Here is a 56,436-nt window from a genome sequence, read left to right as displayed (position 1 = left end):
GCTGATCGAGCGCATCCTCCGAGCTGAGTCCGGTCCGTCCCCGGATGAGGCCGACCGCTTGGTCGATTGCCGGTCTGGTCAGGAGCGCGGCCTGCAAACGCTCGGTCAGCACCTGGGCCTGCGCAAGAACCTGGGCATTGTGCACGGCAACGGCCGCCGGGGTGGCGAACAGCTCTGCGAGGTCGGCGGCGTGCTCGTCGAAGGCACCCTTGCCGCAGGCGTAGACACTGATCGCACCGACGACCTGGTCGGCCACTACCAGCGGCAGCGCGAGCACGCTGTGCACTCCGAGCCTGCCGGCCCGCGGACCGAAGCGAGGCCACCGCTTGTCGCCCCCCAACGACCCGGACCGTACCGCGCGGCTCTCCCCCACCGCGGTGATGGCCGGTCCCTCGTGCACGGTGACGTATTGGATCCGGTCGCATTCCGCCGCGAACGCGGCGCCGGCCGACGCCGCGGCCGCCACGTCGGCCGGTTGACCGGGTCGCAACAGCGCCACCCCGACGCCGTCTGCACCAGGGATCGCGCGCACCGCGACCCCTGCGACATCGGCGAGTGATTCGGGTAGCGAACGGCTGCCGGCCACCAATCCCGCGAGCTCGCCGATACCGGCCCGCAAGTTGGCGTCGTCGTCACCGAGTTGGCTGAACTCCCCCATCCAAGACCTGCACTCACATTCGTTTCAGCGCTGGCGACCGGGCCGAAGCATGACCGGCGCCCGGATGTGTTCACTGTATTCGACTCGTAATCTGGCCAGGGCAGCATCCTGGCGGTGATTCCCGCGTACAGTCGCTCGTACCGGGACCGACGTCAGGCCCCCAATCGAAGGGCCGAATGTGTCCGACAAATCCCCGCGCCAAGCAATGGCGAAGAAGTCCGGTAAGTCGTTGAAAGAGAAGCGTGCCGACAAGCGCGCCAAGTCCGACAGCTCGACGAGCGACAACATTTTCACCTCCAAGGGCCGCTGAACGACGCTCAGTTTCACTGGCGGACAACGACTTCGCCACCGGCCACCCCAGCCGGGCTGCACGGCCGAAGACAGGAGCCTGTCATGGCGCCAGCGGTACACCGCTCGTCGATCGGCTGGAAACAACCCCCGCCCCGACAGACCCCCCGGCTGCGCCTGAAGCCGAAGGGCGCCAATACCGGCCGGGTCGACGGCGCTTGGTGGCCACACAGCGAAAACCTCGAGGCGGAGATCCCGGACCTGCTTGCGGTCTTGTCGGTAAGGCTCGGCCCCATCAGCTACGTGCTGTACCGGATGACCGAGTGGATCAAGGCCCGCAGCACCATGCCGATCGGCGAACGGTTCGTCCGCCTCGGCGGGCACCACCGCCAGCCGAGCAATACCGTTGAAGTCCGGGGCCTTGGCGGCCGAAAAGTCATCCTGCTGGTGGTTCCCGCCACGACGGGCCCAGACCGGGCGCACGCGATCATGATGGCCGCCGCCGCACCCGACAACGCCGCCACGGTCGACGAGCTGCTGGCGACCGGCGCCGGCGGCTAGTTGCGCCGGCTCGCTGTCCCCTGATCGGGGGACAGCGCAGTCAACCGGGAAGTTCCGCCGCCTGGCCGATACCCGTGATCGTCGTCACTGGCGAGGATTGCACCATGGAAAACCGCCAGGGAACCCGGAACACGATGCGCCGGGTCGCGCTCGCCAGCTACGTCGGCTCGGCGATCGAGTTCTACGACTTCTTCATCTACGGGACCGCCGCCGCCCTGGTGTTTCCCATCGTGTTCTTCCCGCATCTCAGCCCGCTGATGGCCAGCATTGCCTCGCTGGGCACGTTCGCGGCTGCGTTCCTGTCCCGGCCGATCGGCGCTGCCGTCTTCGGGCACTTCGGTGATCGCATCGGGCGTAAGAACGCGCTCGTCGTCACCTTGGTGATCATGGGCGCATCCAGCATCGGGGTCGGGCTGATCCCCAGCACCGAGGTGATCGGGGTGGCCGCGCCGCTGCTGCTGATCGCCATGCGGCTGCTGCAGGGCTTCGCCGTCGGCGGCGAGTGGGCCGGCGCGGCGCTGATGAGCGCCGAGCAAGCCCCGAACGGCAAGCGCGGCTACTACTGCATGTTCACCCAGCTGGGCCTCGGCACGGCTCTGGTGCTGGCCAACCTGGTTTTCCTCGGCGTGCACGGGGCCTTCGGCTCGGCGGATTCGGCTTTCCTACAATGGGGTTGGCGGATCCCGTTCCTGCTCAGCGCGGTGCTGCTCGCCGTGGCGCTCTACGTCCGCCTGCACGTTCAGGAGAGCGCGGTGTTCACCGAGGCCGCCAGCGCGGGTCATGCCGGTGTTCCGATCGCCGAGGCGGTGCGCCACCAGGGTCGCGAGGTGGTCCTGGCCGCCGGCGCGGTGGTCGGAATGTTCATGCTGGCCTTCCAGGCGGGAACGTACTTCCCCAACTTCGCCGAAACCCACCTGCACTACTCCGAGGACCTGATCCTGCTCGTCGGGGTCCTCGGGGGCCTGTGCTCGATCGTGACCGTCGCCGCCGCGGCGACGCTCAGCGACACCTACGGGCGGCGGCGGGTGCTGGCACTCGGATCGGGGTTGGCCCTGCCGTGGACGCTGGTCGTCTTCCCGCTGATCCAGTCCGGTGACCCGGTTCGCTACGCGGTGGCCATCGTCGGCACCTACGCCATCATCGGAGTCATGATGGGCCCGTTGGCCGCGTTCATCCCGGAGATCTTCGCCACCCGGTACCGCTACACCGGCGCCGGACTGTCCTACAACATCGGCGGCATCCTGGGCGGTGCGCTGCCACCGGTGCTGTCGCCGATGCTGCTGTCGTCCTGCGGCAGCTGGTCGATCACGGCGATGATGGCCGGCTTCACGGTGGTCAATCTGGTCTGCGTGCTGATGCTGACCGAGACCGCCGGACGGGGCCTCGGCGTGCTGCAGACCACCGCCCCGCGCCTTGCGGTGCTGGCACGGGGCGCCGTCGGGCCGGTCGCCTCCTAACCGCGTTCGGATGCCACGACATCGGCTGCATTGCACCGTCCCCGGTGGTGCAGTTCGATGTCGGCGGCGAAGGTACGCAGTGCGCTGCGGACCATCCGCGCGGTTCCGTCGGGATGCCGGCACGATCCGCGGCCGTCGACCAGGCGGGTGATACGCCGGATCTCTTTCACCAGAGGGTCATTGGCGCGGCCGTAAGCCAGTTCGTCGAGTAGCTCGGCCAGGCGGGGCAACCCGTTGCGGCACGGGCCGCACTGCCGGGCGCTTTCGCCGGCCAGGTATCCGGCGATCTCGGCGGTGCGGGCCAGGCCGCATTCGGTCATGCCCAGCGCGTGGATGATGCCGGCACCCGGGCTGGCGCCCAGCGACTTCAGGCCCGAGCGCGAAAGTCGCGTCCCGGCGAATGCCGAAGCGGGGAGCCAGCTTCCGTGATAGCCACCAATGAGGACGGCAGGCACCGCCCGGGGATCAAGCAGATCGGTGAGCAGCGTGCCGGTGGGTATCTCGGCAACCCCCTGGTTGTCCAGGGCACCGGAAAGGGTGACCAGCATGGTGCCCGGGTCGTCCTCGTCGCCGACCGCGGCGAACCACTCCGGCCCGAACCGCGCGATCAACGCGATGTGGGCCAGCGTTTCCACGTTGTTGACCAGGGTGGGCCGTCCGCGCACCCCGGAGACGGCCGTGAGCACGACCCGGTCGCGAGGCAGGGCCGGTCCGCCTTCGATGTGGCGGACGGCGGCGGACTCCTCGCCGGCGACGAACCGGTCCGGGGCCTCGACGACGATGACGTTGTGTGGATCCAGCCCCGCCGTCCGCCGCTCGTCGAGGGCGGCACGCACCGGCCCAACAGCGTCGGCGTGCACATACAGGTAGGCGGTGCCCGCGCCGACGGCCGCGGCGGCGGCGTCGAGCCCATCGAGAACCAGGTGTGGCGCCCGGCTCAGCAGCAGCGCGTCCTTGCGACTCAACGGCTCACCCTCGGCGCCGTTGCCGACGACAACGGGTTTGGCGCCGGTGACCGCCGCGATTTTGCGCCCGGCGGGGAAGCCAGCCCCGCCACGGCCCGACAGCCGGGCGGCGTCGAGGGCCGAAATCAGTTTCGCCCCATCGATATCGGGGAGGACGCCGAAGTGCTCGTGATGATCCACGAGTGACGGTCCGGGCGCGGCGAGCAGCCGTGGCGTTCTAGACATCGGCGTACTCACTGAAGTTGGCGCGCAGCCGCCACACCAGGGCACCGGCGACCAACACCGCGCAGCAGCCCGCGAATGCCAGGAACCAGATCCGGCCGGTGTCGGTGCCATTGCCCAGTGCATGCGCCATCGAGATGGGCCACAGGGCATACGTCGCCCAGTGCACGACGCGGAAGACCCGCGGGCCGAGTCGGGCACGCAGCAGGCCGGTGACCACCACGACGATCAGCACGTCGACGGCCACTGTGCCCAGGCCCTGCCAGAACGGCCGGTAGGCGCCCAGGAACGGCACGACGAAGTCGATGAGCCGCAGCTTGGCGTAGGGATCCAGGAACAGCAAGCCCATGTGCAGCGCCGCCAACAGCGTCGCGGCCAGCGCGACGAAGCGGTGGACGTCGGAGACCGCGAACCGCGGCAGCACGATCAGCGGGCGGCCCGACCGGGTGGCGATGCCCAGCGCCACCGACACGGTCATGAAGGCCAGCGCGACGATGCCGTTGCCGCGTCCGAGTGCCCACAACGCTTCGCTGGTCATGATCCGCGGGAGACCGTGACATGCGGGGAGAAGTTGTTGCCACCGGAGGTGGTGCCGCCGCCGGACGGGACATGACTCTGGCGGATCGGGAAGGCCGGCTGGGCCTTCGTCGCGGGCGCCGCCGCGGCGGGCGCCTGCTGCTGCACGGTCGGCTTCGGGGTGTAGGTCTGCTTGGGCGGCGTGTAGGTCTCCACCGGCGCCTGGGTCTGCACCGGAGCCTGGGTGGCGACCGGCGCTGGGGTTTCCACTGGCGCCGCGGGCGGGGCGGGCGCCTCCGGGGCCGGCGGGGCAGGCGGCGGATCCAGGGCCGGCGGGGCAGCCGGCAGGTTGACGGCCGGATCGGAGATTGCGGTGTCGGCAGCAGGGATTTCCGCGGCGGGCTTCACGGTGTCGCCGTAGGCCAGGGCGGACGCGCCGGCCACTCCGGCGATCCCGATACCGGCCAACGCCCATGAGGTGAGGGCCGCCCGGCGAAATCCGGAACGAGGTGATTGCATGCCGTCGATGGTGACGGGCAGTTCTTTAAGGGCTCAAAGAACTGGCTATGCCCCGGGTCAGTTCGCCCACCGCGCGGCGGATTGTGACGAAAGACCCCGTCGCCCGTCGGCGATGACGTGACATTCTTGGAGCCGTGAGCACCTGGGACGACACCACCGAGAGCGGCGACTACAGCGTCGAAGACGACAACCAGCTCCAGCCGGAGGACACGCTGGACGACCGCGGCGTCGACGACATCCTCGACGAGGGCATTTCGCCTCCCGAACGCCCGTACGCCAAAACGGTCCTGGACCATCCCGGCCCCGAAACCCTCGACGAGCTGCTGGCTGAGGAGGAGCCCGACCCGGTGTCGCGACTCAACAACGTGCTCGACGAGCTCGAGCAGGAACCCGCCGACGACTCCGAGTTCCCCGAGGACGATGAGGTCGGCCGAGCACGGTCGGGGCGGCTGGTGGCCCCCGACGCGGGGTTCGGCGAGGATGACGACTCCGAGGCGTTCGCCACCGACGTCGGCATCGACGGCGGTGCGGCATCAGCCGAGGAGGCCGCCATGCACGTCATCGACGACGAAGGCTAGGGCGCCGCAGAACGCTCAGCGGGACGAAAGCCGGCGGCAACAATCGCCTGCGAGTCATCGACCTTGACCGTGTCGGCGCGGTACGGTCGATGGGGCTGACCCACCAGCCTCCCGGCAACGTCACGGCGACGACCTCCAAACCCACCGCACCGCCAACCCGGCCCGACGTAAGCCGACCGACAGTCCTGGCGAGCTTCGGGGCGCGCACCCGATCTGCGGCAGCCCACTGAGCAGCCTGCTCCGGCTCGACCTCGCGGAGCAGCCCGCCCGCGGCGGCAACACCGCACGTCGCGCCGCTGCGCGGATGCAGAAGGAAGGCTCCATGAGCCAGTTCACCGAGACGATGTTCCGAAACGCCCGGTGGAGCATGAACGGAATGGTCACCGGGGACCCGCACGCACCGGTCCGGCACACGTGGGCCGAGGTGCACGAGCGCGCCTGCCGAATCGCCGGTGGCCTGGCAGCCACCGGCGTCGGCTACGGCGATGCTGTGGCTGTGCTAGCCGGGGCTCCAGTCGATATCGCGCCCACCGCGCAAGCCATCTGGATCCGAGGCGCCTGCGTCACGATGTTGCACCAACCGACGCCGCGTACCGACCTGCAGCGCTGGGCAGAGGAGACCATGGCGGTGATCCACATGATCGGCGCCAGAGCCGTCGTCGTCGGCGTGCCGTTCCTACCGGCCGCACCGCTGCTGACCGAACTCGGCATCCAGGTCATGATCGTCGACGAACTCCTACAGGCCAGGCCCGTCCGGCAGATCGACACCTGCGACGACGACCTTGCCCTAATGCAGCTGACCTCGGGCTCGACCGGATCGCCCAAGGCCGTTCAGATCACCCATGCCAACGTCGTCGCCAATGCCGAGGCGATGTTCGCCGGCGCCGACGTCGACATGGATTCCGACGTGATCGTCAGCTGGTTGCCCTGCTTCCACGACATGGGCATGACCGGCTTCCTGACCGTGCCGATGTACTTCGGTGCGGAGTTGGTCAAGGTCACTCCAATGGACTTTCTCCGCGACAACCTGTTGTGGGTCAAGCTGATTGACAAGTACAAGGGGACGATGACCGCGGCCCCCAACTTCGCCTACAACCTGTTGGCAAAGAGACTGCGCAGCTTGGCGTCGCCAGGCCAGTTCGATTTGTCGTCGCTGCGGTGGGCGCTCTCCGGCGCCGAGCAGGTCGACCCCGCCGACGTCGAGGACCTGTGCGCTGCCGGCGCACCCTATGGGTTGCGGCCCGAGGCGATCCTGCCGGCCTACGGCATGGCCGAGACGACCGTCGCGGCGTCGTTCTCCACCTGTGGCATCGGCATGGTCGTCGACGAGGTCGACGCCGACCTGCTGGCGGTCCTGCATCGAGCCGTGCCAGCGACCGAGGGCAACATCCGTCGCCTGGTGACACTGGGCCGCTTGTTGGATGGGCTGGAGGCCCGCATCGTCAGTGAGGGCGGCGCCGTGCTCCCTACCCGCGGCGTCGGTGTGATCCAGGTTCGCGGAGAACCCGTGACACCCGGCTACACCACCGTCGCCGGGTTCATCTCAGCGCAGGACGACCAAGGCTGGTACGACACCGGCGACCTGGGCTACCTGACCGAGAACGACGAGATCGTCGTGTGTGGCCGGGTGAAGGACGTCATCATCATGGCCGGGCGCAACATCTACCCGACCGACATCGAACGAGCCGCCGCCCGTGTCGACGGCGTCCGGCCGGGCTGCACGGTGGCCGTCCGCCTCGATGCTGGTGATTCTCGCGAATCATTCTCTGTCGCAGTGGAATCCAAGGAATTCGGCGACCCCGACGAGGTCCACCGCATCGAGCGGCAGGTGATCCACGAGGTCGTGGCTGCAGTTGATGTCCGGCCACGCAATGTGGTGGTTCTCGCCCCCGGGGTCATCCCGAAGACACCATCGGGAAAGTTGCGCCGGGCACACACCGTGAGCCTCGTCAGCTGACCGCTGCCGCTGGTGCGGCGCGGAGCCTTCCCCGAGGCCGTGCCACCCGCCTCCCCTCGTTGGCCGCAATCGCTGGGATGGGCGCCAAGCCCGGCGGCACCGGGACCGGCCAGCACCGCGTTGCGCAGGTAGACTCTGAAGCGCTGGCCCAACAGCCGGCCCGGACCGGCATCCCGCTTCCACGACGCCGCGAGCACCCGCTCACCGCCGGGCACGTCCTCCAACCTCGTTGTGGCTCAACCGCGCAGCGACCGCCTTTTCGAGGACCCTCATCGCCATCACAGCAGTCGCCGAGTATGCGCATCTGAGCCGCCGCGATATCGACGCGCTCGCGGCAGCGCTCGATGCGATCCGTTCCGAAGTCGAGGACTCTCGCGGTGCACGTGACGCCGCCTACATCCGTCGCACCATCCTGTTCCAGCGGGCCCTGGATGCCGGGGCCCGGCTGCTGATCTTCGGTAGCCGCTCGCGCGCCGGGTGGGGGCTTGGAGTCGCGGCGCTAGCCGTGGCCAAGAGCATCGAGAACATGGAGATTGCCCATAACGTCGTTCACGGGCAATGGGATTGGATGAACGATCCCGAGATCCACTCGACTACGTGGGAGTGGGACATGGCCGGTCTCAGCTCGCAATGGCGGTACTCGCACAACTACCGCCACCACGTATTCACCAACGTCGTCGACGTCGATGACGACCTCGGCTTCGGCATCATGCGGGTGACCCGCGACGTGGCGTGGCGTCCGCGCAACCTGATGCAGCCGGTGCGCAACCTGCTCCTGGCCGTCATCTTCGAGTGGGGCATCGCGCTGCACGGCCTGCACTCCGAACATGAGCGCGCATCGAGCCCGGCCGAGCGCTCGGCCCAGACGCAGGCGTTCAAAGCCAAGATCAAACGCCAGGTGATCAAGGACTACGTCCTGATTCCCGCTCTCAACGGACCTCGCTGGCGACGGGCATTGACCGCCAACGTGGCCGCCAACATCGTGCGCAATCTGTGGGCCTACGCAGTGATCTTCTGCGGGCATTTCCCCGATGGCGCGCAGACATTCACCGTCGAGGCCATCCAGCAGGAAACCAAGGGCGACTGGTACCTGCGGCAGATGCTCGGCAGTGCCAACTTCACAGCCGGGCGGGTGCTGGCGTTCCTCAGTGGCAACTTGTGCTACCAGATCGAACACCACCTGTTCCCCGACCTGCCCAGCAACCGCTATGCCCAGATCGCCCGGCGGGTGCGGGCGCTGTGTGACACCTACGGGCTGCCCTACACAACGGGATCGCTGCCGCGCCAGTTCCTCCAGACCCAGCGGACCATCCTGCGGCTGGCGTTCCCGGACCGTCGGGTCAATGCCGCGCCCGAAGGTCCTGTGCGGCAGCGCAGCTGACTTCCAGCGCTACCAGACCCGGATCCAGTCGATGAGCATGTTCGCCGGATAGCTGCCCGGACGGGGATCGCCACCGCCGGAGCCGGCGACCGCGAGGTCGAACACCGGGAACATCTGGTAGCCGGGGTCATTGAACTGCCAGTCCGGCAGCGAGCGCGCCGGCACGGTGAAGTAGGGCGCCGCGCCGTCGACGTAATCCCGCCAGAACCGCATGCCGGCGTCGTCCCATTGGACCCGCCAGGTGTGCCAGGCACTGTCGACGACGATGGTCTGGCTGACGTGTTCACCGCCGTTGAGCTTGGCGTGCACGGCGGTTCCGGGTGCCCACTTGCCGTTGCCGTACCACTCCATGACGTCGACTTCGCCGCCGTTGACCGGACTTTCGTTGGACAGGTACCAGGCCGGCCAGCAGCCGGGGGTCAGGCAGTCCAGCTTCATCCGCGCTTCCCAGGTGTGGCCGATCCCGCCGTTCCACTTGCCGAAGATCTTGCCGCTGTAATAGGTCGGCCCGTCTTTGGCGGCGTGGAAGACGAGGTTGGAGTTGCCGTCGAGGTAGACGTTGCGGCGGTCGTCGCGGTACTGGCCGACGTGCTCGGGCAGCTCCCAGTAGGTCGGGTCCTCCATCGTCTCCCGGGCCAGAGCGACGGTCCACTTCGACGTGTCGGGGGCCGAGCCGGCCGGGCCGTCGAACTCGTCGTGGAACAGGTAGTTCCCAGCTGCGGGGGGCGGCGCCTGGGGCTTCGACGGGGCGGCGTGCGCCGATGGCAGTCGGACAGCGGCTGCGAGCAGACCAAGCCCCGACGTCATCAGCATGTGGCGGCGATCCATCACCCCATACAAGCCGCATCGCCGGACGGGGCGCAACCTTGCGGCTACCTGTGTGGGCTGTGAACTGGTCTTATCCGAGGTGGGCCTACCGTTGAGGTCATGGCAGAACAGAACGCCGCGGTCGGGCTGTCGAGTCCGCCCGACTTCGTCATGCGTGTGGTCAACCCGCTGGTGCGGATCGTGCTGGGCACTGCGCTGGCGGGCCCGTTGGGTAGGCAGCTGATGGTGCTGAACTTCCGCGGGCGCAAGTCGGGCCGGCCGTTTGCCATCCCGGTGAGCGCCCACCGCCTCGACGGTGCGTTGTATGCGGTGATTGCCGCACCGTGGAAGGTGAACTTCCGGGGCGGCCGGGACGCCGAGGTGTTGGTCGACGGCACGACGACGGCGATGCGTGGTGAGCTCATCGAGGAGCGAGCCGCCGTCGCCGAACTGTGCCTTCGCTGCGCTTCGGCCTACGGCCCGAAGCGAGCGCAGCGGATGATGGGATTGACGTTCCGCGACGGGCAGATCCCCACGCTCGCGGATTTCAGTGACGCTGTCGGCGAATACGGTTTGGCGGCAATCCGTTTCACTCCTGCCTAGGCGGCGGGTGGTGGTGTGCCGATCAGCACGGCGTTCACCCGGCAACCGTCGGGGCCGGCCTTCCAGGCGTGGTCGACACCCGGCATGACCACCATGTCGCCCTCTGCGAGGTGGTGGACGCCGTCGTCGAGGATGAGGTCGATCGTTCCGCTGAGCACCGTCTGGAGATCGAGCGTGTCGGTGTGGTGCACCGGGGTTCGGGCGTCTGGTCCGTAGTCGATGACCATCCACCGGACGTGGCCGGCAGGCAGGAACTGGTCGATGAGGTCGGCGGCGCCGGGCGCCCTCGGCGGCGGTGGGCTGGATGTGGTGGCGTAGGGGATGCCCATCGCAAAGCCCGGGGCGACCTGGTTGATGGCAAGCTCGTCGCGGCTGACCACACAGGTCTTACCGGCAGCGTCGACTCCGGTGATCAGTAACCGCATGGGACCCTTTCGTCGTATCGGGAGGTCAACGGCGCTCAACGGGGACTTCGGCTTTCGACTCGGACTCCGGCGTCGTCGCGTGGCCAGCCGCGCCGAACACCGCGACCGCCACGGCGCCAGTGACGGCACCAATGAATCCGAGGGCCACCACCCAGCCAAGCCCGGGCCGGGCACTGTCACCGAGGAACACCACACCGATGATGCCGGGCACGACCGTCTCACCGACGACGAGGGCCGCGGTGGCGCCGTTCACCGAGCCGAGCTGCAACGCCACCGTGTGCAGGTAGAAGCCACCGAGTCCGCTGATCAGGACCGTCCACGCGGCCGGGTCGGCCACCAGGATCCATGGCCGCAGCGGTTCGAGTCCGTCGAGCACCCGGACGGCGATCGCCAGCACTCCGAATAGCACCCCGGCGGTCAGCCCGGCCGTGATGGCACCGCGCGAGCCGAGAAAGCGGACGACCCCGATCCCGCCAAGCAGGATCAGCACCGATCCCGCCAGCACGACCCAGTGGACCACACGGTCCGGATTCATCCCGCCGCGCTCCCCCGAGCCGAGGCCGAGCACGAACAGCGACACGATGACGGTGCCGATGGCGAGCCAGTCGCGCCGCCGCAAGCCAATGCCGAGGACCGCGATTCCGAGCACGGCGGTGACGACCAGGTTGGCGCTGATGATCGTCTGAGACAAGAACAGGGGAATCAGCCGGGCCGAGACCGCACTTCCCGCGAATCCCACGACGTCCAGGACGACTCCGGCGATGAACGCTGCGGTCAGCGCGGCCCGCATGGTCGAGCGCAACGTCGGGCCGCCGGTCGCGGTGATTTGTCCGGTCACCCCGTCGTCCCGGGCCGCGGCCGCCGACCTGCGCGCCCCGTAGGCCTGCAGCACCGAGGAGACGCCGTAACCGATGCACGCCAGCAGCGCTGCCGCAACACCGATCATCATCGCTCGAGGTTAGTCGTGTCGCACTGGCCGTTGCCCCGGCGCAGACTCAGACCCGGGCGATGCAAGCGTGCGCTACGCCGGTTGGAGCGTGAATGGAATCTGTTCCTGGCCCGGCCGGGTCATCTGGCAAACGCCCTGCTGGATCGCAGTCAGCTGGCCCTGCAGGGTTTGCGAGTTCCACACGAAGACCATCGCGCCCTTGGTCTTGGTCTTGTCCGGGCACACCGGCACCTGGCCCTTGAGCGTCATCATCCAGGTGTGGGCCCCGCGATAGGTGGCCTGCCCGTCGATCAGCGGTGAGGTCACGTTCGCCTGGCATCCCACCTCGATCACATTGCACTGGTTCGAGATGGTCCAGGTGTCGAGGATCGAATTCGGCCCCTGCACGGTGAAGGTGCCCGAGATCAGGTCGTCGGAGGCGTGGGCCAGCGGCGCAGCGCCCAGCAGCGCACAGCACACCGAAACCAGCGTGGCGACACGACCAAGGGTCCCCATCGGCCTCTGCTCCCATCGTGAAGACGCGCCGGATGAAACCGACTCCTGAAACGTTATCCCACCTAATGAGCTCGGCGTTACGCCGAGAGCCAGACCCTAAGCAAGCCCTAACCGAACGGCACCCGGCACTCAGGCCGCCGCGACCCGCCCCTGCTGATCCAGGCGCAGCACCACGAGGTAGGAGTTGGCTGCCGGGACTGTGGCGGCACCGGCAGCGCCGGTCAGGTTGAACAGCACCGCGGCTCCCGACACGATGCCGATCACCAGGGCCGCCGCCGCACCGACCACCTGGCCGACGAAGAAGCCCACCGGGTTGTCGCCGAAGAGCGCACCGATGCCCTGGCCCACGGCCAGGCCGAGCGCCACCTGAAGTTCCTGGCTCTTCACGACGGAATTGATCAGCGTGCTCGCGATATCGCTGGCCGGGGTGCCGTTGAGGATGTCTTCGGCCAGGCTGCCGATCAGGTCCTGTGCGGCGGGATTGGACAGCAGGGCGTCCACCGCCGCCTTCGTCACCTGGCCTGCCGCCGGGTCGAAGACGGTGTTGTTGAGGGGCGTCCGGCCGAGCAGGTCGGACACGACGCCCTGCGCCAGCCCGCTGATCACCTGCTTGACCGCCGGCGCGGACAGCGCCGAGCGCAGCGCGGCGGGAAGCGTAGCGTCCAGCGCGGCCGCGATGGCCGGATCAGCTTGCAGTGACTGCAAGACGCCCTGCAGAGCGTCCTCCTCAGGCACGCCCGCCAGCAGCGCGGAGACGATCTGGGTCGTCGCCGTCGACAGCGCCGCCGTCACCCCCGGCTGACCGAGGAAGCCGGTGATCACCGTGCCCGCCGTGGCCGCCAGTTGGGCCGCCGAGGCCGGATCGGCCAGGGTGTTCAGCAACGTCGGCCCATAGGTGGGTCCCAGCAGCGCGCCGACGAAGGCGCGGGCGCTCGGGTCGGCGGCGACATCGCTGATCAGCGATGCCACCCCGGCCACCACCGCGGAGACCACCGCGGGGTTGGTGGCCAACGACGACAACGCGTCACCGGCGGCTGCGCTCAGCGCAGATTGGAACGAGGAGTCGAAGCGCAACCCCCACCAGGCCCGGTCCAGGGCGGTAAGCCAGTGGGCGCCATTCACGATGTCGGTGCCAAGTTGGGTGATGGCATCGGCCACCGCGGCGGAGACGTTCGGGGTGCCCAGGATTGCCGGGACCGCCGCGCCGACCACGGTGGCCAGGCCCTGCATCGCTGGGGTGTTGTTCAGCAGGCCCTGCACCGCGTCGCCCAGCGCGGTGCCGACGGCGCTGGCCGCCGGGCTGCTGCCGAGCGCCGCTGAGACAGAGCCGGCGACCAGGTTGCCGAGCCATCCGGGCAGATCCGGCCCCCGGGTGAGGTCGATGACCGCTGCGGAGGTGGCCGACGCCAGTACGGCCTGAACCGTCGGGTTGCTCAGGAAGGCGGCGATGGGGGTAGCGGACTGCGGCACGATCGAGGTGAGGTACTCGCCCAGAGGCGCAAGGTTGCCACCAGCCAGACCGGCCGTGATCGCGCCATACTGGTCCGGTGTCGGACTCACGGCATGGGCCAGCACATCGAGAGCGGCCTGGACACCGGTATTGCCCAGCGTGTTGCGAACGAAGTTGGCTGCGGCGTCACCGATGACGGTGCCCACTGCCGGCGGAACACCCCAGTAGGATCCGAGCGCCGATGATACCTTTGTCGAAAAGAACTGCAGCACAGCAGTATTGGCCGCCAACCTGGCAACCTCAGCGCTCACCGATCCGTTGGCCAGAAAGTCCTGGATGCCGTCGGCGACGATCGGCGCCAGCTCGTCGGCAATCGGCTTCCACCCCGGCAGATGCCGGTCGATGAAGCTCCGCACGGCGCTGCCCAGAGCGTCGGCCGGGGGAGACACCAACACCGGCGGGTCGGTCAGCTCGATGTCACTGGGATCCAAAACTGCTGTGCCGCTGACGGTTCCCGCACTCACCGCGACGTCGACCGACCGTGTCGGTCGCAGGATTCGGTCACCGGCGAGTTCACGCCGGCTTGCCGCCACCGCGACCCACGACAGCGGCTCGGCGATCGGGGCCAGCGGAGCGGCCCCACCACGCACCGCGCCCAGCCCCACCCGCAGAGGCGTCACGAGCACCCCGGAAGGCCCGCCCGTCGCCAGCACCGACTGCGTCGCGGCCGCGGCGGCCGGTGATGCGGTGGCGGGCTTCACGGGGCCGCGCGTGATGCGCTTGCCGGCCGCCTGGGTCGCCTTGCTGCTCGAAGCGTGCCGTGCCGTGGAACCGGACGACGACGATGTCCCGGCGTCGGAGTCGGCTGAGGCCACCGCGGGCAGAGCCACGATCACCCCACCGATCCCCAAGGCCACAGCCAACGCTCCGACCCGACCGACGTAACGACCCTGCGGTCCCATAGCACCACCCCGACGTTGACGTGCAAGACAATAGCTAGGGGTATAGCACACGGCGAACGCGTCGCGCGGTGTTGCGGCAAACAACGAATGCTTGCCACGGCAAGGAACAACCGCTGAACAAAGTGGCAGGTACAGGATTCGAACCTGTGTAGGCTTTCGCCGACGGATTTACAGTCCGCTCCCATTGGCCGCTCGGGCAACCTGCCGGGTTCGCGCCCGCCGGCCAAGCCTGCGAGCACTCGCGCCGCACCGGGGTTCCGGTTTGGTGCGAGTAGCAGGGTACAACGAGGATGTACCCCAAACACAAACCGGCCGATCCAGGAGGGCACGAGTCCAATGGCGGATTCATCGTTCGACATCGTGAGCAAGGTCGATCGCCAGGAGGTCGACAACGCGCTGAACCAGGCGGCGAAGGAACTGAGCACCCGGTTCGACTTCCGTGGCACCGACACCACCATCGCCTGGAAGGGCGACGAGGTGATCGAGATCGTCAGTTCTACCGAGGAGCGCGCCAAGGCCGCCGTGGACGTCTTCAAGGAGAAGCTGGTCCGCCGCGACATCTCCATGAAGGCCTTCGACGCCGGCGATCCGCAGGCCAGCGGCAAGACCTACCGGGTGTCGGGCACGCTCAAGCAAGGCATCGATCAGGAAAACGCCAAGAAGATCAACAAGCTCATCCGCGACGAAGGACCCAAGGGCGTCAAGTCCCAGGTCCAGGGCGACGAGATCCGGGTGAGCTCCAAGAAGCGCGACGACCTGCAGGCGGTACAGGCGCTGCTGAGGGGCGCCGACCTGGACGTGGCCCTGCAGTTCGTCAACTACCGGTAGACCCCACCGAGAGATAGCTCGAAAGCCCCTCGCCCCACCAATCGGTCAGTGCCTAATGTGGTGACCATCACCACACATGGCTTGAAGCGAGGACCCGCGATGACCGTCAGCCCGGAGACCACTTCCGTGCCCGCCGAGCAGGACGGCGGCTCCTACGATGTCGTGATCATCGGGGCTGGTATTTCCGGGATCGGCGCGGCCTACCGCATCCACGAACGCAACCCGCGGGCCCGCTACGTCATCCTGGAGCGACGCGATCGCGTCGGCGGCACCTGGGACCTGTTCCGCTATCCCGGTGTGCGCTCGGACTCCAGCATCTTCTCCCTGTCCTGGCCCTGGGAACCGTGGACCCGTAAGGAAGGCGTCGCCGACGGCGACCACATCCGCGAGTACATGGAAGACACGGCCCGCAAGCACGGCATCTTCGGCAACATCCACTTCCACACTTCCGTGCAGTCCGCGGACTGGGACTCGGCCACCGACACCTGGACCGTGCACGTCATCGAGAGCGGCATGCCCAAGACCTACCAGGGCCGCTTCGTGTTCTTCGGCTCCGGTTACTACAACTACGACGAGGGTTACACCCCGGAGTTCCCCGGCCTGCAGAACTTCACGGGCACCGTCGTGCATCCCCAGTTCTGGCCCGAGGATCTGGACTACACCGGCAAGAAGATGATCGTCATCGGCAGCGGGGCGACCGCCGTCTCGCTGATCCCCGCGCTGGCGCAGAAAGCCTCGAAGGTGACGATGCTGCAGCGTTCGCCGACCTACCTGCTGGCCGGCTCCCGCGTCAATCCCCTCATCGAGGCCGTGCGAAAGGTGCTCCCCCGCAGGCTTTCTCATGCCTTTGCGCGCTATTTTGCGGTGGCGTTCGAAAGCCTCGTCTGGTTCCTGGCCCGCACCGCTCCCGGGGTGGCCAAGCGGCTGATTCGGGCCCAGAACGCCAGTCGGCTACCGGCCGGCTATCCGGTCGACGTGCACTTCAACCCGCGCTACAACGTCTGGGATCAAAGGCTGTGCCTGGTGGCCGACGGCGACATGTTCGATGCCATCAAGGCGGGTCGCGCCGAGGTGGTCACCGACCACATCGATCACTTCGACGAAACCGGCATCACGCTGACGTCGGGGCGGCATCTGGACGCCGACATCATCGTCACCGCGACCGGCCTCCAGCTCCAGGCACTCGGGGGTGTGCGAATCACGGTGGACGGCAATGAGATCAAGCCGCAGGACCGGTTCTCCTACAAGGCCCACATGCTCGAAGACGTGCCCAACCTGGTCTGGTGCATCGGCTACACCAACGCCTCGTGGACGCTGCGCGCCGACATGACCGCCCGCTCGGCGGCCAAGCTGATCGAGTACATGGGAACCCACGGCTACACCCACGCCTTCCCGCATCTGGGCGGTGAGCCGATCGCCGAGAAGCCGACATGGGATCTGCAGGCCAGCTATGTGCTGCGCAACCTGCACGCCCTGCCCAAGTCCGGCACGAAGCGGCCGTGGGTGGTTCGGCAGAACTACCTCGCCGATGCCATCGACCACAACTTCATCGACAAGGTCGACGAGGACATGACCTTCGGCCGGCTGGCCACCCGCCCCTAGCTGGCGAGTCAATGCCCCGGACAGCTGATGCCTGAGCGCGAACGGGTGCACGCACTTCTCGCAAAGAAATGCGGTCAAACCCTGGTCGATGGGTCATACTCAACTCCGCTATACGACAATGGATCAAAGCTGCTGTTGGATTGACGGGGGAAGAATCGTGACAAGCGCCGCAAAGACTCGCTCCACATTTGCCGGTATCGTGGCGGCTGGCGCCGCAGCGACCGGTGTGTTCGCTGGCGCAGCACTGGGCTCGGCTCCCACCGCCAACGCCACCTGTGCATCGTTCTTCGGCCTGGGCAACAGCGCCTCTTGCAGCTCGACACCGTTGAGCATCGCCATCGCGATCGGTAGCGGTGCCACCGCCCACGCGAGCGGATTGTTCGGCGCGGCCTTTGCCACCGGTACCAACGCCAGCGCCACCACCGGGGACGCGTTCACCTTCGCGACCGCGCTCGGTGACGGATCTTCGGCCACTGCCAATGGCTTGTTCGGCCTTGCCACCCAGCTCGGACCCAACGGATCGGCCACCACCAACGGCACGGGGTCACTGATCAACGCCGGGTTCAACATCGCGCTCAACGTCACCCCGTTCGCGCCCGGGCCGACCAGCAGCTCGGTCACCGCCGGTGGCGTAGGGGGCGGCGGAAACATCGCCGTGAACCTGTTCGGCACCGGGTCGTCCGGGGCACCGGACAGCATGCGGGTCGTCGCCAACGGGCTGTTCGACATCGCCACCAACGTCGGTGGCAGCAACAACATCGTCGAGTCCGGCTCCTCCTCGGCGGGCTCGATCATCAACCTGGCCACCAACCTCTTCGGCAGGAATAACACCGTCACGGCGCAGGGCGGCATCTGGAACTGGGCCACCAACATTCTGGGCACCAACAACGCCGTCTCGACCAACGGAAGCCTGGTCAACACCGCCAGCAACATTTTGGGTAGCAACAACACGGTGGCGACCGCGGGCGGCTACCTGAACTTCGTGCGCAACATCCTCGGTGACGGAAACACGGTCGGGATCTCGGGCGGCTATCAGAACGCGGCCCGAAACCTGTTTGGCAGCAACAACCAGGTCGGCATCGTGGGCGGATACGGAAATACCGCGCAGAACTGGTTCGGCACCGGCAACACCGCAGCGATCACGGCCGGCTACTACAACTCGGCCAGCAACCTGCTCGGCGGCACCGGCAACCAACTCATTTCCAACGGCGGGTATGTGAACTCGGTGCGCAACATCATCGGCAGCAACAACACGCTGACCGTCGGTGGCTTCGGCAGCAACTGGAACACCGCCGACAACCTGTTGAGCAGCAACAACAACCTCACCGCAGGCGGAGTCGGCAGCAACCTGAACGCCGCACTGAACACCGGCGGAGGCGGCAACACCATCAAGTCCGGCGAAGCAGGCGGCAATCTGAACCTCGGCTTCAACGTCCTGGGCAGCACCAACACCGTCACCGCAGGACCGGGACCGCTGACGTTGGCCGGAACCATCCTGGTCAACGGTCAAACCGTCACCAAGACCGAGGCGGGCATCGCGATCAACAACTTCCGCGCGGGCGGGGCGGCCGCTACCAGCGCACCCAGCAGCGCCGCGTCCTCGGTGAAGACCAGTGACGGCGGAGCCAAGGCCGATAGCGGCGCCAAGACCACCGCAAAGAAGGCCGCCACCGGCGGCAGCAACCGGCCCAAGAACTAGTCGGCTGAGGTCTCAGCTACCGAACTCGGCGAACTCCATGTGGACACCGGGGTGTCGGCAATACCCTGATCGCCATGACACCTGATCGCCGCGAACCCAACGTCGTCGTGCTCGGCGGTGGGTCCTGGGGCACCACCGTCGCATCCATCTGCGCCCGCCGCGGGCCGACCCTGCAGTGGGTGCGCTCGGAGGAGACCGCCAAGGACATCAACGAGAACCACCGCAACTCCCGCTATCTGGGCGATGACGTCGAGCTCTCGGAAACCCTGCGCGCGACCACCGATTTCGCCGAGGCCGCCAACTGCGCCGACGTCGTGGTCATGGGCGTGCCCAGCCACGGCTTCCGCGGCGTGCTCACCGAGCTGGGCAAGGAGCTACGCCCGTGGGTGCCGGTGGTCAGCCTCGTCAAAGGCCTCGAGCAGGGCACCAACATGCGGATGAGCCAGATCGTCGACGAGGTGCTGCCCGGCCACCCGGCCGGAATCCTGGCCGGGCCCAACATCGCCCGCGAGGTCGCCGACGGCTACGCCGCCGCCGCGGTATTGGCCATGCCCGATCAGCACCTGGCGGCCAACCTCGCGAAGATGTTCCGCACCAAGCGTTTCCGCGTCTACACCACCGACGACGTCGTCGGTGTCGAGATGGCCGGCGCGCTGAAAAATGTCTACGCCATCGCGGTCGGCATGGGGTACTCGCTCGGCATCGGCGAGAACACCCGGGCCATGGTGATGGCCCGCGCTGTGCGCGAGATGTCCAAGCTCGGCGAGGCCGTCGGCGGCCAGCGTGACACCTTCTCCGGGCTGGCTGGAATGGGCGACCTGATCGTCACCTGTACCTCCAAGCGCAGCCGCAATCGCCACGTCGGTGAAGAACTGGGCTCCGGCAAGACGGTGCAGGAGATCATCGCCTCGATGAATCAGGTCGCCGAGGGCGTCAAGGCCGCCAGCGTGATCATGGAGTTCGCCGAGAAGTACGGCCTGAGCATGCCGATCGCCCGCGAGGTGGATGCCGTCATCAACCACGGCTCCACCGTGGAGCAGGCCTATCGCGGCCTCGTCGCCGAGAAGCCCGGCCACGAGGTGTACGGCGCGGGGTTCTAACCGGGGAACGACGGGAACAGCGGGTTGGTCCCTTCGGGCCGATCCAGCATCGGGCTGGGCCCGGAGGTGAATGTCGCGCCCGGTCCGACGACGAAGCCGACCTGGTCGTGGGTGTTCACACACGTCACCACGCCGCCGCCGTCGACCCCGCAGCTGATCTCCCGGAAGCTCAGCCGGGTGTTCGGCGGCAGCGGCTTGACCTCGCCGGCGGCACCGAAGATCGGCGCGCCCGTACTGGAGAAACCGGGTTCGCCGGACACCCCGCCGCTGACCAGATTCGCACCGTCGGGGGCGCCGGGCAGCGGCCCGCTGCAGCCGTAGCTGGTGTTCTGCCGATTGATCACGCAGGTCACCCCGGGTGGGCCGGCGAAGGCATACCAGTTGCCGCCCATGGTGGTGTAGGCCACCGGGCTGATCGGCGTGTAGGCGTTGACGTTGGGAAGGACCGGGGCCGGGGCCGGATCGGGATCAGCCCAGGCCACGCCTGGGACGCCGATGGCCGCTGCCCCCGCAGCGCTTGCCAGGCCGATCAGAATTCTGCTCAGCATCACCACACCCTACGTAAGCGCCGCGGACGACGCAGTTTGTTACCTGGTCCTTCGGCGCGCAGCCCCCGAATCGTTACCGCGCGGTGGGTCCTCCGATCGCAGGATGCGCAATCGTCATCACCTCGATCGGTTCACCCGATACCCGCGGATGCAGCGAAACGCGAGGATCGACAGGTGCCCGACAACGGGTACACCCGATGTCGAAGGACGTGAACGAGATGACCGCGGTACTGGATCGCCATCCCACCCCGGTGGCCGCCAAGGCGACGCCCCGCAAGGCAAAGCTGAGATCGCTGCTCCTTCCGGCGCTGGCCATCGCCGTGCCGCTGTTGGCGCCGGTCGCCGTCGCCGAGGGGTTCATCACCCTGGCAGAGATGGCCCAAAGCGTGCAGCCCGCGGTGTCGTCTCCCGCTGCGCCGGTGTCGCCCTCCGCGCCGGCGCTGTCCCGGGTCGATGCTGACGCGACCGCCCCGGAATACGGCCACATCGAGTTTGGGCCTGCCTCGGCGTTGCCGACCACCGTCGAGCGCATCGACCTGCAGATCGCGACGGAACGGCCGTGACATCCGGGGCCGCAGGTTCGCCGTAATTTCGACCGGCGGCGGCCTAAACTTGAGCAATTCTTGACCTGAGGGGCCGTGCGGTGGCGGGGCGATTACGAGACACGGTGCGCGCGGGCGCAGCGGCGATCAGCCTCGCTGCGGCGACGCTGGTCCTGGCCACCACCCAGCCGCAGGCCCTGACCTCCCCGGATGTCGGCCTGACCGCACTGATCATGTCCGGCACGCCCAGCAACCCCACTGGCAACGCCATGGCGGACCTCTTTGGCGGCGAACTCATCCCCTCCCCCGTCGGCGGCCGCTACCTGGGCGGCCTGGATGGCGCCGACACCGATGTGATCGCCGTCGGCGACGCCCCTGACGCCGCCGCCCAACTTGCCGAACTGCTCGACTCGACCACCGAGCCCGCCGCCGCTGTGTATGTCCGCTACGAATTCGACGCCCGCGCACAGACCCAGGTACTCAACGTCTTCACCGACGCCGAGGCGCTGACCCGGCGCAGCTCCAAGAAGTCGGTCGACCTCTCCGGCAGCGTGGACTGCACCGGTGCCCTGACCTGCCAGACCGATCCGCGCACTCAGGTCACCACGGTGACCTACCCCGACGGGGTGGTCGCGTTGATCGAGCGGATCAACGACATCACTCTGGTCGCCTACAAGACGCTCGGTGCGTCTGTGCTCGGCCACCTCGAACCCGTGGGCCGACCCACCCCGGAGCCGGCAGCCGCGCCGCCCGCCAGCGTCCCTGTGGCCGCCGCTGCCGATCCCGCCCCGCCTGCCGATGCGGCGACGCCGGCGCCGCCCGCACCGGCACCCGCGGCGGACCGCGGGCCGCGGCTGAACATTCTGCGGCCGGCCCCGGACTTCAGTCCCGGTCGCTCCCCGTCGTCGTCCACCTCGTCGACCGTGGTCAAGCCTGGCCTGCCCGAAGCCGTCGAGAACCTGACCGGGACAGTCAACGACATGCTGACCCGGGTCTCAGACACCGTGAAGCGGGTGCTCGGCCGCCCCACCGACACCGCCACCGACACCCCGGCCACCGGCACGTTCGGCAGCGCGCCCCCGGCGCGCGGATAGCGATTCACCGCGTCGCCCAGGTGTAGAACCCGGCGGACGGGGAACGCAACATCGGTCCCGTGCTTGACCGCACACCCAAACGAAAGCCCCGACAAGGCAATTCGCAAAGGTTTATGACTTCACTCACTTCGATGTACCTGGCCTCCGGGCGTTGGCACGACTATTGGACAGGCAATCTCGGGGAATGGCTGCGGACCAAGGGCCTGCACATTCTGCTGGTGATCCTGGCTGCACTGCTGGCCACCCGGCTGATCAACTGGATCGCGGGCAAGATCGCCCGCCGTCTCGACCGGGGCCACGCACTGGTGCGCTCGGAGAGCGTCAAACACCGCCGTGCGGTGGCCTCGGTGATCTCCTCGGTGTCGATCGCACTGCTCTACGTGCTGGTCGCCGTCGACATCATCGACACCCTCGGGCTGCCGGTCGGATCCCTGGTGGCACCGGCCGCGGTGATCGGCGCGGCGCTGGGCTTCGGCGCCCAGCGAGTGGTGCAGGACCTGCTTGCCGGGTTCTTCATCATCACCGAGAAGCAATACGGGTTCGGCGATCTGGTGTCGCTGACCGTTGCCGGGGCCGCCAAGGACGCCCAGGGCACGGTTGAGGACGTCACGCTGCGGGTGACCAAGCTGCGGTCCGGCGACGGCGAGGTGTTCACCATCCCCAACGGCCAGATCGTCAAGTCGCTGAACCTGTCGAAGGACTGGGCGCGCGCGGTCGTCGACATCCCGGTACCCACCAGCGCCGACCTCAACAAGGTCAACGACGTCCTGCATGAGGTCGCCTCATCGGCGATGATCGACAGCCGCCTGCATCAACTGCTACTCGATGAGCCCGCCCTGATGGGGGTGGAGAGCATCGAGGTGGACACCATCAACCTGCGGATGGTGGCTCGCACCCTGCCGGGCAAGCAGTTCGAGGTGGGCCGGGTGCTGCGCGCCATGGTGCTGAGTTCGCTGCGCGGAGCGGGGATCGTCAGCCCCACCACCGCCACCCTCGGCGCGGTGTCGGCGTCGGCCTAGCTCCTAGCGCCCGGCCATCTTCTCCAGTCGGGCGATCCGGTCCGGGATCGGCGGATGCGTGGAGAACAGCTTGCCGATGCGCTCACCGGAACGGAACGGGCTGGCGATCATCAGGTGGGCCTGGTCGGCCAGTTGCGGCTCAGGCGGCAGCGGAGCCTGCTCCACCCCGCCGCTGATCTTGCGCAGCGCGGAGGCCAGCGCCAGCGGATCGCCCGACAGCTGCGCGCCGGACTCGTCGGCCTGGTACTCCCGGGAACGCGACACCGCCAGCCGGATCAAGGTGGCCGCGATCGGCCCGAGCAGCGAAACCAACAACAGTGCAAAGGGATTGGCGCCGCCGTCCCGGTTGCCGCCGCCGAACATGCCGGCGAACATCGCGATATTGGCCAGCGCGGTGATCACCGAGGCCAGCGCACCCGCGACGCAGGAGATGAGGATGTCGCGGTTGTAGACGTGCGAGAGTTCGTGGCCCAGCACCGCGCGCAGCTCACGTTCGCTGAGGAGATTCAGGATCCCCGACGTCACGCAGACGGCGGCGTTTCGGGGGTTGCGGCCGGTGGCGAACGCGTTGGGGTTGGCGGTGTCGCTGATGTAGAGCCGGGGCATCGGCTGGTGGGCGGTGGTGGCGAGCTCGCGCACCATCGCGTAGATCTGCGGGGCCTGCACCTCGGTGATCGGCTGCGCGTGCATGGCCCGCAGCGCCATCTTGTCGGAGTTGAAGTACACGTAGACGTTCATGCCGACGGCGAACAGCACCGCCAGCCACAGGATGGCGCGGTTCTGGAACAACGCACCGATGAAGACGATCAACGTCGACATTCCGACGAGTAGAACGAACGTCTTGAACCGGTTGGCCGTCGGATGCCACGTCATCGAGTTCCTCCTAGCGACACACTCTCCGCGAGATTAACGCGCCGAACTGACTAAGGGGTTCCGCGAATCACCGTTAGCCGTGCCGGTTGATCGTGTAGTCCACCAGCGAGGCAAGCGCCCGACGACCCGGCACGTCCGGCAGACCCGCCAGCTCCTCGCCGGCTTGGGCGGCGTAGCGCTCGACGGTGGCCTTGGCCTTGGCCAGTCCGTCACCGGAGCGCAGCAGCCCCAGCGCCTCGGCCAGCGCGTCGTCGTCGTCGACCGGACCCTGCAGCAGCTCACGCAGCCGCGCGGCGTCCGGGCCGGTCCCGCGCAGCGCGTACAGCACCGGCAGGGTGTGCACGCCTTCGCGCAGGTCGGTGCCGGGCAGCTTGCCCGACTCGTCGGGATCGCTGTCGATGTCGATGATGTCGTCGGAAATCTGGAAGGCGGTGCCGACGATGCCGCCCAGCCGGGTGAGCCGTTCGACCTGGTCCTCGGTGGCACCGGAGAACGTGGCACCGAAGCGGCCCGACGCCGCGATCAGGCAGGCGGTCTTCTCGTAGACCACCTTCAGGTAGTGGTCAACCGGGTCGACGCCGGCAGCAGTGCCTTTGGTCTCGCGCATCTGCCCGGTGACCAGCTGGGCGAACGTCTCGGCGATGATGCGCACCGCGTCCGGGCCGAGCCGGCTCACCAGCCGCGAGGCCGTCGCAAACAGGTAGTCACCGGCCAGGATCGCGATGTTGTTTCCCCAGCGGGCGTTGGCGCTGGGAGCTCCGCGGCGCATCTGCGCCTCGTCCATCACGTCGTCGTGGTACAGCGTGGCCAGGTGCACCATCTCGATGACCGCGCCGGCCACAGTGACCTGCCAGGCGTCGGGGTCGGGTCCGATCTGGGCCGAGAGCACGGTGAACAGCGGCCGGAAGCGCTTGCCACCTGCCTCGAACAGATGCACGACGGCCTCGGTCATCAGCTCGTCACCGCCGCGCAATTCGGTGCTCATGAGCTCTTCGACGCGGCCGACCCCGTCGCGGACACTCTGGGCGAACACCGGGTCCCCGAAGTCCACCCCTGCCACCACCGTCGCCGGAGTCCTCACCCTGCCAACATACTGGGGGCATGGGCATGCGGTCGGATGAGGTCCGGCGGGCAGGAGCGGAGCGACCCGGGGATCAGGTCCGGCGGGCAGGAGCGGAGCGACCCGGGGATCAGGTCCGGCGGGCAGGAGCGGAGCGACCCGCAGTTGAGGTCGTGGTCGTCGGGGCCGGGCCGGCCGGCTCCTCGGCGGCCGCCTGGGCGGCCCGCAACGGCCACGACGTGCTGGTCGTCGATTCCGCAGAGTTTCCCCGGGACAAACCCTGCGGGGACGGGCTGACCCCACGCGCGGTGCTGGAGCTGCAACGGTTGGGGCTGGGCGACTGGCTCGACGGCCGCATCCGCCACCACGGTCTGCGGTTGTCGGGGTTCGGCGCCGACATCGAAGTGCCCTGGCCTGGGCCGTCGTTCCCGTCGTCGGGATCGGCGGTGCCGCGCACGGAGCTCGACGACCGGATCCGCAAGGTCGCCGAGGATGCTGGGGCCTCGATGCTGCTGGGGGTCAAAGCCGTTGACGTGTCCAGGGATTCGCGGGGCCGGGTGGATTCCGTGGGGTTGGCCGACGGCTCGCGGGTGTCGTGCCGGTGGGTGATCGTCGCCGACGGGGCGCGATCACCGTTCGGCCGGGTGCTGGGCCGGCAGTGGCATCAGGAGACGGTGTACGGGGTCGCGGCGCGCGGCTACCTGGCCTCCCCACGCGCCTCGGAACCGTGGATCTCCTCGGATCTGGAGTTGCGGTCGCCCTCCGGGCAGGTGCTGCCCGGGTACGGCTGGATCTTCCCGCTGGGCAACGGCAAGGTGAACATCGGCGTGGGCGCCCTGGCCACCGCAAAACGGCCCGCCGACATCGCGCTGCGGCCGCTGATCAAGCACTACACCGACCTGAAGCGGTCGGCGTGGGATTTCGAGGGGTCGCCGCGCGCGGTGGCCTCGGCGTTGTTGCCGATGGGCGGGGCGGTCTCGGGGGTGGCCGGACCGAACTGGATGCTCATCGGCGATGCGGCGGCCTGCGTGAATCCGCTCAACGGCGAGGGCATCGACTACGGGCTGGAGACCGGGCGGCTGGCCGCCGAGATGCTGGGCCGGGGTGACCTGTCGGCGGCGTGGCCGGCGCTGTTGCAGGACCACTACGGGCGCGGGTTCTCGGCGGCTCGCCGGCTGGGCCTGCTGCTGACGCTGCCGCGGTTCCTGCCGCTGACCGGCCCGATAGCGATGCGCTCGTCAAACCTGATGGGGGTGGCCGTTCGGGTGATGGGCAATCTGGTCACTGACGACGACGCCGACTGGGTGGCGCGGGTGTGGCGTTCGACGGGCTTCGGGTCCCGAATATTGGACCGGCGCAAACCGTTCAGTTGAGCGCTATCAGCCCCGAGCGTGCGCGAACTGCCCGTCAAAACGGCGTGTCCGTGTGCAGACACGCACGATCGCGGGGTCCGCGGCGCGGATAAAGTGACAAATTTGACAAAACATGGCCCGGCGCAGGCCAACGCTGCATAGGCTGCGCCGCATGACTGATTACGACGCGATCATCGTCGGAGCCGGACACAACGGACTGACCGCCGCCGCGGTCTTGCAGCGGGCAGGATTGCGCACCCTGTGCCTGGAGCAGAACACCTACAGCGGCGGCATGGCTGCCACCGTCGAGCTCATCGACGGGTTCCAGTTCGAGATCGCCGGGTCGATCCGCTTCCCCACCGCATCCAAGATCAACTCCGAGCTCGGCTTGGACACCCTCCCGGTCATCGAGAACGAGATCATGTCGGTCAACCTCGGCGAGAACGGCGAAGAGCCGATGGTCTTCCACCACGACCCGATGGTGATGATGACCCAGATGGCCGAGAAGCACGGCATGGAGGCCGTGATGGGCATGGCCGAGCTGTACGGGTGGGCCACCGGCCCACGAAAGGCGCTGGGCCGCTTCGACGCACTGGAGCCGCCGAAAACCATCGACGAGATGTACGCCTGCGCCGCCGACGAGAACGAGCGCCGCGCCATCCACGAGATGCTGTTCGGTTCAGCGATGGACGTCATCGACCGGTACGTACCCGACAAGGAGAAGCACGCCGTGATCCGCGGCATGCTGGCCTTCCTGGCGGTCAACTCCACCTACCGCGGGCCCTACACCCCCGGTAGCGCAACCTGTTTGGCATTCGCCCTGGCGATCCCCGAAGAGGGCGGCCAGATGACCAGCAAGATCAAGGGAGGCATCGGCGCGCTGTCCGATCACCTCAAGACGCTCTACCTCGAGGCTGCCGGTGAGATCCGCTACCGCGCCAAGGTGGACAAGATCCTCGTCGAGAACGCTCGGGTCACCGGCGTGCGCCTCAAGGACGGCACGACCATCACCGCGCCCGTCGTCGTCTCCAATCTGGCACCGGACACCACTCTGCTGGATCTGGTTGGCGCCGAATACCTTCCGTCGTCGCTGGTGACCCGCCTCGGCGGGCGTGACCATCGCGGCTCCTACCTGCAGATCCACTTCGCACTCGACGGCCTACCCGAGTACGCCGCACCGTATGAGTTCCTCAACGAGCCGGGCATGCAGATGTCGGTGGGCATGTTCGGCTCGCCGGAAACCCAGCAGCGGCAGTGGGACAACTGCCGGTTCGGCGTCATCCCGGACAACCCGGCATTGTCAATCCAGATCCCCACCGTGGGTGATCCGGAGTTGGCGCCCGAGGGCAAGCACGCGGCCAGCGTGTACGTCTACGCCTTCCCCACGGAAGCGCCACGCGAGCAGCACGGTCACCTCAAGAACGAGATGGCCAAGGTCGTCATCGACAAGATCACCACGTACGCGCCGAACTTCAAGGACATCGCGATCCGCAACATCACGTTCGCGCCGTACCACATGAACACCATGTTCGGCGCCCCCAACGGCGACTTCTGCCAGGGTCTACTGCAGCCCGAACTGATGGGGCCGAACCGGCCGGGACCCAAGGGTTTCCTGGACGAACCCATTCCGATCGAGGGTCTCTATCTCGGCGGCGCGGGCTGCCACGGTGGGCCGGGCATCACGTTCATCCCCGGTTACAACGCGGGGTATCAGGTGCTGGCCGACGCGGGCCGCTGAACTTCGGCGCGCTTTCCGTCGCGCAGCGACGGAAAGCGCGCCGAAATCACTAGAGCTTGACCGCGGCGTGCAATGCCACGATGCCGCCGGTGAGGTTGCGCCAGCGGACCTGCGCCCAGCCGGCCTCCTCGATCTGGCGAGCCAGCTCGGCCTGCTCCGGCCACGCCCGGATGGACTCGGCCAGGTAGACGTAGGCATCCGGATTGCTCGACACCGCGCGCGCCACCCGCGGCAGGGCCTGCATCAGATACTCCTTGTAAACCGTGGAGAAGACCGGCACCACCGGGGTGGAGAACTCGCACACCACCAGCCGGCCGCCCGGCTTGGTGACGCGGGCCATCTCGCTTAGCCCGGCGGAGTGGTCGACGACGTTGCGCAGGCCGAAGCTGATGGTCACCGCGTCGAACACCGCGTCCCCGAACGGCAGTCTGGTCGCGTCGGCGGCCACCTTCGGCACCGGCCGCGCGGCGCCGGCCGCCAACATGCCCACAGAGAAATCGGCAGCCACACACCACGCCCCGGACTTGGCCAGCTCGACCGTCGACACCGCCGTGCCTGCCGCCAGATCGAGCACCGAGTCGCCGGGGCCGACGCCGAGTGCCGAGCGGGTCGCCCGCCGCCATGAGCGGTCCTGGCCCAGCGAGAGCACCGTGTTGGTGATGTCATAGCGGCGCGCCACGGCGTCGAACATCGACGCCACATCGCGGGGATCCTTGTCCAGCGTCGCGCGGCTCACCGAACCGACGCTACCTCAGCGGGAATCATGAGCCCGCGGACGCGTTGGAGCCAGACATGAGTGAAAAAGTTTGGTTCATCACCGGCACGTCCCGCGGCTTCGGCCGGGAGTGGGCGATCGCGGCCCTGGACCGCGGCGACAAGGTCGCCGCCACCGCGCGCAACACCGCCACGCTGTCCGATCTGGTCGACCGGTACGGCGAGGCCATTCTGCCGATCCAGCTCGACGTCACCGACCGCGAGGCCGACTTCGCCGCCGTCAAGGCCGCCCACGACCACTTCGGCCGACTGGACATCGTGGTCAACAACGCCGGCTACGGCCACTTCGGGTTCATCGAGGAGCTCACCGAGCAGGAAGCCCGCGACCAGCTCGAAACCAACGTGTTCGGCGCCCTGTGGGTCACCCAGGCCGCACTGCCCTACCTGCGGGCCCAGGGCAGCGGGCACATCATCCAGGTGTCGTCGATCGGTGGTATCACCGCGTTCCCACTCGTCGGCATTTACCACGCGTCGAAGTGGGCGCTGGAAGGCTTCTCCCAGGCGCTCGCGCAGGAGGTCGCGCCCTTCGGTGTGCACGTGACGCTGATCGAGCCGGGCGGCTTTGACACCGACTGGGCGGGCCCGTCGTCGACGAGCTCCGCGGAACTGCCCGACTACGCCGAACTGCATCGCCAGGTCGCCGAGACCCGCAAGCAGCGGTGGTCCAAGCCCGGCAACCCGAAGGCGTCGGCGTCGGCGATCCTGAAGGTGGTCGACGCGCCCACCCCGCCGTTGCGGGTGTTCTTCGGCGAGTCACCGCTGCAGACGGCACGAGCCGACTACGAGAGCCGCCTGGCGAACTGGGAGCAGTGGCAACCGGTCGCCGTGGAGGCCCAGGGATAGTTACATCGCGTGCGCGTCGATGATCGGTTGTTGGCGCGCCAGCGATGCCATCCGTTCGCTGAGGTGGATCAGCCGATCCTCATGCCCGGCCGGCATGGTGTAGGCCAGCCGGCGCAGTTCGATAGCAAACGCGTGCAGCTCTTGGCGATACGACGCATCACTCATCAGACGTCTCCCCCGTCGTGGAGTGGTGGTGTTGGCATTGGTGTCCTGCGTTCTCCCCGTTGGCTTTTAGTGTGCCCTTGCTCACAGCCGATGGGAAGGCCTCTCAGGAACAATTCAGCGAACGGCCATCGGTCATGCTGCGCGGCTACGCCGCCGGCGGCGTCCTTCGACGCGGACCGCCTCGTAGTGCCCCAGCAGTTCGTCACAGATCGCCGGCCAGGTCCGGCCGAGCACACTGCGCCGGGCGGCCACCGAGTAGCGCGCCCGCTCGTCGAGCAGGTGGTCCACGGACTGCTCGAGCCGCGCCTCGAATTCGTCGACCCCCAGCAGTAATCCGGTGCGGTACGGCGCGACAAGGTCGCGCGGTCCGCCCGCGTTGGGGGCGATCACGGGCAGGCCGGAAGCCATCGCCTCCTGCACCGCCTGACAGAAGGTCTCGTGCTCACCGGGATGCACGAAGACATCCATGCTCGCGTAGGCGGCGGCCAGCGGTTCACCGTAGAGCGCACCGGTGAACACCGCCGACGGCAGCAGGGCCCGCAGCTTGTCGCGGTCGACGCCGTCTCCGACGATCACCAGTTGCAGATCATCGCGGCGGTCCAGCACCGCCAGCCGTTCCACATGCTTCTCCGGCGCGAGCCGCCCCACGAAACCGACGATCGGTTTGCCCTGCGGCGACCACTGCCGGCGCAGCTCAGCGTCGCGGGCCGACGGGGCGAAGCCGGTCACGTCCACCCCGCGCGCCCACCGGTGTACCCGCGGAATCCGGTGCTCGGCAAGGTCTTCCATCGCCGCGGTGGATGGAGCCAGCGTTCGGTCGGCGCGGGTATGCAGATGCCGGGTCCACGCCCAGGCCGCCCGCGAGGCCACACCGATGCCGTAGCTTTCGGCGAACCCGGCGACATCGGTCTGGAAGACGGCGACCGTGGGAACGTCGAGGTAGCGCGCAGCGTGCAGGCCGCCGTAACCGAGCAGCGCCGGCGAGGCCAGATGCACGACGTGCGGGTCGAAGCCGCGCAGCACCCCCACCATGCGCGGCCGGGGCACACCCAGTGGCAGCGAGGTCACCTTCGGGAACATCCGGGACGGCACCCGGTGCACCCGGATACCGTCGTGGACCCGGTCGGCCGAGGGCTCACCGCGCGGGTTGTCCGGCGCGATGACGAGGGCTTCGTGGCCGGTGCGGCGAAGGTGCTCCAGGACCCGCAGCACCGAGTTGGAGACTCCGTTGACGTTGGGTAGGAACGATTCGGCGACAATCGCAACGCGCACGCCACGAGCGTGTCAGCGGCTCCTGTCAGCCAGGTTGCGCCCAGGCATACGCGACACGAAAAGCTGGTGAGACGCCCCGGGGGATTAACCAGTCGGAAATTTCGCGTTGTGGACGGCATGCACACCCTGGGCCTGGGCGCCGATGACCTGTTGACCACCACCCGGGCGGTTCGCCGACGGCTCGACCTGTCCAGGCCGGTGCCCCGCGAGGTCATCACCGACTGTGTGCGTATCGCGACGCAGGCCCCCAGCGGCCGCAACCGACAGCGCTGGGACTTCGTGATCGTCGACGACCCGGCGCTGCGCGCCAAGGTCGCCGACGTCTGGCGCGCCGGGCTGATCGCCCCGACCGGTGTCGCGACGACGGCGGGCAGCCGCATGCCCCTGGCCGGCAACGACTGGAACAAGATTGCGCACAGCGTCGACCAGTTAGCCAGCGTCATGGCCGATGTTCCGGCGCTACTGATCGCCGGTGTCCGCGTCGATGGCCGCAACGAGCTGGCGACCGTGCGTGGCCAGGCAGGAGCGTGGGGTTCGGTGCTGCCCGCACTGTGGAGTTTCATGCTCGCCGCCCGCGAGCGCGGTATCGGAACTGCTTGGACAACATGTCATCTCAGCTACGAGCAGGAGATGGCAGAGCTCCTCAACATCCCCTACGACCTGGTGGTGCAGGCAGCGCTGACACCGGTGGCCTACACCGTGGGAACCTCGTTTCGACCCGGGCAACGCGCCGATCCGGCCGGCTTCATCCACTGGAACTCCTGGTGAGCACGCCGGGCCGCGGGTACCGTGCGTGCATGCGGTACTGGTCGGTGCTCCTGGTGGCCTTGGTGGTGCTGGTCACCGGCTGCGGCCGGCAGATCGCTGGTGTGGCACAGGTGGATCCGCACGGCCCGGCAACCGCGGTGAGCAAGGACGGCTACGGAATTGTGGCCGGTGACCCGAATGCGCCCGTGCACATCGAGCTGTACACCGAACCTCAGTGTGAGCGCTGCGCCGAACTGCAGGCCGACTTCGGCGATCAGTTGGCCCAGTACCTCAACCTCGGCCAGCTCGCGGTGACCTACCGGCCGTTGACCTTCCTCGACAACGGCCCGGGTGGATATTCCGACCGGGTGAGCAACGCGCTGTTCCTGGCGGCGGGACCGGATACGACGGCCAAGGCATTCCAGGCTTTCGTTCAACAGTTGTGGGGGCACCAGGATCCGAAAGGCAAGGGGCCCACCGATCAACAGCTCGCCGCGATGGCCCGCGACAGCGGAGTCGCCGCCGCGGCCGTCGAGGCGATTAGATCCGGCAAGCCGGCGCTGGATCTGAAAGCCATGGCCGACACCAACTTCGAGTACCTCTACGAACTCGACCCGATCAACGCCGGCACCCCGACGGCCTATGACCTGAAGCGAGACAAGACCCTCGACATTTACGACAACAACTGGCTGTCCAAGTTGATGTCGTCCTGAGCCGCCCGACGCTCGGCCAGCCCCAGGCCGGCCAGCGCGACCCCAGCGACCAGCCAGCCCACCACCGCGATGGATCCGGCCGGGATGACGGCCAGCGCCGCGGTACGGTGTTGCACCCGAACCAGATCCGGGTTGTTCCTGTCGTACTCGACATAGATGCGCATGCCCTCGGCAAGCTCCGAGGGGTAGAGCACCCCGAGTTCGGGCCGGTAGGTAACCCGGTCGGGGGTGACGAACTCGATCGTGGAGCGACGGGGCCCGGCCGAGAGCACCTCAGCTTGGGCCACACCCATGTTGCGCTCGATCTGGCGGTCGTTGCGCCACGCGCCGGCCACCAGCAGGATGGATTGCAGCGTGACCAGGCCGAGGATGATCCATACGGCGCACTTGGTCCAGCGCAACACTTTTCGCCTCGGCGTGTCCACAACGTCTGGATTGCGCCGGGGCAGCGTGAGTTCCAGCAGGGCTCGGAGCCTGCCGATCACAGCGCCGCCCTGATCGCCGCGTGCAGCTGCCGCAGCGAAGAGCGGTCGGCCTTGACCTCGAGGACCCGCATGCCCTCGTAGGGCTGGTCGAGCGCGGCACCGAGCTCGTCGACCTCGATCTGGCGGGCATCGATGTGATAGGCGCGGCACAGTGCACCGACGTCGACATCGTGCGGAGTGCCGAAGATGCGCGAGGACACATCGGAGAACCGCGGGTCCCCCTGCTCCAGCAGCTCGAAGATGCCGCCCCCGTTGTCGTTGGACACCACGATGGTGAGGTTTTTCGGCGTCGGCTCGGTGGGGCCGATCAGCAGACCCGAGCTGTCATGGACGAACGTCAGGTCGCCGATCAGCCCGATGGTGCGGCCCGAGCTGGTGCCACCGCTGCGGTCGTGCGCCAGCGCGGCCCCGACGATGGTCGAGACCGTTCCGTCGATGCCGGCCACCCCGCGGTTGGAGCGGACCCGCACACCCTCGGTGTTCAGCCCAACCAGGGCGGCGTCGCGCACCGGGTTGGATGCGCCCAGGACCAGCTGGTCCCCCGGCCGCACCGCATCGGCCACCGCGGCGGCGACATGCAAGCCGGTGGTCAGCGGATGAGCGGCCAGCTGCTGGCGCACCGCGGCCATCGCGTGCCCGTTGGCCTCCGCACAGCGGTGCAGCCACGCCGGGTCCGGTGTGCCGTGCGTCTCGGCGCGGGTGCCGGTGGCCTGCGAATTGCCCGAGACGTCCGGCCAGCGCGGCCCGGTCGTCAGGGCGAATACCGGCACCGACGAGTCGGCCAGCAGCGCCGACACCGGCCGGTGCAGGGTGGGCCGGCCCAGCATGATGACTTGCCGCGGCCGCAGCAGCGGCAGCGCCAACGGGTGCAGTGGGTTGGCGGCGTGCGGGGCCGTCGGCTCGGCGACCGTGGGCAGCAAGGCCAGGTTCGGGTGCACACCGGCGCCGTGTCCGGCGATCACCACGGTGTCGGGGGTGAGGTCGATGTCCAGCGGCTGGTCGAACGACACCGGCGGGGTGTAGGTCCACGGCTTGCCGTCGGGGCGGCCGGCCGGGATGTCGCCGGGGCTTTCCGCCTCGGGCACCAGCGGCTCACGCAGCGGGATGTCGAACTGCACGGGCCCGGCGTTGGCGCTGCGGGCGCCAGTGGCCGCGGCGATGACGCGGCAGGTAGCCGAGCGCCACTGCGCGTTCAGCGCATCCAGCTTGTCGGGGGCGCTTTCGGCCAGGCCGAGGCTGATCGAGGCGCGCACCTGAGTGCCGAAGTAGCCCAACTGCTCGAAGGTCTGGTTGGCGCCGGTGCCCAACAGCTCGTAGGGCCGGTTGGCGCTGAGCACGATCAGCGGCACCCGCGCGTAGTTGGCCTCGACGACGGCAGGGCCCATATTGGCCACGGCGGTGCCCGACGTCATCGCCACACACACCGGCGCCCGCTCGGCCACCGCCAGCCCGATGGCCAGGTAGCCGGCGGTGCGCTCGTCGATGCGGACATGCAGGCGAAGCCGGCCGGTCCGGTCGGCGTCGGACAGTGCGAAGGCCAGCGGAGCGTTACGCGAGCCCGGGCACAGCACTACGTCGCGGACGCCGCCGCGAATCAATTCGTCGACGACGACCCGGGCCTGAGCCGTCGATGGGTTCACCACTACAGCGTGTCATAGCGCCCTATGTCCCCCCAACCGGTGGGACCCGGCCTCAGACCAGGGTGCCGGCGAAGAAGTCCAGCATCGCGGTGTTGACGGTGTCGGGGCGTTCCAGGAAGCCAAGGTGACCGGTGTGCCCGATCTGCACGTACCGCCCGTACGGCAGCGCGTCGGCGACCTCGCGGCCCAGCGCGGCCGGGGTGAGTACGTCGTCGGCGAAGCCAATCACCAACACCGGGGTCGGGATGGACCGGTAGGCGGGCAGTCGGTTCTCCTTGGGATAGACCTCCAGCTGGGCGCGCAGGCCCGCGGTGCGCTTGATCGGGAACGCGGTGAACATCTCCATCCAGTCCCCGATGGCCTTCTCGTCGTTGATGGTCTTGGGCGAGAAGTTCTCCAGCACGCGAACTTTGGCGGCATACGCCGGCGGGAGCTGGATTTCGGCCTTGGTCAGTTCGACGTCGGCGGCGCGGAAGGAACGCCGGGTGCGGTCCAGCCGCCCGCGGGTGCCCATCAGGACGGCCTGGCTGACCAGGTCGGGGCGGGTCAGCATCAGCTCCTGGGCGATGTAGGCGCCCATCGACATCGCCACCAGCCGAGTCGGACCGCCGACGACCTGTTCGATGAGGTCGGCGGTGTCCTCGACCATCTGCTCGGTGGTGAAGCCGCCGGCGTTCTCGGTGCCCCCGATGCCGCGGTTGTCGAACGTGATGCAGCGATAGCCGGCGGCCAGGAACGCCGGGACCTGGTGAATGTGCCAGGTGCGACCGGCGCCGCCGGTGCCGGCGATGAACAGCACCGGATCCCCGGAGCCCTTGTCCTCGTAGGCCAGGTTGATCACCTGGCAGAGGCTACGCGCCCCGGTGTGCGAGTGCTCCGCGACCGGGTCGCTTCGATCTGGGTCACACGTAGCCCGCCACCGGACACCGGATTGGTGTGAAGATGGAAGATATGGCCAAGAACATCGGCATCGTGCTGTTCGACGACGTGGAAGAACTGGATGCCATCGGGCCCTGGGAAGTGTTGTCGGCCTGGACCCAGCACTTCCCCGACGATGGCTACGCCGTGTCGTGCCTGTCCCGATCCGGCGGGCTGGTCCGCTGTGCCAAGGGCCTGGTGGTACAGGCCCACCACGCGTTCGCCGACGCGCCGGCGCTCGACGTGCTACTCCATCCGGGCGGCCAGGGCGTGCGCCCTCAACTGCAGGACGAGGAATGGCTGGACTGGGTGCGCGGTCAAGGCGACACCGTGCCCCTGATGACCAGCGTGTGCACCGGCTCGCTGGTCTACGCCGCCGCGGGGCTGCTGTCGCACCGCCCCGCCACCACCCATTGGGCCTCCCTGGACTGGCTGGCCGAGATCGATCCGACCATTGACGTCCGGCGCGACGAGCGGTTCGTCGATGACGGCGACATCATCACCGCCGCAGGGGTATCGGCGGGAATCGATATGGCGCTGCACCTGATCGTCCGGCTGGTCGGCGCCGAGCGGGCTCGTGAGGTCCGCCGCTTCATTCAGTACGACCCGGCGCCGCCCGTTTAACATTCCAGCGTTGATGCAAGCCCGAAGTCGGCCAGCGCGGCGCTGACCACGTCGGCTAGCGCGGCCTTGCTGTTTGATTCACCGGGTTCCCACGACGCCACGCTGAACCACACTCTGTTGTGCAGCGACGCCCCCGAAACCAGCAGATGGCCGCCCAACCGTTCCAGCGTCTGCGCGGTGACGCCGGCTTCACCCCCGCGGATGCCGAAGAAGTCGGCATCAGTGCCGTCAGGACGGTTAGCCTCCGCCGGCATGTCGCCAATGTTGCTGCAGCCAATGGGTTTACCCACCTTCAGGATCAGGTTCTCCAGCCGGCGCACGACGATCTTGGGGGTAAAGGGAATCAACGCCAGCGGTGCCAGCAGCGCGTTACCGTCAGTTCCAAGCTCGACAAGGGCCCGCTTCATGGCGGATCGGAGCTGGCTCAAGTCGCCGACGACCTGACTCGGATCAGCATGCAGGGTAATCGAATTGAGCGGATTGGCGCGCGTATCGCCGTCGGTACGCTCACTCACCGGCACCGACAGCGTGGCGCGGCCGTCGTCGCCGACCCGGCCAAGCCGATACCCGAGGCGGACCGAGAACCCCGCGAACAGCACGTTGGGTGTTCCACCTAAGGCACGGGCGCGCTCGTCCCACTCGGTCGAGTCCACCCATCCGTAGACCCTGGGCACCACCAACGGTCGCGCACGCTCCGCTGGCGACGACGCGGCCGGGACCGCCCTGGCCGACGCGGACAGGTCGTCGGACTGTTGGCGACCAACCCGCACGGCCGCGGCGAGTGCCGCCGGGATCTGCGCCGCGGAGCGGGCGGTGACGACGGCATCCTGCCGGAGCGCCTGTCCTCGGCTGCGTGCACGGGCTGGCGGAAATCCGAAGTCGCGGCGGGTGCCGGTGACGGCATCGACGATGGCCTGCATCCCCGCCACGGCATCGCCCGTGCTGTGCGAGAGCGCCAGCGATACTGCAGCACCCCCGCCGATCAGCGGCTGTACCCCCAGATGCCAGGGCGGCCCCACCTCGGGATCGATGGCGAGGAACGAGCGTTCGTCGACCCAGTCCCACACTTCGTCGCGGCGCCGCTGCGTCACAGCGACATCGAGATCGGCCGGTAGGTTGCAGGACACCCAGCGGTGCCTGCCAAACGGGAAGGGTGATCGTTCGATCAGCCGGGCTATCAGCGTGTGTTGCAGGTTGCGGTGGAACCTGCGCAGCCCGTCGAAATCCACACCCTCCTCGTAGATCCAGATGTACTGGATGACCGGCCCGCGGCCCAGCGCGCGGAGGCCGAGAAACGAACCCTGGTCCATGTACGCCAGAGTGTTGTCGAACGGAATTCCCATGTGCGACCTTCTTTCGAGCAGACCGCGGATCACCAATGGGCAACGATCGGCGTCATCGGGTCTCGACGGAAGCCCAATGTATATCGTGCCGTTCACTTTTCTCGCGCGGTGCGGTAGCCGCTGCGGCCGCTGACGCGTTCCGGTAAACGCATCGCGAAATTGCCGGGAACTAACCGCCGATCTCGACCGACTAATACGCCGACCTGTACGCCAGAGGGGGACAGGTGCCCCGCGTTGCCGGCGGCATCCCGCTCCCCTCCAATCATCGACCACGGTTCGCTGACGTGTTGTAAGAGGGGAGATTGTTGGTGCAGCTCATTGCCAAATCCGGTGAGCAGGCCGGCATCGAGGTGCATGGCTTTGATCAGGCCGTCGCGACGGAGGACGATATCCAGCTGCTGCGACGACACCTCTACACCGACAAGGTCGTCATCCTCAAGGCTCAGGAACTCAAGCCCACCGCGTTCGTCGAACTCGGCAGGTACTTCGGGACGCCGGTCTCCTACTACGAGCCGATGTATCACCACCCGGAAAGCGACTTGATCTTTGTCTCTTCGAATCTCACCCGCCCCGAGGGCCAGATAGGCGTTCCGAAGACTGGTGGGTTCTGGCATGCCGATTACCAATTCATGCCCGAGCCGTTCGCCTTCACCCTCTTCTACCCGCAGCAACTGCCCACCGGAACACGTGGTACTCGCTTCATCAACATGGCCACCGCCTATGAACGCCTGACCCCGCGGCTCAAGGAAGCGATCGCCGACACCTACTGTCGGCACAGTGCCCGCCGGTACGTGAAGATCCGGCCATCGGATGTCTACCGGCCGATCGGTGATGTCCTCGCTGACATCGAACGCGTCACGCCGCCCCAAAAGTGGCCGACAGTGCTCACTCACCCGGTGACCGGCGAGCAGATTCTCTACATCTCCGAGGCATTCACCTATGCCATCGAAGACTCGCAGGGCAACCCGCCGCCGGGGTCCTTGATCGACGAACTCCTCGATGCCTGCGGACAACTCGACCAGTCCTACGATCACCCCAACATCTTCGTGCAGACCTATGAGCCCGGTGATCTCGTGTTGTGGGACAACCGGACGTTGGTTCACCGCGCGTTGCACAACCCGACCAACGAGCCCACCGAGTCCTACCGGGTCACTGTCACCGATGAACATCCACTCAGCAGCGAGGCGGCATGACGCAATCGGTGCAACCCACCCTCAGCGATTACCTCGACGACGATGCGGTCCTGCTCAACCGAACGATGACGCCCTACGTGGCCAAAGACACCATCTATCTCAAGCAGGCCACGGTCGAGAGACGGGACGAGGCGATCGTCGGCACCGGTCAATTGGGATTCGAGCGCTCGTGCTACATCGACGAAACCGGCCACTTCAACGCGGTCGAGTTCATCATCTCCTACAACCAGCTGTTCTATTACACCCTCGCGGCCTCGGTCCGCGACCACCTGATCCCCGAGCTGGCCGGCTGGACCCTGGACGACTACTGGCAGCGGCAGCTTCCATCGGTGCTGATCAGCAAGATGTCCAGCAGATTCCGGCAACCGATCAACTCCCGGTCCTATCGCGGGGTGCTGACCATCACCGATGTCGAATTCCGCAACCGGTCGCGGCCGCTGTTGGCGCTGCAGACCACCATCGAGTTCTCCGACGACGGCATCGGGAGTGCCATCGGCGAACTGGAGATCGCCTTGGTTGACCTGCCCACGAATTCGTAATGGGTGCAAGTCAGTTCAACCTGGTTACGGTATTGGAACAGAACGCGCGAACCGGCGGGGACCGAACGGCATTGATCTTCGGGGCGACACGCGTCTCGTTCGCCGACCTCGTCCACCGATCGATCGCGGTATCCCAGGCGCTTCTCGCAGCCGGACTGGGCCCCGGCGATCGGGTGGTGCACGTTGCCACCGACTCACCGGTGCTCTACGAGCTGCTCTATGGCTGCGCCCGCGTCGGCGTCGTTCTCGTTCCGGTCAACTGGCGACTGGCCGTCGATGAGGTCGACTACATCATCGATCATGCGGAGGCGCGTGTCGTCGTCACCGACCGCACCGATGTGACTGCTCACACCGTCGTCGACGTTGCGGATTTCGCCACCTGGCGGGACCGCGAACACGAGCTCGCGGTGCCCGAGATCGTGGGCGATCGTGACACGGCGGTCGTGCAGATGTATACCAGCGGGACAACCGGCCGACCCAAAGGCGTTGTGCTGGCTCACCGAACCTTCGCCGCGGTGCGAGAGTTGTTGAACGACGCCGGCTTGGATTGGCTCGATTGGCGGGCCTCCGATATCAGTCTGATCGCTCTGCCGGGATTCCACATCGGCGGTATGTGGTGGGCGACCCAGGCGCTCAACAGTGGAATACCGAGCGTGGTCATCCCGCGCTTCAGCGCGGCGGGTTCTGTTGCGGCGATCCGCGAGAATGCGGTCACCATAAGCTGTTTCGTTCCGGCAATGTTACTGATGATGTTGTCCGAGCCCGGTCTGGTCGCGTCGGAGTTCGCCACCATTCGCAAGATCGCCTACGGCGGCTCGCCCATCGGGCCCGACTTGCTCTCGCGAGCTATCGACACATTCGACTGCGATTTCGCGCAGATCTATGGTCTGACCGAGACGGGCAACACCGCAGTGTGCCTACCCCCGAGCGAACATCGTCCGGGCCGCGCCCGCCTCCACGCCGCGGGCAAACCCTACCCGGGCGTGGGGGTCGCCATCCGTGACGCCGACGGCTCCGACCTTCCGACCGGAAGCTGCGGCGAGGTTTATCTCCGAAGTCCGGCGCAGATGCTGGAGTATCACCGCAACCCGGCCGCCACCGCGGAGACCATCGTCGACGGCTGGATTCGCACCGGTGACGCGGGGTATCTGGACGGCGACGGCTTCCTGGTGATCCGGGACCGCGTCAAGGACCTCATCATCGTGGCAGGCGAGAACGTCTATCCCGCAGAGGTCGAGAAGACCATCAACTCCCACCCCGGCGTGCATGACAGCGCGGTGGTGGGAGCCCCCGATGAACGGCGGGGCGAGTGTATACATGCCTATGTTGTAGCCGAACCCGATGTGAATCTTCAGATCGATGATCTCAACGAGTTTCTGGCCCAGCGGCTCGCGCGATTCAAGGTGCCGGGCAGCTATCACGTCGTGGATGCGATCCCCCGGAATCCGAGCGGCAAGATCCTGCGCCGGACGCTGCGGGATCCGTTATGGGCAGGACGCGAGCGGCAGATCAACTGATCGTGCCGGTGTTTCGCGGCGCGTACCGCAGCAGCCGCGCGGGTCGTCAGCTCCGGCGCACGCCGAGCAGACCGAGGACCGCCATGACCAGTTCGATCAACGAACGCAGGGGACGGCGTGCACCGCGCGCGGGTGGGGAGACGACGTCGACCACACCCCCGACACGTTCGGTCGCGCCGTAACCGGCCTTGCGCACAACGGCGCACAGATCAGCGGCACAGACGCCGTCGTCGGCATCGATGGTGGCGATCTTGCTTGCCAGGTCCACCGATGCGACGACGCCGTCGACCTTGTTGAGGTGTCTGGCCACGCGCGAGGAACACATTCCGCACGTCATCCCCGTCACATCGAGCTGAATCCGTCGGGCACCCGGTACGGCATCCTGGTCGGTGGTCATCTCCGGCATTGTCATTCCTTACTGGTCAGGGCTTGGGCCGCCATCCGGTATGTGTATTCGGCGGTCAGAAGTTCCTTGAGTGGCTCGGGGGTCGCCTCGACTTCGACGACTGATTCGGTGCCGAGATCAACGGTCGGGTAGTCGGCCAGGTATTCGGCGTACGTGCGAGTGCCCAGTCGCATGCCCAGCGTCATCCACGCATCGATGGCCGCCCATCTGCGCGGATAGCGCCGTGCCCAATCACTGTTGTCCAGCAGTTCCTTCCAGTCTGCCGGGGCGAGCTCGTCCCCGTACTCGGCGAGGAACTCCGAATACGCCACGGTCTGCCCACGCACCACGGTGATTCCGCACCCGAGCTGCGGCGGGCCACCGCCCTCGGGCAGTACCCCCAGGACCGCGGCGGCCGCCGCCCGGCCCGTGGTGACCTCTTCGGTCAATGACGTTGCCGGATAGGCACGCAACGTGGCGCAGGCATCGGCGACCGCGGTCAGGATGTCTGCGGAGTCGGCCAACTGCTCCGGTTGGCCGAGTACCCGCGGCAGCCGCACGATCGTGAAGTCGAGCTCTGCCGGCGAGCGGGCCACCACCAGCTCGGCCACTGCCTTGGAGGCGGCATAGGGGTAGGCCGCGTGCCGGGGGTCGGTCACTCGAGGTTCGCTCACCTGCCCGTTGACGACGAACGTCGACAGCTGCACGAACCTGGTGCCGCGACGTGCGCACGCCTGGGTGGCCGCGACGACCAGGTCCACGTTGGCGGCGCGAAGATCGCCGTAGGGCGAGAGAACGTTGGTGTTGCCGATGCAGTTCACCACCGTTGCGGCATCGGCGTCGCGCAACAGGTCGCCCAACTCGGTCCCGCCGAAACCAGGTGGCGCGACTTCGATGCGCACCCCGGCCATGTCACGAAGTGAGATCCAGGGATCCCGTTCGGGCAGTGTCGATCTCGTGACCACCACGACGTCGGCCCGCAGCGCCCCGGCTCGCTTCGGCGCCAAGATCGCCTCGGCGAACCCCGTTCCGAGAATTCCCGATCCACCGAGCACGACGACCGACCCGCGACGGTGACTCGTCGGACGTCGATGGTCGGCTTGTCCGGTGCCCGGACGTCGGTCGGGCAGGCTCGCCAGGTCGCGCTCGATCTCGGCAGCGGCGGCGTGATCCATCCAGGTCATCCCACGCGCATCGTCGACGAGATTGGCCGCGCTGTCGGCGCTGATCAGGTCCAGAATCGACAGCTCTCGCGCCAGATACCGCCGGGTGTCCGGCAGGATCCTGATCAGATCCAGCGAGCCCACCCCTTCGTCGAGCAGCGACGAGTCCGGCCGGATCGTCCGCCCGAGCTGCCGACTCCACAGGTGTGCCAAGCCGACGGCCCGGGTATCGGCGGGATCGCCTGGCGCGTCGAGGGACTGGGGTGATGGGGGAAGCTTGGCGCTGTCGATCTTGCCGTTGGGCTTCCTCGGGATACTCGGTGTCGCGACGACGAAGAACGACGGCACCCGCATACCGGCCAGGACGGCGTTGATGCGCGCAACGGCGTCGTCGGTGCCGGCATCCGTCCTGAGGGTCGCAAACCACACCCCCAGGCGCCCGCTGTGCAGCTCGACGGCCACGTCAGTGATCCCGGGCACCGCGTAGACACGTCGGGTGACCTCGGCGGTATCCACGCGCCTGCCCGCGACCTTGACGAGTGCGTCGCGCCGCCCGGCCAGGACAGGAAAGCCCTCGGGGTCGATGTTCACTCGGTCAGCGGTGGCGAATGCCCGCACCCGCGCGCCGTTACGGGCAGTCACGGTCCCGAACGTCTCGCTGTCGATGCCGAGGTACCCCGATGCCACCAGGTCTCCGGCGATGACCACCTCGCCGAAGACGATGAACACCGTGCCCGGCACCATCGGACGGCCCAGCCGCGACCGAACCTCGCGGTCGGCGATGGCGCCGGCCGCGGCGATGGGAAGCCAGGTGGCCACTACCGTGGCCTCCGTTGGTCCATAGGTCGAGATGAGTGAGATATCCTGCCTCGCAACCGAATCGACCCACTTGTCGATTGCACCGGATCGGATGGCCTCACCGCCGACGATGACCTGCCGAAGCCGGGAGCGCCCGATGCCCTCCATCGCGTCCTCGTCGTCGCACAACAGGTGCCATACGGCAGTCGGAAGGTCGACGACGGTCGACCCCTGGACGACGATGTCGCGGACAAGGGCTTGGAGATCACCGGACTTCATGGCCGCAGACCGGACAAGCCGTGCCCCGCAGAAGGCGCTGCCGAAAACCTCCTCCACGGAGATGTCCGAGGTCAACGGCGCGCACTGCAGGACGGTGTCCTCAGGCCCCCACCCGTAGACGGCTCTGACGGCCTCGCAGAACCCCGCCAGCGCGCGATGGGAGATCCGGACCAGTTTCGGGCTCCCCGTCGAACCGGACGTCGCCATGATGTAGGCGGCGTTGGTAGCAAGGCCGGGATCGTGGGCGACCTCACCAATGCGGCGCTCGACCAGTTCCGCATCGACGGGCGCCATCCGCGGCTGGGTTGCCCCGAGGTCCACGACGTGCACCCTCGCCCCGTAGCCGTGTTCGGTGATCGACGCCACCCGCATGGCGACCTCGCCTACCGTGTCGCAGACGCTGTAGCCGCAGCCGGCGAGGTGGCAGGCGATCAGCAGATCCACCGTCTTGTCGGTGCCCTCGTCGGTGAGCACCACCACATCGCCTGGTGTTACACCGTTTTGGATCAACCAGACAATCCACTCGTCGATGCGCTGACGCCCGCGCAGGCCGCGAACGACGGTGCCGCTGGCATCGAGGAACCATGCCGGCGACGTGGGCGCCGGCAGCGCGGGGATAGCCGGGTCCAGGCGGCAGGCAGCGCCGTCGGCGCCGATGCCCAACCATGCGTCTACGGTCGTCGCGATCGGTTGCCGCCACGATGTCGGCATCGCTTCCAGCACTGCAGCGATCCGCGCCGCAAACCCTGGTGTCGCCGTGGGTAGGTCGGCCCGGTCCCAGACCGCGATGTCGAGGAATCGTTGCTGCTCATCGAGGACACAGACCACCGCTGCGGTCTCCACCGGGCCGATCGCCGTCGTCACCGGCATTTCGCTCAGGTGCGGTCGCAGTGCCGGAGAACAGGGCTCGCGGAGGAAATTGAGCGTCAAGGCCTCCACCTGGGTGGCTCGATTGATCGCCAGATACCTTCGGCGGTAGTGCTCTTCGCGCAGCCATTTGCGCCGAGCGGCTCGGACGTAGCCGCGATCGAGGTTGCGCACAACCTCCTCCACCGAGGCGAACGGGGCGAACCGCACCGGCTGCGCCACCGAATTGACCAAACAGCTGGCGACATCGAGATCCGGCTCCGCGAACCGGTTGTCGGCGGCGTGGATCAGCAGACTCACGGTGCTCTGCCGAACGCTCGCGTCGACAGCGACGGCGGCCGCGGTCACCAGGACATTGAGCGGGACCTGCTCGGCCTCACCCAGCGCGACTAGCGCATCGTAGCCGGGGCCGCAGATCCGGACCGATTCGCGCAGGACGCCCCGGGCGGCGGTTCCCGGCGATCCTCCCGAAACCTGACCGTACCCGCCGCGTCGGGCATCCTCGGCCAGCTCCAGTTCTAGTGCGGCCGTGAGTCGCTCTTGGGCGTCGGTCACCTTGCTCGCTTCGCAGCGGTGAGCTGCGGCAAGCTTGGCGAGACCCGCTTCGATACACGGTGTTTCAAGGGAACCCTCGGCTGAGAGAAGCGTACCCAGATCCGTCTCGATGATGCCTGTCGCACCGCCGTCGAGCAGGATGTGGTGGGTGAACGCATCGAGGCCACACACGTGTCCGGCGGCGTCGGTCCGCACGACGTAGCGAACCAGCGGTGTCTCCACAATGCCTCGTGCCCAAGCATTTTGGAGTGTCTCAGCAGCGCCCAACCCGGTGAGGTCGTCGTCGCCGACCTCGACGATGTCCTCGGCCGACAGCTCAGCGACGAGATGCGGATACTCCCCCGCCGTTTCCGATGCCCGCAGGACGCACAGCTGTATGGGGTTTCTGGCGATGGTCGCTGTGAGCGCTGCCAGGAGCACCGGCAGTGAAACCGGATGAAATCGATAGCGCCGGGCGACCAGATAGAGCGTCGGGTCGCCGTCCTGCAGCACCCCGTTGTAGATATTCTGCTGCGAGCGGGACAGCCGAATCGGACCGGGAGAGGTCACCGAGGCGTCTCCAGCACCCGGACCCACGCCGCCACCGTCAACTCGTTGGCCAGCTGCGTTGGCAGGTCTGACTCGCGGTCCACACCGAGTTGCTTCATCAGCAGCACAAAGCGCACCGAGTCCAATCCGAGGTCCTTCAGGTCGGTTGCGTCGCCGTCGACAAAATCCTCGTCACCGACATACAGCACCGCACAGACGGCGTCGATGATCCGCTCTCTGAGCGCCTCAGCCACGGGTGGCCGTTCCGTCCCCGATCGATGTCGCCAGCGACGCCCGCATGACCTTGCCAGTCTGCGTTCGAGGGATGGTGGTGACGAGGACGATCCTCGACGGTCGCGCCATCGATTCCGCCTCGCGGCGGAAGGTGGCCGCGATCGACTGGGTGAGCGCCCGGGCCGCCGTCTCATCGAGCGGAGTCGACGGGACCACTGCCAGACCGACGAGCGCCCCGAACTCGGCGTCGGGAATTTCGTAACAGGCGGCTTCGCGGACACCGGGCACGCTTTCGGCGATGCGGTCGACATCGTCGGGCGCGACGTTCACCCCGCCGGAGATGATCATCTCCGCCGACCGTCCCCTGATGTAGAAGAACCCGTCCTCGCCGCGCTCCAGCAGGTCGCCGGTGTTCACCCAGCCGTCGACCAGGACCTCGCGGGTCCGCGCAGGGTTGTTCCAGTACCCCAACATATTCGCCGGGGATTTGATCCACAGCGTGCCCGACCTTGCCGATCCGGTGGCGCTGGCACCGCGGGGCGGCCCGCTACCGTCGGCGTCGAGATGGACGTGCACGCCAGGGTAGGGGCGTCCGACCGCGCCCGCTTCGATCTTGGCGATCGAGCCGTCCGCCGTCGGCAGACACAAGGCGGTGCAGCCCGTTTCGCTCAAGCCATACACCTGCGCCGTCTTGATGCCGGCCGACTCCAGGGACCGCACGTCGGCCGCGATTGCGCGAGAACCGCCGTAACCGACCAGCCGCAACGCTGGCACGGTGGCGCCGGTGGACTTCAGTTCGGCGACCAGCCGCGACAGTAGTGTCGGCACAACACATGTCGTCGCGACATCGTGAGCCGTGAGGATGTCCAGCAGCGACGCGGTGCCCTCACCGCCGACGACGCACCGGCCACCCCGCATCAAACACGTGATGATCCACCACAGCCCGCCGATGTGCGTAGCGGGCAGCGGCGAGTAGGTCGTCTCCCCGACCACCCAGTCGACCCAATCCAATCGCTCTTCTCGCAGGATGTCCTGGACGGCGAAGAAGGTCCGGTTGGGCAGCAGCACGGCCTTCGGCTCGCCGGTCGTTCCACTCGTGAAGATCATCGCCAGCGGATCATCGGCGCCCGCGTCCCGGGGTCCCACGGGGCTCTGATCGTCCACGGATGGCACCGCGACCCCTCGCCCCGCGGGGATCTGCACGCCGATCGCGGGCAGGGCACCAAGAGATCCGGGCAGATCCGCGGGCCCAAATGCACTGAACTGGGGGATGAGAATCGCAGCGGGGTCACAGATCTGCCCGAACCGTTCGATGGTGGCCGCGGGCAGGCGGCTGTCGGCCATCACCGCGATCGCGCCGAGGTTTCCGCAAGCCAGCACCGACAGGTAGGTCTCGGGGCCATTGTCTGACAGCACGATCACCCGCGCACCACGCGAAACACCTTGCGCGGCCAGTTCAACGGCCAGCCGGTTGGTCTCGGCGACGAGCTCGCGGTAGGTGAGGGTACTGGCTCCGTCGCAGCGCTGCAGGGCCACCGCATCGGGATATCGCCGCGCCTGGTCGATGATGCGGGCCAGGACGTTCGGCGGAAGATGGGACATCGTCAGTGACTGCTTTCTGCCCGGCGCTAGGGAATGTTCAAGGCGGCCAGTTCGACCTCACCCGAAGCGGAGCCGCCGTCGGAGTCCCAGAACTCGACCGCGCACGGGACCTTCAGATAGCGCCAGCTGCGTTCGACGACCTCGAAGTCCTTGCAGACCAGGCGGGCCGAGAACCGGTGTGCGTTGATCGGCCGCCGGAATCGCGATGAGGTGGTCTTGATCAGCATGCTGGGCAGCTGGTAGTCGAAGTAGTCCTCGATCGACCAACCCACCAGCACCGGGATCTCCTCGTTGAGGATGGCGGGGGCGAAGGCGCTGTAGGCCAGTTGGTTGAAACACAGCAGCAGCTCGACCGCATTGAAGTGTCCGGTGCTTCGGATATAGGACGACTCGGGGATGCTGAAGTTGCCGACCGCGACGACCGAGTCTTCCGTCGCGCGGTACTCGGCGTCGATCAGATACCGACACCCCTTGTAGGCGTACGGCTCCAGCACCCTGACCAAGAGCTCCTCGGAGATCGGGATGGTGCTGATCTGCTCGTCATGGACCGGCGTCAGATCCGCGGTGCTCATACGGCATATCCCGGAGTCTCGAGGCCGTCGAGCATGGTGAGCCGATAGGTGGTCAGCGTTCCCGGGGTGCTGCCATGCTTCGCCCGATGCATCAGAACCCGGTTGTCCCACAACACGATATCGCCGACCTCGTAATGCTGGGTGTGGATGAACGGCGACGCGAACTCGGGGTCGAGCTGTCCCGTCGCGGTCATGAGTTCGTCCAGGATCTGCGGATCGAGCAGCTGACCGTCGGCGTCTTCGATCTTGGTGGTGCCCGAGGCACAGATGTAGAGGATCTCTTCACCGGTGTCGGGATGGCGTATCACCGTGGGCCACTTGATCGGTGGCGTCGTCTTGGTGATCTCGTCCCACACTTCTCCGATCGGCCGGTAGACGTCGGCTGGCCGGATCTTGATGTGACGGCGGGGGTCGTGGGTGCTGAACGTTCCCCGCACCGGATCCTGCTTGGTGGCGGGCAGTGATTCCCAGACCTTGTTCAGGTCGATGAAGTAGGTGCCCCGGTCATGGCCGGGGACCGCAAGGGGAAGGACCATGGAGAACGCGAAGGGTTCGGGCATGAACATGTAGTCGATATGCCAGAACGCACCGGTTCTGGGGACGCCGCGCCCTTCCTCGGTCGAGGACACGAAGATCTCCGGGTGCTCTTCGTGGTGATACATCGGCTCGTAATAGGGAACGATGTCGCCAATGATCCTGCCGAGCTTGATGAACTCCTCGGGGGAGGGGTGCACGTCCTTGAGGACGACGAGCTTGTTCTGGTAGACGACATCGCGGATCTCGTCTCGGGTGATGTCGTCCAGGTTCGCGGGGTCGATCCCGGTGATCTGCGCGCCGAGGCCCGCACCCTTCACAGCCAGTGTCATATGGTCTCTCGTCTCAATTCTGCTTGTCCTCGTCATCGACTTCCCAACCGCCGGGAAGCAAAGGGAGCGTGGCACTGTCACCGTCGGCCGGCAGCCGCGTCAGTCCGGCGGCAACGGCGCGGCCCTCATCGGTGGCGCCGGCGAAGCCGAGCCGCCCCACTCCCTGACTGCTTGCCGTCACTGTGGCTGGACCGGTGCCGCCGGCCGCATCGGCGTCCATCGTGGCCGGTGTCTCGAGAAACTCGTAGCGATACCCGCGGGTGCGCGCCCGGGCCTTGCCGCTCTGGCGCCCCCGCCGGCGAGCTGCCGCCGCGGACCTCGCCGCAGCGACGGCGGCGATGGCTTCGCTCATCGAATCGGAGCCTTTGGCAGCGGCTTTGGGCCCGGTTCCCACGGCGGGCGGCGCGAACGGTGGGACCAGGTAGCTGATCGAGGACGCGGGCGCAGGGCTGGCCGCAGTGGCCGATGCGGGTGCGCTCCCCGACGGGCTGGGAGTCGACGGTGCGGGGGTGGCAGCCACCGATGGCGCCAACACCACCGCGGGGCCCGGCTGGGTCCCGGTTGGCTGGCCGGTGGCGCCGTCGGCAGGGACGGGAAGGGGCTCGACGGCCGGGTCCTGATTCAGCAGCAGGGCCAGGGCGCTCAGCGCGCTCAGCGCGCTCAGCGCGGGCAGGAAGAAGGGCAGGAGCAGCAGACCGTAGGAGGCGTAGTAGGGAATCCAGAGGATCTCGTAGACAACCGCGGCAATCGCGGTAAGGAACAGAGCCGCAGCGGGACTGAACCCGAGATGTTCGAAGAATGCCAGAAAGTACTTGTACGGATCGGCGATGAAATCCGCGATGTCCTTGATGAGCTGGCTGATCCAGTTCGAGATGTCGCGCGCGGCGCTCGCCGCTTCCGCACCGGCCGCCAGGATGTTCGGCGCCGGCTCCGCAGGCGGAATGGCCGCCGTCGCCGCGTCGGTGATCGCCTGGTAGACCGCCATCGTCTCGGCGGCCTGAATCCACATGCGGACGTAGTCGGCTTCGTTGACGGCAATCGGAATGGTATTGATGCCGAAGAAGTTCGTGCCGACGAGCACACCGTGTGCGATGTGGTTGGCGGCCAGTTCGGCCAGGCTCGGCATGGCCGCTAGCGCCGTGCCGTGGGCCGCGGCGATTGTTTCGTGAGCCGCGGCCGTGGCCGCACTGCCGGCCGCGGCCCGCTCGAGCCAGGCTAGGTACGGAACGTGGGCGGTCACATACTGTGCAGCGCTGGGCCCTTGCCAGCTGGTGGCCTGCACTTCGGCCAGCACCCTGGCCAGTTCCGTGGCCGCCGCCGCGTAGGTGAGGCTCAGCTGTTGCCACTGCCCGGCGGCAGCGAGCAGCGATCCCGAGCCCGGGCCGGCGATCAGCAACGCTGAGTGCACCTCGGGTGGAACTGCCATCCAGACCGGGGCCGTCACTGTTCACCTCCTTGGCGGTCCGTTGGTCGGCACGCATCGCTCAGCGCGCGACAGTTCTCCTGCCGTCGCACAGATTCCGGTCGGGTAGTCGGCTGGGATGGGTGATAAGTTCCCGCCGATCTTCATCGCCGCGCTCCCTGTGCGCGCTAGTACGGTGAGGGCCATGCCAGTCATCGACGCCCGCCATCTCGACGGGATATCCGAAACGGCCTTGCTCACCCTGTATCAGCGCGCATCAGAGGCGGCCCGGCCGGACGGCATCATCGCGGACCCGATGGCCATCGCACTGCTGTCCCGGCTCGACTACGACTTCCACCACTTCGGCCGGACCCATCAAGCCACCGCCTTGCGCGCGCGGGCGTTCGACGACGCGTGCCGGGACTTCCTGGCGACCCATCCGCGCGCCACCGTGGTGGCACTGGCCGAGGGCTTGCAGACCAGCTTCTGGCGCGTCGACAACGGTGAGATGAACTGGTTATCAGTTGATCTGGCGCCGATCGTCGAGCTGCGCCAACGGCTGCTGCCAGCGTCGAATCGGCTACGACATTGCGCCCAGTCCGCCCTCGATAACTCCTGGATGGACGCGGTCGACGACACCAACGGGGTGCTGATCACCGCCGAGGGCCTGTTCCAGTACCTCGACCGTGAGTCGGTGCTGGCCCTGATCACCGCGTGCGCGGCCCGCTTCCCGGGCAATCGGCTGGTATTCGACAGCGTCCCGAGATACCTGAGCACCTACTCGCGCCGGCGCGGAATCAAGCTGTCCGAGCACTACACCGCGCCGGCGATGCCGTTCTGGTTCACCGCCGCTGACTACGACGACCTGCGAGCCCTGCCGGGCATCCGATCGGTGAGCGAACTGCCGCTACCGCCGGGGCGCGGCCGGGTGCTGCGGCGGGTCGGGGCCCTGGTCTACCGGTCCTCGTCGCTGGCGCGGTTCCGTGCTCCAACAAACCTGGTCGAATTCTCCTGACTATCAGCGACTTTGGGCCACGGCGCCGGACGGGGGCGCGCCCGCACCACCTGCGGCCACCAGAACCACTTGCCGAGCAGTGCGGCGACCGCCGGGGTCATGAATGCCCGGATCACCAGCGTGTCGAACAGCAGTCCCACGGCGATCGTCGTGCCGATCTGGGCGACGACCGTCAGCTCGCTGACCGCCATCGACATCATCGTGAAGGCGAAAACCAGGCCGGCCGAGGTGACCACTGAACCCGTTCCCCCCATGGCCCGGATGATGCCGGTGTTCAGCCCTGCGCCGATCTCCTCCTTGAAACGTGCGACCAGCAGCAGGTTGTAGTCCGCTCCGACGGCGAGCAGGATGATCAAGGACATCGCCATCACCATGAAGTGCAGCTCGATGCCGATGAGGTACTGCCACAGCAGCATGGACAGCCCGAAGGCAGCCCCGAGCGATACCGCCACGGTGCCCACGATCGCCGTGGCGGCGACCACGCTGCGGGTGATGATCAGCATGATGACGAAAATCAGTGACAGCGCCGCTATTCCGGCGATGAGCAGGTCGTAGTTGTTGCCGTCCTGCATGTCTTTGAACACCGAGGCAGTGCCCCCGACGTAGATGGCCGAGCCCTCAAGTGGGGTGGCCTTCATCGCCTGTTTGGCTGCTCGCTTGATGGTGTCGATGTGAGTGATCCCGTCGGGAGTGAGGGGATCACCGTCGTGGGTGATGATGAACCGCACCGCGTGACCGTCGGGCGAGAGGAAGATCTTCATTCCCCGCTTGAGTTCGTCGTTCTCGAACGCCTCCGGCGGCAGGTAGAACGAGTCGTCGTTACGTGATTCGTTGAACGCCTCGGCCATGGCCGCCTGGTTGTTCTGCATGGCGGCCAGCTGTTTCAGCAGCCCGTCCTGGGTGGCGTACATCGTCAGCAACATCGACTTCATCCGCGTCAGCGTCTCGATCTGAGCCGGCAGCTGCTGGAGGAAGCTCGGCATGAGGGAGTCGATACGATCGAGGTCGGGCAGCAGAGCAACAACGTCTCCGGTCAGGGTGTCGGTGCTGTCGAGGGCGTCGAACATCGACCGCAGTGCTGCACAGACCGGCATGTCGTAACAGTGCGGTTCCCAGTACAGGTAGTTGCGCACCGGCCGGAAGAAGTCATCGAAGTCGGCGATCCGATCCCGCAGTTCCGTGACGTCGGCCGCCATCGTCTTGGTCTTGCCGACCATGTCGTGAGTGGTCGCACTCATCTCGGTCATCGACGCCTGCATCCGCCGCAACGCGTCGATACTGTTCTGGATCAGGTCGGCCTGGCCGAGAACATCCTTCATCCGGTCTTGCAGGTAGCTCTGGTTCAGGGCCTGGACGTTGCCCTGCATGCTCAGCTGCGCGGGAATCGTGCTGAACTTGAGTGGCATGCCGTCCGGTCGGGTGATCGCCTGCACCCGGCTGATGCCGTCCTGGCTGGTGATGTTCCTGGCTATCTTGTCGATCACCAGGAAGTCTGCAGGGTTGCGTAGGTCTCGATCCGTCTCGATCAGGAGGACTTCCGGGTTCAGGCGAGCGCTGGAGAAATGTCGTTCCGCGGCGACGAAGCCGGCGGTGGAGGGCAGATCCGCTGGCAGATAACGGCGTTCGTTGTAGTTGGTGCGGTATCCCACCAGGGTCAACAGGCCGATCAGGGCGATGACGCTGGTCGCGATCAGCACCGGCGCGGGCCACCGGACGATCAGCGCCCCGATCTTGCGCCAGCCGCGAATCCGCATGGCGCGCCTGGGTTCCAGCCGGCCCCAGCGGCTCGCGACGGTGACCACCGCCGGTCCCAGCGTGAGCGCCGCCAGAACCGCGACGAGCATGCCGCTGGCCAGCGGGACGCCGAGGGTCTGGAAGTACGGCAGGCGGGTGAAATGCAGGCACAGCGTCGCGCCGGCGATCGTCGAACCGGATGCGAGGATCACGTGGGCGGTGCCGCGAAACATCGTGTAGTAGGCCGATTCTGGATCCGCGCCGCTGGCCCGCGCTTCCTGGTAACGGCCGACCAGGAAGATCGCGTAGTCGGTGGACGCGGCGATGGCGAGGGTGACGAGCAGGTTGGTGACGAAGGTGGTCAGACCGACGAGGTTGAGGTAGGCCATGGTTGCCACAACCCCGCGCGCGGCCGCCAACTCCAGCAGCACCATCGCCAAGACGATCAGCACCGTTGCCACCGAGCGGTAGACCAGCAGCAGCATCGCGGTAATGACAACGAAGGTGAGACCCACGATGACCACCGCGCTGCGATCACCAGCGGCCTGCTCGTCGGCGGCCAGTGCCGCCGGTCCGGTCACGTAGGCGCTCACCCCGGGTGGGGCGGGGACTTGCCGGACACTGTCTCTGACGGCTTCGATCGACTCGTTGGCCGCGGTCTCGCCCTGGTTGCCGACCAGATGCACCTGGACATAGGCGGCCTTGCCGTCGTTGCTCTGGGCGCCGGCGGCGGTCAGCGGGTCGCCCCAGAAGTCCTGGACGTACTCGACGTGGCTCGCGTCCGCCTCGAGCCGGCCGATGACCGCGTCGTAGTAGCGATGTGCCTCGGCTCCGAGGGGTTGCTGGCCTTCCAGCACGATCATGGCCGAACTGTCGGATGTGTATTCACCGAAGATGTGGCCGACCCGCTTCATCGCGATGACCGAAGGGGCGAAGTCGGGCGACATCTGTACCGAGCGCATCGCCCCGACGACCTCGAGTTGCGGGACGGTGGTGTTCAGCACGGCGACGGCCACGACCCACCCGAGGATGATCGGGACGGCCAGGCGCCGAATCCAGGTCGCCAGAGCCGAGCGTTGCTGCTGCGCGGCAGGGTCGCCGCTCATGTTCGCACCGCGACGCCATCCGCCTTCCAGCGGACTGCCGGCCGCCCGGCCACCGCGCACACCTCGGCATCCAGCGGTGCCGTCGATTCCGGAACCAGCGCACACAATGCCGCCCACTGCGCGCCGGCCCGCACCGTCAGCCCATCCAGCGGCGCCCTCGGCGCGGGAAGCTGCTCGGTACGGATTGCGCACGCCGCGGCCACCCCACGCCCGCTGAGCTCGATCGCCGTCCACAACTCGTCGAATCCCCCTGACCACAGCGCGGTCAGGGTCTCGGCCAGCGCGTCGGAACCAATGCTGTAGGCGGCCACGTAGCCCGACGAACCGTCGGCCACCGCGCGCCAGCCTTCACGTGGCCGTGGACCCAGCAGATCCGGGATGTCGAGGTCGGTGCCGGTCACGACCCAGCCGAATTCGCGGAGCTGGTCGGCAAGCCGACGTGCGGTGAGTTCGGCAGTGCGCCGCAGCGGAATGTCGGTCGAGCGCGCCTGCAATGCAGGTAGATTCGAGGCCGCCGACATGGTCAGCCCGATCCAGCTGGCCCGTCCGGTGGCGGTGTCGCGGCTGGTGACGCGCACTGATTCGCAGCGCACACCGTAGCGGTCGAGGTAGCCGGCGATCAGGTCGAAGGGGATGTCGCGGCTGGTGACGCGCACTGATTCGCAGCGCACACCGTAGCGGTCGAGGTAGCCGGCGATCAGGTCGAAGGGGATGTCGCGGCCACCGCCGTCGATGACCCGCAGCACCACCGTCGTGCGTGCGTCGGCACCGGTCACCTCGAGCACGGGATACGCACGCCGATCGCGGTGACGACCGGGCAGCAACAGCCCGATTCGGCGTCGCACGGCCGTCGTCAGGTGCAGGCCTCGCCACCACCCGAACAGCAGAATGATCACACCGACGGCCACACCGAGTGCCCAGCGTTGCGGGAGCGTGTGCCACGGGTAGGCCATCCCCGCCGGGACTACGGCCAACAACACCAACGAAACTCGGCCGGGACCGGGCACGACGAGACTCATTCCGACTGCTCCTTCCGTCGATGCGCGGCCAGCGCGACACCCACGGCCAGCGCCAGCGCGGCCGTTCCGGCGAACGCGACCGTGCGCGGCGTGTGGTCCCGGGCCGGCGGCTGGGTCGGGGCCGCGATCCGGGCCGGGCCGGCCCCGCCGCCATCGGATCGGGGCCCGGGCAGCTCCCAGGTGAGCGCCGCGACCGGATCCACGGCACCGGCGCCCACCAGATTGGACGGGGTCCGCGCTCCGTTGTGGGCCGTCGCCTGCAGCCGCTGGATCACCTGTGCGGCCGGCATATCCGGAAAGCGGCTGCGCACCAGCGCAGCGACCCCGGACACGTAGGCGGCCGCGTAGCCGGTCCCGTTCAACGGCGCCCACTGCCCGCGCGAGCTGGGAAAGCCGTTGACCAGACCCGCATCGGAGCCGTTGCCGACCGATACGGCGTCCTCCCCCGGCGCCGCGATGCCCAGCCACGGCCCGGTCATGGTGAACGTGGACGGCTCACCGGACGATGTCAGTGAACCCACCGAGAGCACATAGGGTTGCCACCACGACGGTACCGAGAGTGATTCGGCACCAGCCCAATTGCGGGGATCGTTGCCGTTCGCCGCCGGGCCGATCGGATTCGGCTGGCAGTCGGTACCGCCGGAGATCTGCGCGGAACCGACATCCCCGGCGGCGGCGATGATGACCGCGTCCCGGTCCACCGCCGCGTAGCGCAGGGCTGCCCCCAACCTCTGCTGGTCGATCCCATAGTCGACCCGGGGACAGCTGACGACCGAGATGTTGATGACACGCGCGCCCAGGTCCGCGGCGTGGACGACGGCCCGAGCCAGCGCGGCGATATCGGCGGCGGCCCGCACGGCCGCTGGGTCGTCTGCACTCTGGCGCGGCGCGTAGGCCGCCGACGTCTGCCGGATCGCCAGCAGGCGAGCCGCGGGCGCTACCCCCGAGAACGCGTCGGGTCCCGGTTGCCCGCCGATGATGCCCGCGACCGCGGTGCCGTGCCCGTCGCAGTCGGACAACCCATCGGTGTTGGCGATGTAGTCACCGCCGGGTTCGACGTTGGGCAGCCGCGGCCCCGGTGTCACCCCGGTGTCGATGACGGCGACGACCTGCCCGTCTCCCCGGGAAAACTGCCAGGCAGCAGGGAGATTCAGCATGGCGGGGGCCCGAACAGCAGCTGGCGTCGATCCGGGTATGACACCGGTGGTCGCGCATTCGGATCGCTGCGCCATGGGCACGGCGGGGCCGGTGCTGCCCGCCGGCGGTACGACGCCAATGTCGACCGACGGC

53 protein-coding genes and 1 tRNA gene (2 of these 54 cut by a window edge) are annotated in these 56,436 nt (G+C 67.6%); 24 read left to right on the top strand and 30 right to left on the bottom strand.

The window, feature by feature from the left end; translation table 11 throughout:
• Positions 1–658: the 5' portion of a GAF domain-containing protein gene (locus ADBZ9K_RS27705; RefSeq protein ID WP_526625549.1), read on the bottom strand. The gene continues 113 nt to the left of window position 1, outside the view; only the first 658 of its 771 coding nucleotides appear in the window; its start codon is at positions 656–658; its stop codon lies beyond the left edge, outside the window.
• Between the two features lie 178 nt (positions 659–836).
• Between ADBZ9K_RS27705 and ADBZ9K_RS27700 the strand changes: the two genes are divergently transcribed.
• The 3 genes from ADBZ9K_RS27700 to ADBZ9K_RS27690 all read left to right on the top strand — a co-directional run bounded on the left by ADBZ9K_RS27700 (position 837) and on the right by ADBZ9K_RS27690 (position 2,964).
• On the top strand, positions 837–968 hold the full coding sequence (locus ADBZ9K_RS27700) for a hypothetical protein (RefSeq protein WP_526625548.1): 132 nt from the start codon (positions 837–839) through the stop codon (positions 966–968).
• An 83-nt stretch (positions 969–1,051) separates the two neighbouring features.
• A complete protein-coding gene (locus ADBZ9K_RS27695) occupies positions 1,052–1,507 on the top strand; it encodes a DUF5994 family protein (RefSeq protein WP_526625546.1) in 456 nt (151 codons plus the stop codon).
• A 104-nt stretch (positions 1,508–1,611) separates the two neighbouring features.
• The gene (locus tag ADBZ9K_RS27690) at positions 1,612–2,964 is read left to right on the top strand and encodes an MFS transporter (RefSeq protein WP_526625544.1); all 1,353 of its coding nucleotides are present in this window, start codon (positions 1,612–1,614) and stop codon (positions 2,962–2,964) included.
• Here ADBZ9K_RS27690 and ADBZ9K_RS27685 read toward each other — a convergent pair.
• Genes ADBZ9K_RS27685 through ADBZ9K_RS27675 form a run of 3 tightly spaced genes read right to left on the bottom strand, consistent with a single transcriptional unit; the run spans position 2,961 to position 5,186 of the window.
• Positions 2,961–4,154 (bottom strand): NADH-ubiquinone oxidoreductase-F iron-sulfur binding region domain-containing protein, encoded by a 1,194-nt coding sequence (locus ADBZ9K_RS27685; protein WP_526625542.1) that lies wholly within the window; start codon positions 4,152–4,154, stop codon positions 2,961–2,963. The two genes, ADBZ9K_RS27690 and ADBZ9K_RS27685, sit on opposite strands and share 4 nt — an antisense overlap.
• A complete protein-coding gene (locus ADBZ9K_RS27680; protein ID WP_526625540.1) occupies positions 4,147–4,689 on the bottom strand; it encodes a ferric reductase-like transmembrane domain-containing protein in 543 nt (180 codons plus the stop codon). Before ADBZ9K_RS27680 ends, ADBZ9K_RS27685 begins: the two co-directional genes overlap by 8 nt.
• Positions 4,686–5,186, bottom strand: a complete 501-nt coding sequence (locus tag ADBZ9K_RS27675) for a hypothetical protein (RefSeq protein WP_526625539.1) — start codon at positions 5,184–5,186, stop codon at positions 4,686–4,688. Before ADBZ9K_RS27675 ends, ADBZ9K_RS27680 begins: the two co-directional genes overlap by 4 nt.
• A gap of 134 nt (positions 5,187–5,320) precedes the next feature.
• Between ADBZ9K_RS27675 and ADBZ9K_RS27670 the strand changes: the two genes are divergently transcribed.
• The 3 genes from ADBZ9K_RS27670 (at position 5,321) to ADBZ9K_RS27660 (ending at position 9,102) form a co-directional block, all read left to right on the top strand.
• The gene (locus ADBZ9K_RS27670) at positions 5,321–5,764 is read left to right on the top strand and encodes a DUF5709 domain-containing protein (protein WP_526625537.1); all 444 of its coding nucleotides are present in this window, start codon (positions 5,321–5,323) and stop codon (positions 5,762–5,764) included.
• Positions 5,765–6,086: 322 nt separating this feature from the next.
• Positions 6,087–7,721 carry a fatty acyl-AMP ligase gene (locus tag ADBZ9K_RS27665; RefSeq protein WP_526625535.1) on the top strand — a complete coding sequence of 545 codons (1,635 nt, stop codon included), beginning with the start codon at positions 6,087–6,089 and terminating at the stop codon, positions 7,719–7,721.
• 271 nt (positions 7,722–7,992) lie between these two features.
• A complete protein-coding gene (locus ADBZ9K_RS27660) occupies positions 7,993–9,102 on the top strand; it encodes a fatty acid desaturase family protein (RefSeq protein ID WP_526625672.1) in 1,110 nt (369 codons plus the stop codon).
• A gap of 9 nt (positions 9,103–9,111) precedes the next feature.
• On the opposite strand, the gene ADBZ9K_RS27655 is transcribed toward ADBZ9K_RS27660, so the two are convergent.
• Positions 9,112–9,930 (bottom strand): glycoside hydrolase family 16 protein, encoded by an 819-nt coding sequence (locus ADBZ9K_RS27655; protein ID WP_526625533.1) that lies wholly within the window; start codon positions 9,928–9,930, stop codon positions 9,112–9,114.
• Positions 9,931–10,029: 99 nt separating this feature from the next.
• On the opposite strand from ADBZ9K_RS27655, the gene ADBZ9K_RS27650 reads away from it, so the two are divergent.
• Positions 10,030–10,512, top strand: coding sequence for a hypothetical protein (locus ADBZ9K_RS27650; protein WP_526625532.1), 483 nt, complete (start codon positions 10,030–10,032; stop codon positions 10,510–10,512).
• On the opposite strand, the gene ADBZ9K_RS27645 is transcribed toward ADBZ9K_RS27650, so the two are convergent.
• The 5 genes from ADBZ9K_RS27645 to ADBZ9K_RS27625 form a co-directional block, all read right to left on the bottom strand.
• Positions 10,509–10,937, bottom strand: coding sequence for a cupin domain-containing protein (locus tag ADBZ9K_RS27645; protein WP_526625530.1), 429 nt, complete (start codon positions 10,935–10,937; stop codon positions 10,509–10,511). The genes ADBZ9K_RS27650 and ADBZ9K_RS27645 overlap by 4 nt on opposite strands.
• 25 nt (positions 10,938–10,962) lie before the next feature.
• Positions 10,963–11,886 (bottom strand): hypothetical protein, encoded by a 924-nt coding sequence (locus ADBZ9K_RS27640; RefSeq protein ID WP_526625529.1) that lies wholly within the window; start codon positions 11,884–11,886, stop codon positions 10,963–10,965.
• Positions 11,887–11,958: 72 nt separating this feature from the next.
• On the bottom strand, positions 11,959–12,381 hold the full coding sequence (locus tag ADBZ9K_RS27635; protein WP_526625528.1) for a hypothetical protein: 423 nt from the start codon (positions 12,379–12,381) through the stop codon (positions 11,959–11,961).
• 129 nt (positions 12,382–12,510) lie between these two features.
• A complete protein-coding gene (locus ADBZ9K_RS27630) occupies positions 12,511–14,793 on the bottom strand; it encodes a hypothetical protein (RefSeq protein WP_526625526.1) in 2,283 nt (760 codons plus the stop codon).
• A gap of 123 nt (positions 14,794–14,916) precedes the next feature.
• Positions 14,917–14,999: transfer RNA gene (locus ADBZ9K_RS27625), tRNA-Tyr, on the bottom strand.
• A 130-nt stretch (positions 15,000–15,129) separates the two neighbouring features.
• Here ADBZ9K_RS27625 and ADBZ9K_RS27620 point away from each other — a divergent pair.
• From ADBZ9K_RS27620 to ADBZ9K_RS27605, 4 genes are all read left to right on the top strand, one after another.
• Entirely contained in the window at positions 15,130–15,621 is a 492-nt protein-coding gene (locus ADBZ9K_RS27620; protein WP_526625525.1) for a YajQ family cyclic di-GMP-binding protein, read from the top strand.
• A 99-nt stretch (positions 15,622–15,720) separates the two neighbouring features.
• Entirely contained in the window at positions 15,721–17,223 is a 1,503-nt protein-coding gene (locus ADBZ9K_RS27615; RefSeq protein ID WP_526625524.1) for a flavin-containing monooxygenase, read from the top strand.
• Positions 17,224–17,380: 157 nt separating this feature from the next.
• A complete protein-coding gene (locus ADBZ9K_RS27610) occupies positions 17,381–18,922 on the top strand; it encodes a beta strand repeat-containing protein (RefSeq protein WP_526625522.1) in 1,542 nt (513 codons plus the stop codon).
• Positions 18,923–18,996: 74 nt separating this feature from the next.
• Positions 18,997–20,022: an NAD(P)H-dependent glycerol-3-phosphate dehydrogenase gene (locus tag ADBZ9K_RS27605; RefSeq protein ID WP_526625521.1), complete on the top strand. Its 1,026-nt coding sequence runs from the start codon at positions 18,997–18,999 to the stop codon at positions 20,020–20,022.
• Here the strand turns inward: ADBZ9K_RS27605 and ADBZ9K_RS27600 are convergent.
• Positions 20,019–20,570 carry a hypothetical protein gene (locus ADBZ9K_RS27600; RefSeq protein WP_526625520.1) on the bottom strand — a complete coding sequence of 184 codons (552 nt, stop codon included), beginning with the start codon at positions 20,568–20,570 and terminating at the stop codon, positions 20,019–20,021. The two genes, ADBZ9K_RS27605 and ADBZ9K_RS27600, sit on opposite strands and share 4 nt — an antisense overlap.
• A gap of 197 nt (positions 20,571–20,767) precedes the next feature.
• Here ADBZ9K_RS27600 and ADBZ9K_RS27595 point away from each other — a divergent pair, with 197 nt between their 5' ends.
• The 3 genes from ADBZ9K_RS27595 to ADBZ9K_RS27585 all read left to right on the top strand — a co-directional run bounded on the left by ADBZ9K_RS27595 (position 20,768) and on the right by ADBZ9K_RS27585 (position 23,225).
• Complete coding sequence (locus tag ADBZ9K_RS27595; protein WP_526625518.1) at positions 20,768–21,133, top strand: hypothetical protein; 366 nt, start codon at positions 20,768–20,770, stop codon at positions 21,131–21,133.
• 104 nt (positions 21,134–21,237) lie between these two features.
• The gene (locus tag ADBZ9K_RS27590; RefSeq protein ID WP_526625516.1) at positions 21,238–22,206 is read left to right on the top strand and encodes a hypothetical protein; all 969 of its coding nucleotides are present in this window, start codon (positions 21,238–21,240) and stop codon (positions 22,204–22,206) included.
• Between the two features lie 113 nt (positions 22,207–22,319).
• Positions 22,320–23,225 carry a mechanosensitive ion channel family protein gene (locus ADBZ9K_RS27585; RefSeq protein WP_526625515.1) on the top strand — a complete coding sequence of 302 codons (906 nt, stop codon included), beginning with the start codon at positions 22,320–22,322 and terminating at the stop codon, positions 23,223–23,225.
• A 3-nt stretch (positions 23,226–23,228) separates the two neighbouring features.
• Here the strand turns inward: ADBZ9K_RS27585 and htpX are convergent, their stop codons facing one another.
• Both htpX and grcC1 read right to left on the bottom strand, forming a co-directional pair.
• Entirely contained in the window at positions 23,229–24,098 is an 870-nt protein-coding gene (gene htpX / locus ADBZ9K_RS27580; protein ID WP_526625513.1) for a zinc metalloprotease HtpX, read from the bottom strand.
• Between the two features lie 73 nt (positions 24,099–24,171).
• Entirely contained in the window at positions 24,172–25,179 is a 1,008-nt protein-coding gene (gene grcC1, locus ADBZ9K_RS27575) for a nonaprenyl/(2E,6E)-farnesyl/geranylgeranyl diphosphat synthase (RefSeq protein ID WP_526625511.1), read from the bottom strand.
• Between the two features lie 20 nt (positions 25,180–25,199).
• On the opposite strand from grcC1, the gene menJ reads away from it, so the two are divergent.
• Both menJ and ADBZ9K_RS27565 read left to right on the top strand, forming a co-directional pair.
• Positions 25,200–26,531, top strand: a complete 1,332-nt coding sequence (gene menJ / locus ADBZ9K_RS27570) for a menaquinone reductase MenJ (protein ID WP_526625509.1) — start codon at positions 25,200–25,202, stop codon at positions 26,529–26,531.
• Positions 26,532–26,682: 151 nt separating this feature from the next.
• Positions 26,683–28,248, top strand: coding sequence for a phytoene desaturase family protein (locus ADBZ9K_RS27565; RefSeq protein ID WP_526625508.1), 1,566 nt, complete (start codon positions 26,683–26,685; stop codon positions 28,246–28,248).
• A gap of 49 nt (positions 28,249–28,297) precedes the next feature.
• Here ADBZ9K_RS27565 and ADBZ9K_RS27560 read toward each other — a convergent pair whose 3' ends face one another.
• Positions 28,298–28,984, bottom strand: a complete 687-nt coding sequence (locus ADBZ9K_RS27560; RefSeq protein ID WP_526625506.1) for a demethylmenaquinone methyltransferase — start codon at positions 28,982–28,984, stop codon at positions 28,298–28,300.
• A 56-nt stretch (positions 28,985–29,040) separates the two neighbouring features.
• On the opposite strand from ADBZ9K_RS27560, the gene ADBZ9K_RS27555 reads away from it, so the two are divergent.
• Complete coding sequence (locus ADBZ9K_RS27555) at positions 29,041–29,865, top strand: SDR family oxidoreductase (protein WP_526625504.1); 825 nt, start codon at positions 29,041–29,043, stop codon at positions 29,863–29,865.
• On the opposite strand, the gene ADBZ9K_RS27550 is transcribed toward ADBZ9K_RS27555, so the two are convergent.
• Both ADBZ9K_RS27550 and ADBZ9K_RS27545 read right to left on the bottom strand, forming a co-directional pair.
• A complete protein-coding gene (locus tag ADBZ9K_RS27550) occupies positions 29,866–30,030 on the bottom strand; it encodes a hypothetical protein (RefSeq protein WP_526625502.1) in 165 nt (54 codons plus the stop codon). It abuts the gene before it with no gap.
• Positions 30,031–30,162: 132 nt separating this feature from the next.
• Positions 30,163–31,302 (bottom strand): glycosyltransferase family 4 protein, encoded by a 1,140-nt coding sequence (locus ADBZ9K_RS27545; protein WP_526625500.1) that lies wholly within the window; start codon positions 31,300–31,302, stop codon positions 30,163–30,165.
• Positions 31,303–31,419: 117 nt separating this feature from the next.
• Between ADBZ9K_RS27545 and ADBZ9K_RS27540 the strand changes: the two genes are divergently transcribed.
• Positions 31,420–32,070: a nitroreductase family protein gene (locus ADBZ9K_RS27540; RefSeq protein ID WP_526625671.1), complete on the top strand. Its 651-nt coding sequence runs from the start codon at positions 31,420–31,422 to the stop codon at positions 32,068–32,070.
• A gap of 29 nt (positions 32,071–32,099) precedes the next feature.
• Entirely contained in the window at positions 32,100–32,762 is a 663-nt protein-coding gene (locus ADBZ9K_RS27535) for a DsbA family protein (protein WP_526625498.1), read from the top strand.
• Here the strand turns inward: ADBZ9K_RS27535 and ADBZ9K_RS27530 are convergent.
• Genes ADBZ9K_RS27530 through ADBZ9K_RS27520 form a run of 3 tightly spaced genes read right to left on the bottom strand, consistent with a single transcriptional unit; the run spans position 32,723 to position 35,728 of the window.
• On the bottom strand, positions 32,723–33,244 hold the full coding sequence (locus tag ADBZ9K_RS27530; protein ID WP_526625670.1) for a DUF3592 domain-containing protein: 522 nt from the start codon (positions 33,242–33,244) through the stop codon (positions 32,723–32,725). The genes ADBZ9K_RS27535 and ADBZ9K_RS27530 overlap by 40 nt on opposite strands.
• Positions 33,244–34,887, bottom strand: a complete 1,644-nt coding sequence (gene menD, locus ADBZ9K_RS27525; RefSeq protein ID WP_526625496.1) for a 2-succinyl-5-enolpyruvyl-6-hydroxy-3-cyclohexene-1-carboxylic-acid synthase — start codon at positions 34,885–34,887, stop codon at positions 33,244–33,246. The genes ADBZ9K_RS27530 and menD overlap by 1 nt, the downstream gene beginning before the upstream one ends.
• Positions 34,888–34,939: 52 nt before the next feature.
• Positions 34,940–35,728, bottom strand: a complete 789-nt coding sequence (locus ADBZ9K_RS27520; protein ID WP_526625495.1) for an alpha/beta fold hydrolase — start codon at positions 35,726–35,728, stop codon at positions 34,940–34,942.
• Between the two features lie 110 nt (positions 35,729–35,838).
• Between ADBZ9K_RS27520 and ADBZ9K_RS27515 the strand changes: the two genes are divergently transcribed.
• Complete coding sequence (locus tag ADBZ9K_RS27515) at positions 35,839–36,429, top strand: DJ-1/PfpI family protein (RefSeq protein WP_526625494.1); 591 nt, start codon at positions 35,839–35,841, stop codon at positions 36,427–36,429.
• Here ADBZ9K_RS27515 and ADBZ9K_RS27510 read toward each other — a convergent pair.
• A complete protein-coding gene (locus tag ADBZ9K_RS27510) occupies positions 36,426–37,658 on the bottom strand; it encodes a hypothetical protein (protein WP_526625493.1) in 1,233 nt (410 codons plus the stop codon). The two genes, ADBZ9K_RS27515 and ADBZ9K_RS27510, sit on opposite strands and share 4 nt — an antisense overlap.
• Before the next feature lie 422 nt (positions 37,659–38,080).
• Between ADBZ9K_RS27510 and scoE (ADBZ9K_RS27505) the strand changes: the two genes are divergently transcribed.
• From scoE (ADBZ9K_RS27505) to ADBZ9K_RS27495, 3 genes are read left to right on the top strand one after another with little or no spacing between them, the layout of a single operon-like run.
• Positions 38,081–38,965 carry a (3R)-3-[(carboxymethyl)amino]fatty acid oxygenase/decarboxylase gene (gene scoE, locus ADBZ9K_RS27505; RefSeq protein WP_526625491.1) on the top strand — a complete coding sequence of 295 codons (885 nt, stop codon included), beginning with the start codon at positions 38,081–38,083 and terminating at the stop codon, positions 38,963–38,965.
• On the top strand, positions 38,962–39,504 hold the full coding sequence (locus ADBZ9K_RS27500) for an FcoT family thioesterase (RefSeq protein WP_526625490.1): 543 nt from the start codon (positions 38,962–38,964) through the stop codon (positions 39,502–39,504). The genes scoE (ADBZ9K_RS27505) and ADBZ9K_RS27500 overlap by 4 nt, the downstream gene beginning before the upstream one ends.
• On the top strand, positions 39,504–41,021 hold the full coding sequence (locus tag ADBZ9K_RS27495) for a class I adenylate-forming enzyme family protein (protein WP_526625489.1): 1,518 nt from the start codon (positions 39,504–39,506) through the stop codon (positions 41,019–41,021). The genes ADBZ9K_RS27500 and ADBZ9K_RS27495 overlap by 1 nt, the downstream gene beginning before the upstream one ends.
• Positions 41,022–41,067: 46 nt before the next feature.
• Here ADBZ9K_RS27495 and ADBZ9K_RS27490 read toward each other — a convergent pair whose 3' ends face one another.
• From ADBZ9K_RS27490 to ADBZ9K_RS27460, 7 genes are read right to left on the bottom strand one after another with little or no spacing between them, the layout of a single operon-like run.
• Positions 41,068–41,418, bottom strand: coding sequence for a heavy-metal-associated domain-containing protein (locus ADBZ9K_RS27490; RefSeq protein WP_526625488.1), 351 nt, complete (start codon positions 41,416–41,418; stop codon positions 41,068–41,070).
• Positions 41,419–41,429: 11 nt separating this feature from the next.
• Positions 41,430–45,617, bottom strand: coding sequence for an AMP-binding protein (locus tag ADBZ9K_RS27485; RefSeq protein WP_526625487.1), 4,188 nt, complete (start codon positions 45,615–45,617; stop codon positions 41,430–41,432).
• Entirely contained in the window at positions 45,614–45,850 is a 237-nt protein-coding gene (locus ADBZ9K_RS27480) for a phosphopantetheine-binding protein (protein WP_526625486.1), read from the bottom strand. Before ADBZ9K_RS27480 ends, ADBZ9K_RS27485 begins: the two co-directional genes overlap by 4 nt.
• Complete coding sequence (fadD10, locus tag ADBZ9K_RS27475; RefSeq protein WP_526625485.1) at positions 45,843–47,432, bottom strand: fatty acid--CoA ligase FadD10; 1,590 nt, start codon at positions 47,430–47,432, stop codon at positions 45,843–45,845. Before fadD10 ends, ADBZ9K_RS27480 begins: the two co-directional genes overlap by 8 nt.
• Before the next feature lie 26 nt (positions 47,433–47,458).
• Entirely contained in the window at positions 47,459–48,004 is a 546-nt protein-coding gene (locus tag ADBZ9K_RS27470; protein ID WP_526625484.1) for an FcoT family thioesterase, read from the bottom strand.
• The gene (scoE, locus tag ADBZ9K_RS27465; RefSeq protein WP_526625482.1) at positions 48,001–48,870 is read right to left on the bottom strand and encodes a (3R)-3-[(carboxymethyl)amino]fatty acid oxygenase/decarboxylase; all 870 of its coding nucleotides are present in this window, start codon (positions 48,868–48,870) and stop codon (positions 48,001–48,003) included. The genes ADBZ9K_RS27470 and scoE (ADBZ9K_RS27465) overlap by 4 nt, the downstream gene beginning before the upstream one ends.
• Positions 48,871–48,883: 13 nt before the next feature.
• Positions 48,884–50,296 carry a PPE family protein gene (locus ADBZ9K_RS27460; RefSeq protein WP_526625669.1) on the bottom strand — a complete coding sequence of 471 codons (1,413 nt, stop codon included), beginning with the start codon at positions 50,294–50,296 and terminating at the stop codon, positions 48,884–48,886.
• A gap of 181 nt (positions 50,297–50,477) precedes the next feature.
• Between ADBZ9K_RS27460 and ADBZ9K_RS27455 the strand changes: the two genes are divergently transcribed.
• Positions 50,478–51,287 carry a class I SAM-dependent methyltransferase gene (locus tag ADBZ9K_RS27455; RefSeq protein ID WP_526625481.1) on the top strand — a complete coding sequence of 270 codons (810 nt, stop codon included), beginning with the start codon at positions 50,478–50,480 and terminating at the stop codon, positions 51,285–51,287.
• On the opposite strand, the gene ADBZ9K_RS27450 is transcribed toward ADBZ9K_RS27455, so the two are convergent.
• The 3 genes in view from ADBZ9K_RS27450 to mycP are tightly spaced (each overlapping or abutting the next) and all read right to left on the bottom strand, a layout consistent with a single transcriptional unit that may run on beyond the window.
• Positions 51,227–54,127, bottom strand: a complete 2,901-nt coding sequence (locus ADBZ9K_RS27450; protein ID WP_526625480.1) for an MMPL/RND family transporter — start codon at positions 54,125–54,127, stop codon at positions 51,227–51,229. The two genes, ADBZ9K_RS27455 and ADBZ9K_RS27450, sit on opposite strands and share 61 nt — an antisense overlap.
• Positions 54,124–55,146, bottom strand: a complete 1,023-nt coding sequence (gene eccE / locus ADBZ9K_RS27445; RefSeq protein WP_526625479.1) for a type VII secretion protein EccE — start codon at positions 55,144–55,146, stop codon at positions 54,124–54,126. The genes ADBZ9K_RS27450 and eccE overlap by 4 nt, the downstream gene beginning before the upstream one ends.
• Positions 55,143–56,436: the 3' portion of a type VII secretion-associated serine protease mycosin gene (mycP, locus tag ADBZ9K_RS27440; protein ID WP_526625478.1), read on the bottom strand. Its footprint extends 83 nt past the window's final position; 1,294 of the gene's 1,377 nt are visible here — the last part of the coding sequence; its start codon lies off the right edge, out of view; it ends in the stop codon at positions 55,143–55,145. Before mycP ends, eccE begins: the two co-directional genes overlap by 4 nt.

The sequence above is a fragment of the Mycobacterium sp. genome, assembly GCF_965229265.1.
Classification (GTDB): domain Bacteria; phylum Actinomycetota; class Actinomycetes; order Mycobacteriales; family Mycobacteriaceae; genus Mycobacterium.
This window is presented reverse-complemented; position numbering and strand designations above follow the sequence as displayed.

Bases quoted from the DNA above. Each gene is read 5' to 3' on its own strand.
- ADBZ9K_RS27695 (WP_526625546.1), top strand. From the start codon at position 1,052: ATGGCGCCAGCGGTACACCGCTCGTCGATCGGCTGGAAACAACCCCCG.
- ADBZ9K_RS27690 (WP_526625544.1), top strand. From the start codon at position 1,612: ATGGAAAACCGCCAGGGAACCCGGAACACGATGCGCCGGGTCGCGCTC.
- ADBZ9K_RS27685 (WP_526625542.1), bottom strand. From the start codon at position 4,154: ATGTCTAGAACGCCACGGCTGCTCGCCGCGCCCGGACCGTCACTCGTG.
- ADBZ9K_RS27680 (WP_526625540.1), bottom strand. From the start codon at position 4,689: ATGACCAGCGAAGCGTTGTGGGCACTCGGACGCGGCAACGGCATCGTC.
- ADBZ9K_RS27675 (WP_526625539.1), bottom strand. From the start codon at position 5,186: ATGCAATCACCTCGTTCCGGATTTCGCCGGGCGGCCCTCACCTCATGG.
- ADBZ9K_RS27665 (WP_526625535.1), top strand. From the start codon at position 6,087: ATGAGCCAGTTCACCGAGACGATGTTCCGAAACGCCCGGTGGAGCATG.
- ADBZ9K_RS27655 (WP_526625533.1), bottom strand. From the start codon at position 9,930: ATGGATCGCCGCCACATGCTGATGACGTCGGGGCTTGGTCTGCTCGCA.
- ADBZ9K_RS27650 (WP_526625532.1), top strand. From the start codon at position 10,030: ATGGCAGAACAGAACGCCGCGGTCGGGCTGTCGAGTCCGCCCGACTTC.
- ADBZ9K_RS27645 (WP_526625530.1), bottom strand. From the start codon at position 10,937: ATGCGGTTACTGATCACCGGAGTCGACGCTGCCGGTAAGACCTGTGTG.
- ADBZ9K_RS27640 (WP_526625529.1), bottom strand. From the start codon at position 11,886: ATGATGATCGGTGTTGCGGCAGCGCTGCTGGCGTGCATCGGTTACGGC.
- ADBZ9K_RS27635 (WP_526625528.1), bottom strand. From the start codon at position 12,381: ATGGGGACCCTTGGTCGTGTCGCCACGCTGGTTTCGGTGTGCTGTGCG.
- ADBZ9K_RS27630 (WP_526625526.1), bottom strand. From the start codon at position 14,793: ATGGGACCGCAGGGTCGTTACGTCGGTCGGGTCGGAGCGTTGGCTGTG.
- ADBZ9K_RS27620 (WP_526625525.1), top strand. From the start codon at position 15,130: ATGGCGGATTCATCGTTCGACATCGTGAGCAAGGTCGATCGCCAGGAG.
- ADBZ9K_RS27615 (WP_526625524.1), top strand. From the start codon at position 15,721: ATGACCGTCAGCCCGGAGACCACTTCCGTGCCCGCCGAGCAGGACGGC.
- ADBZ9K_RS27605 (WP_526625521.1), top strand. From the start codon at position 18,997: ATGACACCTGATCGCCGCGAACCCAACGTCGTCGTGCTCGGCGGTGGG.
- ADBZ9K_RS27600 (WP_526625520.1), bottom strand. From the start codon at position 20,570: ATGCTGAGCAGAATTCTGATCGGCCTGGCAAGCGCTGCGGGGGCAGCG.
- ADBZ9K_RS27595 (WP_526625518.1), top strand. From the start codon at position 20,768: ATGTCGAAGGACGTGAACGAGATGACCGCGGTACTGGATCGCCATCCC.
- ADBZ9K_RS27585 (WP_526625515.1), top strand. From the start codon at position 22,320: ATGACTTCACTCACTTCGATGTACCTGGCCTCCGGGCGTTGGCACGAC.
- htpX (WP_526625513.1), bottom strand. From the start codon at position 24,098: ATGACGTGGCATCCGACGGCCAACCGGTTCAAGACGTTCGTTCTACTC.
- menJ (WP_526625509.1), top strand. From the start codon at position 25,200: ATGGGCATGCGGTCGGATGAGGTCCGGCGGGCAGGAGCGGAGCGACCC.
- ADBZ9K_RS27565 (WP_526625508.1), top strand. From the start codon at position 26,683: ATGACTGATTACGACGCGATCATCGTCGGAGCCGGACACAACGGACTG.
- ADBZ9K_RS27555 (WP_526625504.1), top strand. From the start codon at position 29,041: ATGAGTGAAAAAGTTTGGTTCATCACCGGCACGTCCCGCGGCTTCGGC.
- ADBZ9K_RS27550 (WP_526625502.1), bottom strand. From the start codon at position 30,030: ATGAGTGATGCGTCGTATCGCCAAGAGCTGCACGCGTTTGCTATCGAA.
- ADBZ9K_RS27540 (WP_526625671.1), top strand. From the start codon at position 31,420: ATGCACACCCTGGGCCTGGGCGCCGATGACCTGTTGACCACCACCCGG.
- ADBZ9K_RS27535 (WP_526625498.1), top strand. From the start codon at position 32,100: ATGCGGTACTGGTCGGTGCTCCTGGTGGCCTTGGTGGTGCTGGTCACC.
- ADBZ9K_RS27515 (WP_526625494.1), top strand. From the start codon at position 35,839: ATGGCCAAGAACATCGGCATCGTGCTGTTCGACGACGTGGAAGAACTG.
- ADBZ9K_RS27500 (WP_526625490.1), top strand. From the start codon at position 38,962: ATGACGCAATCGGTGCAACCCACCCTCAGCGATTACCTCGACGACGAT.
- ADBZ9K_RS27495 (WP_526625489.1), top strand. From the start codon at position 39,504: ATGGGTGCAAGTCAGTTCAACCTGGTTACGGTATTGGAACAGAACGCG.
- ADBZ9K_RS27490 (WP_526625488.1), bottom strand. From the start codon at position 41,418: ATGACCACCGACCAGGATGCCGTACCGGGTGCCCGACGGATTCAGCTC.
- fadD10 (WP_526625485.1), bottom strand. From the start codon at position 47,432: ATGTCCCATCTTCCGCCGAACGTCCTGGCCCGCATCATCGACCAGGCG.
- ADBZ9K_RS27470 (WP_526625484.1), bottom strand. From the start codon at position 48,004: ATGAGCACCGCGGATCTGACGCCGGTCCATGACGAGCAGATCAGCACC.
- scoE (WP_526625482.1), bottom strand. From the start codon at position 48,870: ATGACACTGGCTGTGAAGGGTGCGGGCCTCGGCGCGCAGATCACCGGG.
- ADBZ9K_RS27460 (WP_526625669.1), bottom strand. From the start codon at position 50,296: ATGGCAGTTCCACCCGAGGTGCACTCAGCGTTGCTGATCGCCGGCCCG.
- ADBZ9K_RS27455 (WP_526625481.1), top strand. From the start codon at position 50,478: ATGCCAGTCATCGACGCCCGCCATCTCGACGGGATATCCGAAACGGCC.
- ADBZ9K_RS27450 (WP_526625480.1), bottom strand. From the start codon at position 54,127: ATGAGCGGCGACCCTGCCGCGCAGCAGCAACGCTCGGCTCTGGCGACC.
- eccE (WP_526625479.1), bottom strand. From the start codon at position 55,146: ATGAGTCTCGTCGTGCCCGGTCCCGGCCGAGTTTCGTTGGTGTTGTTG.